Annotated in this window: 53 protein-coding genes and 2 tRNA genes (1 of these 55 running past the window's edge); 32 read left to right on the top strand and 23 right to left on the bottom strand. The window is 63.2% G+C overall.

Features of this window, described 5'->3' with window-relative positions:
* Positions 1-2637 carry the 5' portion of a bifunctional proline dehydrogenase/L-glutamate gamma-semialdehyde dehydrogenase PutA gene (putA, locus tag K7H91_RS07025; RefSeq protein WP_230719485.1) on the bottom strand. Its footprint begins 792 nt before the window's first position, so only the first 2637 of its 3429 coding nucleotides appear in the window; it begins with the start codon at positions 2635-2637; the stop codon falls past the left edge of the window.
* A gap of 105 nt (positions 2638-2742) precedes the next feature.
* On the opposite strand from putA, the gene K7H91_RS07020 reads away from it, so the two are divergent.
* Positions 2743-3219 (top strand): Lrp/AsnC family transcriptional regulator, encoded by a 477-nt coding sequence (locus tag K7H91_RS07020; protein ID WP_330165994.1) that lies wholly within the window; start codon positions 2743-2745, stop codon positions 3217-3219.
* A gap of 108 nt (positions 3220-3327) precedes the next feature.
* On the opposite strand, the gene K7H91_RS07015 is transcribed toward K7H91_RS07020, so the two are convergent.
* Together K7H91_RS07015 and iolG are read right to left on the bottom strand one after the other, a co-directional pair.
* A complete protein-coding gene (locus tag K7H91_RS07015) occupies positions 3328-4335 on the bottom strand; it encodes a substrate-binding domain-containing protein (RefSeq protein WP_230719484.1) in 1008 nt (335 codons plus the stop codon).
* Between the two features lie 189 nt (positions 4336-4524).
* On the bottom strand, positions 4525-5517 hold the full coding sequence (gene iolG, locus K7H91_RS07010; RefSeq protein WP_230719483.1) for an inositol 2-dehydrogenase: 993 nt from the start codon (positions 5515-5517) through the stop codon (positions 4525-4527).
* Positions 5518-5635: 118 nt separating this feature from the next.
* Between iolG and K7H91_RS07005 the strand changes: the two genes are divergently transcribed.
* From K7H91_RS07005 to K7H91_RS06980, 6 genes are all read left to right on the top strand, one after another.
* A complete protein-coding gene (locus tag K7H91_RS07005) occupies positions 5636-6445 on the top strand; it encodes a MurR/RpiR family transcriptional regulator (RefSeq protein WP_230719482.1) in 810 nt (269 codons plus the stop codon).
* Positions 6446-6573: 128 nt separating this feature from the next.
* Positions 6574-8484, top strand: coding sequence for a bifunctional 5-dehydro-2-deoxygluconokinase/5-dehydro-2-deoxyphosphogluconate aldolase (locus tag K7H91_RS07000; RefSeq protein ID WP_419197449.1), 1911 nt, complete (start codon positions 6574-6576; stop codon positions 8482-8484).
* The gene (gene iolD / locus K7H91_RS06995; RefSeq protein WP_230719480.1) at positions 8481-10304 is read left to right on the top strand and encodes a 3D-(3,5/4)-trihydroxycyclohexane-1,2-dione acylhydrolase (decyclizing); all 1824 of its coding nucleotides are present in this window, start codon (positions 8481-8483) and stop codon (positions 10302-10304) included. The genes K7H91_RS07000 and iolD overlap by 4 nt, the downstream gene beginning before the upstream one ends.
* 2 nt (positions 10305-10306) lie before the next feature.
* Positions 10307-11209 carry a myo-inosose-2 dehydratase gene (gene iolE / locus K7H91_RS06990; RefSeq protein ID WP_230719479.1) on the top strand — a complete coding sequence of 301 codons (903 nt, stop codon included), beginning with the start codon at positions 10307-10309 and terminating at the stop codon, positions 11207-11209.
* 29 nt (positions 11210-11238) lie between these two features.
* Positions 11239-12054, top strand: a complete 816-nt coding sequence (gene iolB, locus K7H91_RS06985; RefSeq protein ID WP_230719478.1) for a 5-deoxy-glucuronate isomerase — start codon at positions 11239-11241, stop codon at positions 12052-12054.
* A 167-nt stretch (positions 12055-12221) separates the two neighbouring features.
* Positions 12222-12298 (top strand) — tRNA-Pro (locus tag K7H91_RS06980).
* A 47-nt stretch (positions 12299-12345) separates the two neighbouring features.
* Here K7H91_RS06980 and K7H91_RS06975 read toward each other — a convergent pair.
* On the bottom strand, positions 12346-13002 hold the full coding sequence (locus K7H91_RS06975; RefSeq protein ID WP_230719477.1) for a ribonuclease HII: 657 nt from the start codon (positions 13000-13002) through the stop codon (positions 12346-12348).
* A gap of 128 nt (positions 13003-13130) precedes the next feature.
* Positions 13131-14267, bottom strand: a complete 1137-nt coding sequence (locus tag K7H91_RS06970) for a PA0069 family radical SAM protein (protein ID WP_330165993.1) — start codon at positions 14265-14267, stop codon at positions 13131-13133.
* Positions 14268-14425: 158 nt separating this feature from the next.
* On the opposite strand from K7H91_RS06970, the gene K7H91_RS06965 reads away from it, so the two are divergent.
* Positions 14426-14944, top strand: coding sequence for a glycosyl transferase (locus K7H91_RS06965; protein WP_230719476.1), 519 nt, complete (start codon positions 14426-14428; stop codon positions 14942-14944).
* A gap of 25 nt (positions 14945-14969) precedes the next feature.
* On the opposite strand, the gene moaB is transcribed toward K7H91_RS06965, so the two are convergent.
* From moaB to K7H91_RS06945, 4 genes are read right to left on the bottom strand one after another with little or no spacing between them, the layout of a single operon-like run.
* On the bottom strand, positions 14970-15503 hold the full coding sequence (moaB, locus tag K7H91_RS06960) for a molybdenum cofactor biosynthesis protein B (protein ID WP_230719475.1): 534 nt from the start codon (positions 15501-15503) through the stop codon (positions 14970-14972).
* Positions 15500-16405 (bottom strand): 4-(cytidine 5'-diphospho)-2-C-methyl-D-erythritol kinase, encoded by a 906-nt coding sequence (locus K7H91_RS06955; RefSeq protein WP_230719474.1) that lies wholly within the window; start codon positions 16403-16405, stop codon positions 15500-15502. The genes moaB and K7H91_RS06955 overlap by 4 nt, the downstream gene beginning before the upstream one ends.
* Positions 16402-18189 (bottom strand): tetratricopeptide repeat protein, encoded by a 1788-nt coding sequence (locus K7H91_RS06950; protein ID WP_230719473.1) that lies wholly within the window; start codon positions 18187-18189, stop codon positions 16402-16404. The genes K7H91_RS06955 and K7H91_RS06950 overlap by 4 nt, the downstream gene beginning before the upstream one ends.
* Positions 18190-18242: 53 nt before the next feature.
* Positions 18243-19259 carry a polyprenyl synthetase family protein gene (locus tag K7H91_RS06945; RefSeq protein WP_419197448.1) on the bottom strand — a complete coding sequence of 339 codons (1017 nt, stop codon included), beginning with the start codon at positions 19257-19259 and terminating at the stop codon, positions 18243-18245.
* A 102-nt stretch (positions 19260-19361) separates the two neighbouring features.
* On the opposite strand from K7H91_RS06945, the gene K7H91_RS06940 reads away from it, so the two are divergent.
* The 9 genes from K7H91_RS06940 (at position 19362) to K7H91_RS06900 (ending at position 28671) form a co-directional block, all read left to right on the top strand.
* A complete protein-coding gene (locus K7H91_RS06940; protein WP_018062632.1) occupies positions 19362-19592 on the top strand; it encodes a DUF2007 domain-containing protein in 231 nt (76 codons plus the stop codon).
* Complete coding sequence (locus K7H91_RS06935; RefSeq protein ID WP_230719471.1) at positions 19589-20395, top strand: tRNA1(Val) (adenine(37)-N6)-methyltransferase; 807 nt, start codon at positions 19589-19591, stop codon at positions 20393-20395. Before K7H91_RS06940 ends, K7H91_RS06935 begins: the two co-directional genes overlap by 4 nt.
* Before the next feature lie 87 nt (positions 20396-20482).
* On the top strand, positions 20483-21349 hold the full coding sequence (locus tag K7H91_RS06930) for a S49 family peptidase (RefSeq protein ID WP_230719470.1): 867 nt from the start codon (positions 20483-20485) through the stop codon (positions 21347-21349).
* Positions 21350-21367: 18 nt separating this feature from the next.
* Complete coding sequence (locus K7H91_RS06925) at positions 21368-21556, top strand: hypothetical protein (protein ID WP_230719469.1); 189 nt, start codon at positions 21368-21370, stop codon at positions 21554-21556.
* Positions 21557-21938: 382 nt separating this feature from the next.
* Entirely contained in the window at positions 21939-23426 is a 1488-nt protein-coding gene (gene putP / locus K7H91_RS06920) for a sodium/proline symporter PutP (RefSeq protein ID WP_230719468.1), read from the top strand.
* A gap of 104 nt (positions 23427-23530) precedes the next feature.
* The gene (locus K7H91_RS06915; protein ID WP_018062627.1) at positions 23531-24481 is read left to right on the top strand and encodes a glycine--tRNA ligase subunit alpha; all 951 of its coding nucleotides are present in this window, start codon (positions 23531-23533) and stop codon (positions 24479-24481) included.
* Between the two features lie 50 nt (positions 24482-24531).
* Complete coding sequence (locus K7H91_RS06910; RefSeq protein WP_230719467.1) at positions 24532-25092, top strand: LemA family protein; 561 nt, start codon at positions 24532-24534, stop codon at positions 25090-25092.
* A 43-nt stretch (positions 25093-25135) separates the two neighbouring features.
* A complete protein-coding gene (gene aroA, locus K7H91_RS06905; protein ID WP_230719466.1) occupies positions 25136-26383 on the top strand; it encodes a 3-phosphoshikimate 1-carboxyvinyltransferase in 1248 nt (415 codons plus the stop codon).
* Positions 26384-26760: 377 nt separating this feature from the next.
* Complete coding sequence (locus K7H91_RS06900) at positions 26761-28671, top strand: DUF2207 domain-containing protein (RefSeq protein ID WP_230719465.1); 1911 nt, start codon at positions 26761-26763, stop codon at positions 28669-28671.
* A gap of 5 nt (positions 28672-28676) precedes the next feature.
* Here the strand turns inward: K7H91_RS06900 and K7H91_RS06895 are convergent, their stop codons facing one another.
* Entirely contained in the window at positions 28677-29249 is a 573-nt protein-coding gene (locus tag K7H91_RS06895; protein WP_230719464.1) for a hypothetical protein, read from the bottom strand.
* A 169-nt stretch (positions 29250-29418) separates the two neighbouring features.
* Here K7H91_RS06895 and glyS point away from each other — a divergent pair, with 169 nt between their 5' ends.
* The gene (gene glyS, locus K7H91_RS06890; RefSeq protein WP_230719463.1) at positions 29419-31941 is read left to right on the top strand and encodes a glycine--tRNA ligase subunit beta; all 2523 of its coding nucleotides are present in this window, start codon (positions 29419-29421) and stop codon (positions 31939-31941) included.
* A gap of 461 nt (positions 31942-32402) precedes the next feature.
* Complete coding sequence (locus K7H91_RS06885) at positions 32403-32963, top strand: DUF6101 family protein (RefSeq protein ID WP_230719462.1); 561 nt, start codon at positions 32403-32405, stop codon at positions 32961-32963.
* 14 nt (positions 32964-32977) lie between these two features.
* Here K7H91_RS06885 and ubiA read toward each other — a convergent pair whose 3' ends face one another.
* The 3 genes from ubiA to K7H91_RS06870 all read right to left on the bottom strand — a co-directional run bounded on the left by ubiA (position 32978) and on the right by K7H91_RS06870 (position 37808).
* Positions 32978-33931 (bottom strand): 4-hydroxybenzoate octaprenyltransferase, encoded by a 954-nt coding sequence (gene ubiA, locus K7H91_RS06880; protein ID WP_230719461.1) that lies wholly within the window; start codon positions 33929-33931, stop codon positions 32978-32980.
* A gap of 24 nt (positions 33932-33955) precedes the next feature.
* Complete coding sequence (locus K7H91_RS06875) at positions 33956-35218, bottom strand: SAM-dependent methyltransferase (protein ID WP_230719460.1); 1263 nt, start codon at positions 35216-35218, stop codon at positions 33956-33958.
* Between the two features lie 304 nt (positions 35219-35522).
* Positions 35523-37808: a Tex family protein gene (locus K7H91_RS06870; RefSeq protein ID WP_230719459.1), complete on the bottom strand. Its 2286-nt coding sequence runs from the start codon at positions 37806-37808 to the stop codon at positions 35523-35525.
* Between the two features lie 184 nt (positions 37809-37992).
* Here K7H91_RS06870 and purD point away from each other — a divergent pair, with 184 nt between their 5' ends.
* Positions 37993-39264, top strand: a complete 1272-nt coding sequence (gene purD, locus K7H91_RS06865; protein ID WP_230719458.1) for a phosphoribosylamine--glycine ligase — start codon at positions 37993-37995, stop codon at positions 39262-39264.
* Between the two features lie 18 nt (positions 39265-39282).
* Here purD and K7H91_RS06860 read toward each other — a convergent pair whose 3' ends face one another.
* Entirely contained in the window at positions 39283-39969 is a 687-nt protein-coding gene (locus tag K7H91_RS06860; RefSeq protein WP_230719457.1) for an IclR family transcriptional regulator, read from the bottom strand.
* Between the two features lie 98 nt (positions 39970-40067).
* On the opposite strand from K7H91_RS06860, the gene K7H91_RS06855 reads away from it, so the two are divergent.
* From K7H91_RS06855 to xth, 8 genes are all read left to right on the top strand, one after another.
* Positions 40068-41279 carry a CaiB/BaiF CoA transferase family protein gene (locus tag K7H91_RS06855; RefSeq protein ID WP_269066045.1) on the top strand — a complete coding sequence of 404 codons (1212 nt, stop codon included), beginning with the start codon at positions 40068-40070 and terminating at the stop codon, positions 41277-41279.
* Entirely contained in the window at positions 41276-42076 is an 801-nt protein-coding gene (locus K7H91_RS06850; protein WP_230719455.1) for a citryl-CoA lyase, read from the top strand. Before K7H91_RS06855 ends, K7H91_RS06850 begins: the two co-directional genes overlap by 4 nt.
* Before the next feature lie 25 nt (positions 42077-42101).
* Positions 42102-43082, top strand: coding sequence for a Bug family tripartite tricarboxylate transporter substrate binding protein (locus tag K7H91_RS06845; protein WP_230719454.1), 981 nt, complete (start codon positions 42102-42104; stop codon positions 43080-43082).
* 103 nt (positions 43083-43185) lie between these two features.
* Complete coding sequence (locus tag K7H91_RS06840) at positions 43186-43617, top strand: tripartite tricarboxylate transporter TctB family protein (RefSeq protein WP_230719453.1); 432 nt, start codon at positions 43186-43188, stop codon at positions 43615-43617.
* 9 nt (positions 43618-43626) lie between these two features.
* Entirely contained in the window at positions 43627-45177 is a 1551-nt protein-coding gene (locus K7H91_RS06835) for a tripartite tricarboxylate transporter permease (protein ID WP_230719452.1), read from the top strand.
* Between the two features lie 219 nt (positions 45178-45396).
* Entirely contained in the window at positions 45397-48066 is a 2670-nt protein-coding gene (locus K7H91_RS06830; protein WP_230719451.1) for an FtsK/SpoIIIE family DNA translocase, read from the top strand.
* 99 nt (positions 48067-48165) lie between these two features.
* Complete coding sequence (locus K7H91_RS06825) at positions 48166-48891, top strand: outer membrane lipoprotein carrier protein LolA (protein ID WP_230719450.1); 726 nt, start codon at positions 48166-48168, stop codon at positions 48889-48891.
* 67 nt (positions 48892-48958) lie between these two features.
* Positions 48959-49762 (top strand): exodeoxyribonuclease III, encoded by an 804-nt coding sequence (gene xth, locus K7H91_RS06820; protein WP_230719449.1) that lies wholly within the window; start codon positions 48959-48961, stop codon positions 49760-49762.
* Here the strand turns inward: xth and K7H91_RS06815 are convergent.
* The 9 genes from K7H91_RS06815 to K7H91_RS06775 form a co-directional block, all read right to left on the bottom strand.
* Entirely contained in the window at positions 49759-50433 is a 675-nt protein-coding gene (locus K7H91_RS06815) for a ceramidase domain-containing protein (RefSeq protein ID WP_230719448.1), read from the bottom strand. The genes xth and K7H91_RS06815 overlap by 4 nt on opposite strands.
* A 100-nt stretch (positions 50434-50533) precedes the next feature.
* Positions 50534-50734 (bottom strand): DNA gyrase inhibitor YacG, encoded by a 201-nt coding sequence (gene yacG / locus K7H91_RS06810; RefSeq protein WP_018067568.1) that lies wholly within the window; start codon positions 50732-50734, stop codon positions 50534-50536.
* Positions 50731-51351 carry a Maf family nucleotide pyrophosphatase gene (locus tag K7H91_RS06805; RefSeq protein WP_230719447.1) on the bottom strand — a complete coding sequence of 207 codons (621 nt, stop codon included), beginning with the start codon at positions 51349-51351 and terminating at the stop codon, positions 50731-50733. The genes yacG and K7H91_RS06805 overlap by 4 nt, the downstream gene beginning before the upstream one ends.
* A 24-nt stretch (positions 51352-51375) precedes the next feature.
* Positions 51376-51594 (bottom strand): translation initiation factor IF-1, encoded by a 219-nt coding sequence (gene infA, locus K7H91_RS06800; RefSeq protein ID WP_018067566.1) that lies wholly within the window; start codon positions 51592-51594, stop codon positions 51376-51378.
* A gap of 254 nt (positions 51595-51848) precedes the next feature.
* Positions 51849-52322, bottom strand: coding sequence for a UPF0262 family protein (locus K7H91_RS06795; RefSeq protein WP_230719446.1), 474 nt, complete (start codon positions 52320-52322; stop codon positions 51849-51851).
* Between the two features lie 2 nt (positions 52323-52324).
* On the bottom strand, positions 52325-53623 hold the full coding sequence (gene hisD, locus K7H91_RS06790; protein ID WP_230719445.1) for a histidinol dehydrogenase: 1299 nt from the start codon (positions 53621-53623) through the stop codon (positions 52325-52327).
* A gap of 44 nt (positions 53624-53667) precedes the next feature.
* Complete coding sequence (locus K7H91_RS06785) at positions 53668-54108, bottom strand: DUF2948 family protein (protein WP_230719444.1); 441 nt, start codon at positions 54106-54108, stop codon at positions 53668-53670.
* A gap of 96 nt (positions 54109-54204) precedes the next feature.
* Positions 54205-55497 (bottom strand): UDP-N-acetylglucosamine 1-carboxyvinyltransferase, encoded by a 1293-nt coding sequence (murA, locus tag K7H91_RS06780; RefSeq protein ID WP_230719443.1) that lies wholly within the window; start codon positions 55495-55497, stop codon positions 54205-54207.
* 222 nt (positions 55498-55719) lie between these two features.
* A complete protein-coding gene (locus K7H91_RS06775) occupies positions 55720-55905 on the bottom strand; it encodes a hypothetical protein (protein ID WP_018067561.1) in 186 nt (61 codons plus the stop codon).
* Positions 55906-56045: 140 nt separating this feature from the next.
* Here K7H91_RS06775 and K7H91_RS06770 point away from each other — a divergent pair.
* The 4 genes from K7H91_RS06770 (at position 56046) to K7H91_RS06755 (ending at position 57540) form a co-directional block, all read left to right on the top strand.
* Positions 56046-56120: transfer RNA gene (locus K7H91_RS06770), tRNA-Thr, on the top strand.
* Between the two features lie 227 nt (positions 56121-56347).
* Positions 56348-56491, top strand: a complete 144-nt coding sequence (locus K7H91_RS06765; RefSeq protein ID WP_230719442.1) for a DUF1127 domain-containing protein — start codon at positions 56348-56350, stop codon at positions 56489-56491.
* A gap of 346 nt (positions 56492-56837) precedes the next feature.
* Entirely contained in the window at positions 56838-56981 is a 144-nt protein-coding gene (locus K7H91_RS06760; RefSeq protein ID WP_018067559.1) for a DUF1127 domain-containing protein, read from the top strand.
* A 349-nt stretch (positions 56982-57330) separates the two neighbouring features.
* Positions 57331-57540: a cold-shock protein gene (locus K7H91_RS06755; protein WP_018067558.1), complete on the top strand. Its 210-nt coding sequence runs from the start codon at positions 57331-57333 to the stop codon at positions 57538-57540.
* Positions 57541-57671: the final 131 nt, after the last annotated feature.

The raw sequence follows: 57671 nt of genomic DNA, 5'->3' as shown, positions 1-57671 counted from the left end.
GATCCTGATCAGGGTCGGGGCGATGAAATGGCCGGTATCCGGCGTCGTCGTCGTCTTGAGGATGCGTCCCTCGTCCTCGGCGACGGCGAGATATTCGGCAATGCCCGCCTTGGCCTCGGCATCGATGACCGGACCGACATCGGTGGAAATCTGCCATGGCCGCCCGATCCTCAGCGCATCCATCGCGCCGGTCAGCATGCGCAGGAAGTGCTCGGCAATGTCCTTCTGGACATAGAGGCAGCGCAGCGCCGAGCAGCGCTGGCCGGCCGACTGGAAGGCCGACTGGACGATTGCCGCGACCGCTTGTTCCGGCAGCGCGGTGCTGTCGACGATCATCGCGTTGAGACCGCCGGTTTCGGCGATGAACGGTGCGCCGGGCGCGAGGTTCTCGGCCATGGCGCGGTGGATGATCTGTGCCGTCTCCGTCGATCCGGTGAAGGCGACGCCGCCGACGGCCGGGTTGGAGGTCAGCGCCTTGCCGACATCGCCGGCGCCGGGCAGAAGCTGAAGCGCGGTTTCGGGCACGCCAGCCTCATGGAGAAGCTGGCAGGCGCGCCACGCGATCAGCGGGGTCTGCTCCGCGGGCTTGGCAAGCACCGCGTTGCCGGCGGCGAGCGCTGCCGCGATCTGGCCGGTGAAGATCGCCAGCGGAAAGTTCCACGGGCTGATGCAGGCGAACACGCCGATCGGTGGCGCGCCCTCGGCCTGCCCGGCATAGTAGCGCAGGAAATCCACCGCCTCGCGTAGTTCGGCAACCGCGTCCGGCAGCGTCTTGCCGGCCTCGCGGGCGACGAGCGCGAAAATCTCGCCGAAATTCTGTTCGTAGAGATCGGCGGCCTTTTCCAGCACCGCGCGGCGGGTTGCGGCATCGGCATCCCAGGGCCGTGCGGCAGCGCAGGCGGCGTCAACCGTCTGAGCCGTCGCCCAGGTGACCGAGCCCACGACATCATGAGTGCGGGCCGGGTTGGGCACGGACGCGGTTTCGCCGGCGGGGGCCTCTGCGGCAATCAGCGGGGCCGCGTGCCACTGGTGCGTTTCGAACCGGCCGCGCGCCTCGTCGATCATAGCCAGCGTCGGCCGGTGGGCGAGATCGAAGCCGGTGGAGTTCCGTCGTTCCGGCGCAAACAGGGTCGTGCCGGTGCGAAGCTTCGTCGGCTTCACCTTGTCGAATGGATCGGCGGCGACCGTTTCCGGCGGCACGTCCTCGTCGACGATCTGGTTGACGAAGGAGGAGTTGGCGCCGTTTTCCAGCAGGCGGCGCACGAGATAGGCCAGCAGGTCGCGATGCGCGCCGACCGGGGCGTAGATCCGGCAATGGGTGTTGTGGCGCTCCTTCAGGATCGAATGCAGCGCCTCGCCCATGCCGTGGAGGCGCTGGAATTCCCAGGACTGGTTGTCGCCGGCCATATCCAGGATCGCCGCGCAGCTATGGGCGTTGTGGGTGGCGAATTGCGGGTAGATCCGGTCGGTCATGCCGAGCAGCTTGCGGGCATTGGCGATATAGGAAATGTCGGTGGCGGGCTTGGCGGTGAACACCGGGAAGCTGTCGATGCCTTCCACCTGGGCAAGCTTGATTTCGGTGTCCCAATAGGCGCCCTTGACGAGCCGCACCATGATCTTGCGGTCAAGCCGCGTCGCAAGGTCATAAAGCCAGTCGATGGTCGGCCCGGCGCGCTTGCCATAGGCCTGCACCACCACGCCGAACCCGTCCCACCCGGCAAGCGACGGCTCGGAAAGCACGGCCTCGATCACGTCCAGCGACAGGCTGAGCCGGTTGGCCTCCTCGGCGTCGACATTGAGCCCGATGCCGGCGGAGCGGGCAAGCTGGGCGAGCGTGCGCAGCCGCGGCACGACATGGTCCATCACCGTGTCATGCTGGGCCTCCTCATAGCGCGGGTGGAGCGCGGAGAGCTTGACCGATATGCCGGGATTGTTGCGGATATCGTCGGCGGTCGCGGCCTCGGAGATCGCGCCGATCGCCCGGGAATAGGCGAGGTGATAGCGCCTGGCGTCGCCCTCGGTGCGAGCGGCCTCGCCCAGCATATCGTAGCTGTAGGTATAGCCCTTTGCCTCCATGTTGGAGGCGCGCTTGAGGGCGGATGCGATCGTCTCGCCGAGCACGAATTGCGAGCCCATCTCGCGCATCGCGCGGCCGACGGCGGTGCGGATCACCGGTTCGCCGAGGCGCTTGACCGCGCCGCGCAGCGTGCTCACCACGCCCTTGTTTTCTTCCTTGAGAACCCGGCCCGTCAGCATCAGCGCCCAGGTCGAGGCATTGACCAGCGGCGAGGTGGAATGCCCCATATGCCGGCCCCAGTCCGACGGCGCGATCTTGTCCTCGATCAGCGCGTCGATGGTTTCGGCGTCAGGCACCCGAAGCAGCGCCTCGGCCAGACACATCAGCGCGATGCCCTCATCAGTGGAAAGGCCGTATTCGGCGAGGAATACTTCCATCATGCCGGGCTTGGCGTGGTTGCGGATGGCGCGCACCAGATCGGCCGCGTTTTCCGAGATGCGGGCGCGATCCTCGGCGGAGAGCCGGGCCTCATCGCGCAGCCGCTCGATCAGCTGCGATTCGTCGGCATAGGTTCCCGCGTCGATAGCGTTGCGCAGGTCTGCCTCAGTGTTTTCTGTCATGACAATTCCCTCTGGATTACCCTATTATAATCGGTAGACGGCAGGCGTTTTGCCTGATTGATATGAAAAATATTATCGTTTCGTCTGAATTTGAGGAGTTTTTCAGTGAATGAGAGCAGTGCCGATCTCGACCGATTCGACCGCGCCATCATGAACACGCTGGCCGAGAACGGCCGCATCTCGATCACGGATCTCGCCAAACGCATCGGCCTGTCGAAATCGCCGACCCAGGCGCGGGTGCGCCATCTGGAGGAGGCGGGCATCATCAGGGGATATCGCGCCATTCTCGATCCCATTCAACTGGGGCTCGACTATGTCGCCTTTGTCGAGGTGAAGCTGTCGGATACGCGCGAAAAGGCGCTGTCGGAGTTCAACAAGGCGGTGGTCGGGCTTGTGGAGGTCGAGCAGGTGCACATGATCGCGGGACGCTTCGATTACCTGCTGAAAATCCGCACCGCCTCGATGCGATCCTATCGCCGGGTGCTCGCCGAGCGGATTTCGACGCTCCCGCATGTGGCCTCGACCTCGACCTATATGGCGATGCAGTCGATCAAGGAAAACGGCATTTCAGAGGATGGCTGATGGCGCTGGAGCATCGGGCGATTGGTCGGCATCGCCCGATGCTCCAGAGTCGTTCTTTTGGCGCGTCGGGTTAGCGGAAAACCGGTGACCACTTTTCCGCCCGACGCTTTATCCGCCGCGGATCGACGAGCGCCATACGAGCTCGGCATGCAGCGTCACGGTCGGGTCGGCAGCGGGCGCGGAAAGCGGGGCGGAGAGCCAGTCGACCGCCTGTTGGGCGATCTGGTCCACCGGCTGGTCGAAGGTCGTGAGATCATAGGATTCCCAGCCGGCCTGTTCGATATTGTCGAAGCCCGCGACGCAAAGCTGATCGGGGATCGACAGCGAAAACTGGTTGCGCGCGGCATCCATGAAGCCGCAGGCGAGCAGGTCGGTGGCGCAGAACACCCCGTCTGGCCGGTCCTTGCGGGTCAGCATGCGCTGGGCGAGCGTGCGGCCTGACGCATAGGCCGTCTGGCCGTAGCGCTCGACGATCACCTCGATGCCCTCGGCCTGTCCCGCGGCCAGGAAGCCACGCTCGCGCGCCAACAGGCTCGGCGTCATCGAGGCCGAATTGGCGAAGGCGAGGCGGCGGCAGCCGGCGCGCAGGAAGGCGGTCAGGATCCGCCGCGCGGCCTCGTCATTGTCGAAATTGATCCTGAGCGGGCCTTCCTGGTCGTCATCGCGGTTGATCAGCACCAGCCGCTGGCCGTTGCGTAGGCAGAGCTGCACGATCGACTTGTCCGGCAGGCCCGAGAGAATGATGGAGGCATCCGCCCGGTAGCTGATCGCCTGGCGCAACGCCTTGTCGGCGCTGCCGTCGGAACGGTCGGTGTTGACCAGCATGGCGATCTTGCCGCGATCCTGCAGTTTCTGGGTAATGGCGCTGACGAGCGCCGAACGGTAGGGGGTGGCGACCTCGGAGGCGATCAGGCAGACGATCCCGCTTTCATTGCGCATCAGCCCGCGGGCGAGATGATTGACGTGGTAGCCAAGCTCCTCGGCCGCCGCCATCACCTTGCGGCGCGTTTCCGCCGAAACGCTGGCGCCCGGCGTGAAGGTGCGCGAGACGGCGGATCGGGAAACACCGGCGCGGCGAGCGACTTCCTGCGCGCTGACAAATTCTTTCTCGGCCATCGTTCCCCCTCGACAACCTCATTCTGCTTTGGAATGCACTGTTGTGCAACAAAGCCTTTATGAAGTTTTTGCGACAGAGCATTGACTTTCGAGAGCGGCCAAAGCGCATGGTGCACGCCTTTGCAGCGGCGTGTGCCGTGTTCCCTGCGTTGCTCCTATTTGATGGCGGCAGTGCGGAGCGTCCGACGTTCAGCCGACCGCGATCGTCTTCTTCTCCTTCACCGCCCGCACGGCCGCATCCGCAAGCGCCAGCGCCATCAATCCGTCCTCGATCGAGGGCGAGGGGGCGGTGTCGTTTTCGATACTGTCAATGAAGGCGGAGATTTCCGCAGCATAGGCGGCGGTGTAGCGGGTCATGAAGAAATCATGCAGCGGCGGGCGGGTGTATCCGTCCTTGTTGGCGATCTCGATCGAGACCGGGCGCTGGTTTTCGGCCGACACCGAGCCGAGCGATCCCAGCACCTCGATGCGCTGGTCATAGCCATAGGCCGCGCGGCGCGAATTCGAGATCACGCATTGGCGTCCGCTTGCGGTGGCGAGCACCAGGCTGGCGCTGTCGTAATCGCCGAGTTCGCCGATTTCCGGGTTCACCAGCACGGACGCCGTGCCGGAAACGGTCGCGATCTCCTCGCCAAGCAGGAAGCGGGCCATGTCGAAATCATGGATGGTCATGTCGCGGAACATGCCGCCCGAGACCTTGATGTATTCCGCCGGCGGCGGGCCGGGGTCGCGGCTCACGATCGTCACCATCTCGACATCGCCGATCCGGCCATCGTCGATCGCCTTGCGCACTGCCAGGAAATGCGGATCGAAGCGGCGGTTGAAGCCGAGCATGACGCGCCCGCCCACCTGTTTCACCACATCGGCGCAGGCGCGGGCGCGGGCGACATCGAGATCCACCGGCTTTTCGCAGAAGACCGCCTTGCCGGCGCGAGCAAAGCGCTCGATCAGGTCGGCATGGGTGTTGGTGGGGGTGCAGATGATCACCGCGTCAATGCTGCCATCGGCCTCGATCGCGTCGATGGTCATCACCGCGGCACCGGTCGCCTCGGCGATCGCGGCGGCGGCCGGTGCCATGGCGTCGGCGACCGCCACCAACCGGGCGCGCTTGTCCTCGGCGATCGCCTTTGCATGTACCTTGCCGATGCGGCCTGCGCCCAGCAGCGCTATCGTCGTGACCATGTTATCCTCCCCGTGAGCGCTGCCGGCCATGCCGGCGGCGTAAATCTTGTTGGAATATATATTCCATTTTGCTAGTTTGCAGCATGGTTTATGTCAATATCATTGTTGAGGGGAATTCATGACGGCGCCGGCCACGATCAGGGAATTCGAGGAACGACTGGCGGAGCTTGCCGGCACAATGCCGAAGAGGCTGCGCCAATGCGCCGATTTCGTGGCCGCCAACCAGGACAGGATCGCGGTTTCGACCGTGGCGGAAATGGCCGATGGCGCGGGCGTTCAGCCCTCGGCCTTCATGCGATTCTGCCAGATCATCGGCTTTTCCGGCTTTTCGGAAATGCAGAAACTGTTTCGCGATTCCTATGTCGGCGGCTGGCCGGATTATCGCACCCGGCTCAAGCATCTGCGCGAAACGGCGGCCGGAAGCCCGGTGGCGCTGCTTGCCGAATTCACCGATGCCGGGAGGACCTCGCTTGAAGGCCTGCTGAAGACGGTGGAACCGGCGGAGCTTGAAAAATCGGTGGAACTGCTCTCCGGCGCGGCGATGATCCACATCATCGGCCTCAGGCGCGCGTTTTCGGTGGCGACCTACATCGCCTATGCCTTCGAGCGGATGAATGTGCCGGCCATGCTGCACGGCGCGGTCGGCGGGCTTGCCAATTATCAGGCGGTGCGGCCGGGCGATGTCGTGATCGCCATCAGCTTCGCGCCCTATACCGCCGAGACGGTGGCCTTCGCCGAGCAGGCGGCAGGCAACGACATTCCGGTAATCGGCATTACCGACACTGTCGTCAGCCCGTTGCGACCGTTTTCGGCGACGACGCTTTCGGTCTCGGAGGTCGATTTCGGCGCCTTCCGTTCTCTGTCCGCCACGCTCGGTCTGGCGATTGCCCTGACGGTCGCCGTCGGCACCGCGCGCAACGGATCGTGAGCCTCGAAATCCGAATATTAATATTGAAATACCAAAAAATAGAATTTATAATCCAAAAATGAGCGAAACGGACGCCATGACCCTACATGGCGCGCAGGCCGGCAGGCATGTCCGGCAGGGAGGCATTATTGTCGTCACTTGACCTGATCACCATCGGCCGGTCGTCGGTCGATCTTTATGGCGCGCAGGTTGGCGGGCGGCTGGAGGACATGGCCTCCTTCAACAAATATATCGGCGGTTCGCCCACGAACATCGCGGCCGGCACGGCGCGTCTCGGCCTCAAGTCCGGCCTGCTGACGCGCGTCGGCGACGAGCATATGGGCCGCTTCATCCGTGAACAGCTGGTGCGCGAGGGCGTCGATGTGCGCGGCGTGAAGACCGATCCGGAGCGGCTGACGGCGCTGGTTCTGCTCGGCATCCGCGACCAGGAACAGTTTCCGCTGATCTTCTACCGCGAGAACTGCGCCGACATGGCGCTGTCGGAAGACGATATCGATCCGGCCTATATCGCCGAGGCGCGCTGCATCTGCGCCACCGGCACGCATCTTTCCCATCCCCGCACCGAGGCCGCCGTGCTGAAGGCGCTGCGGCTGGCGCGCGAAAACGGCGCGCGGACCGCGCTCGACATCGACTACCGCCCCAATCTCTGGGGCCTTGCCGGCCATGGCGCGGGCGAAAGCCGCTACATCGAATCGGATGCCGTTACCGCCAAGCTGCAATCCACGCTCGGCTTGTTCGATCTGATCGTCGGCACGGAGGAGGAGTTCCACATCGCCGGCGGCAGCACCGATACGCTTGCGGCGCTGAAGGCGGTGCGGAAGGTCTCCAAGGCAACGCTGGTGTGCAAGCGTGGCCCGATGGGCGCGGTGGTGTTTGATGGCGATATTCCGGCGAGCCTCGATGATGGCCAGACCGGCGAAGGGTTCCCGATCGAGGTGTTCAACGTGCTCGGCGCCGGCGATGGCTTCATGTCCGGCCTGCTGAAAGGCTGGCTGACCGGCGAGGACTGGCCGACAAGCCTGAAATACGCCAATGCCTGCGGGGCGTTCGCCGTCTCGCGCCACGGCTGTACGCCGGCTTACCCGAGCTGGGAGGAGCTGCAGTATTTCTTCCGCACCGGCATTCGCGACAAGGCGTTGCGCAAGGACAAGGCGCTCGAGCAGGTGCACTGGTCGACCAACCGCACGGGCGACTGGCCGGAAATGCGCGTCTTCGCCTTCGACCACCGCATCCAGCTTGAGGAGATGGCGGACGAGGCGGGCGTTGCGCATGACAGACTCGGCCCGTTCAAGGAACTCTGCCTGAAGGCGGCGCTGCGCGTTGCCGATGGCAGGCCCGGCTACGGCATTCTCTGTGATGGCCGGCTCGGGCGCGATGCGCTCTATGCCGCCACCGGCACGGGGCTCTGGATCGGTCGTCCGGTGGAACTGCCCGGCTCCCGCCCGCTTGAGACCGAGGCCGAGATCGGCCCGGATTTCGGCGGGCTCGGCGAATGGCCGGTCGACAATGTCGTCAAGGTGCTCTGCTTCTATCACCCGGATGATGATGCCGCCATGCGTGCCGATCAGGAGGCGACGGTGTCGCGCCTGTTTTCCGCGGCGCGCCGCAACGGGCTTGAATTCCTGTTGGAGGTGATCCCGTCCAAGGTCGCCGGCACGGATGACGACACCACGGCCGCCATCATCGACCGCTTTTATGAGATCGGCGTCTATCCCGACTGGTGGAAGTTGGAGCCGATGAAGTCTGGAGCGGCCTGGGAAAAGGCATGCGCGGCGATCAACCGCCACGACCCCTATGTGCGCGGCATCGTCGTGCTGGGGCTCGACGCGCCCGCCGCCGAACTGGAGGAAAGCTTCGCGACCGCCGCGAAATTCGATCTGGTCAAGGGCTTCGCCGTCGGCCGCACCATATTCGGAGAAACCGCGCGCAAATGGCTCGCCGGCCGCATTGACGATGATACCGCCATTGCCGAAATGGCGGAAAAATATCGCAGTCTCGCCGCAGTCTGGGACCGCGCGCGCAAGGAGAATGCAGCATGAAAACCATCCGGCTTACGGCGGCGCAGGCAACCGTCCGCTATCTCGCCAACCAGTATAACGAGGATGGCGAGCCCTTCATCGCCGGCGTCTGGGCGATCTTCGGCCACGGCAATGTCGCGGGGCTGGGCGAGGCGCTTTACGGCATGCGCGACACGCTGCCGACCTATCGCGGCCAGAACGAGCAGACCATGGCCCATGCCGCGATCGCCTATGCCAAGCAGTTACGGCGCACACGCGCGATGGCGGTCACCTCCTCCATCGGCCCGGGCGCGCTCAACATGGTCACGGCGGCCGCCCTTGCCCATGTCAACCGCCTGCCGGTGCTGTTGCTGCCGAGCGATGTGTTCGCCAATCGCGGACCCGACCCGGTGCTGCAGCAGCTTGAGGATTTCGGCGACGGCACCATGACCGTCAATGACTGCTTCCGTCCGGTGAGCCGCTATTTCGACCGCATCATGCGCCCCGAACAGCTGATCACAGCCTTGCCACGCGCCATGCGGGTGCTTACAGATCCGGCCGAATGCGGCCCGGTGACGCTGTCGCTATGCCAGGACGTGCAGGCGGAGGCCTTTGATTTTCCCGAGACGCTGTTTCAGAAGAAGGTCTGGCGCCAGCGCCGGCCGGAGCCGGATGCGGCCGAGTTCGAAGCCGCTGTCGCGGCGATCGAGGCGGCGAAGAACCCGGTCATTGTCGCCGGCGGTGGGGTGCATTTTTCCGGCGCGACGGAGACGCTCGCGGCATTCGCCGAGCGGCATTGCATTCCCGTTGTCGAGACGCAGGCCGGGAAATCCGCGCTGGCGTGGGATCATGAGCTGAATTTCGGCGCGGTTGGCGTTACCGGCACGGCAAGCGCCAACGCGGTTGCCGAAAAGGCCGATCTGGTGATCGGCGTCGGCACGCGGTTTCAGGATTTCACCACCGGCTCGTGGTCGCTGTTCAGCCATCCCGATCGCCGGATCCTGGCGCTCAACGTGCAGCCCTTCGACAGCGCCAAGCACGATGCGATCCCGCTGGTGGCCGATGCCCGCGTCGGGCTCGAAAAGCTGAGCGCGGCGCTGGGCGACAAACGCTTTGCGGCACCCGATGCGAAGCTGAAGGCCGAATGGTTTGCGAAGGCCGACGCCTATACCGCGAAGCCCGAGGACACCAACGCGCTGCCGACCGACATGCAGGTGATCGGCTCCGTTCAGCGCGCCGCGCGCGACAACACAGTGGTGATGTGCGCCGCCGGCACCATGCCGGGCGAACTGCACCAGCTCTGGAAGGCGAAGCTGCCGCTCTCCTACCACATGGAATACGGCTTCTCGACCATGGGCTACGAGATCGCCGGCGGGCTCGGCATCAAGATGGCGGAGCCGGAGCGCGACGTGATCGTCATGGTCGGCGACGGCTCCTACATGATGGCGAACTCCGAACTCGCGAGCGCCGTCGCCATGGGCGTCAAGATCACCGTCGTGATCACCGACAATCGCGGCTATGGCTGCATCAACCGGCTGCAGATGGCGACCGGCGGCGCGGAGTTCAACAACCTCTACGCCCATTCCAATCACGAAAACCCGATCGCCATCGATTTCGCCGCTCACGCTGCGGCAATGGGCGCGAACGCCACCAAGGTCGCCTCGATCGCGGAACTTGACGAAGCGCTGGCGGCGGCGCGCGAGGCGAGCGTGGTGACCGTGATTGTGATCGACACTGATCCCTATCCGACGCCGGATGCCGGCGGCCACTGGTGGGATGTCGCGGTGCCGGAAGTCTCCGAACGGAACGAAGTCAACGAAGCGCGCGCCGGCTATGAGGCCGCGCTCAAGAAGAGAAGCTGAGCATGATCCTTTACGGCACAAATCCGATTGCCTGGACCAATGACGATGACCGCAGCCTCGGCGCCCATATCAGCCTCGAGCAATGCCTGGACGAGACCGCGAAGATCGGTTTCGACGGTATCGAGAAGGGGCACAAGTTCCCGCAGGACCCCGAGGGCCTGAAGGCGGTGCTGGAGCCGCGCGGCCTGAAATATGTCTCCGGCTGGCATTCGCTCAACCTGCTCGAAAATTCGGTCGAGGACGAGAAGAAGGCGATGCAGCCCGCGCTCGAACTCCTGAAGGCGATGGGCGCGAAGGTGATTATCGTTTGCGAGACATCGAATGCGATCCACGGCGATGACTTAAAACCCGTCAATGAGCGGCCGAAGCTTGCCGACGGTGAGTGGGCCGGTTTCGGCGCGGGCGTCGAGGCGCTGGCGCAATATGCCGCCGATCAGGGTATCGCGCTGGTCTACCATCACCATATGGGGACGATCGTCGAAACCGAAGACGAGATCGACCGGTTGATGGAAGACACCGGGCCGGCGACGAAACTGCTGCTCGATACCGGCCATTGCCTGTTCGGCGGCGGTGATCCGGAACGGCTTGCCGCAAGGCATATCGGCCGCGTCGGCCATATCCATGCCAAGAATGTGCGGCCCGCCATTGCCCGGCAGGTGCGTGATGAAAATCTCTCCTTCCTCGAAGGCGTGCGGCGCGGCGTGTTCACCGTGCCGGGTGATGCCGAGGGCGGTGTCGATTTCGCCTCCGTGCTGAAGATCGCGGCCAAGGCCGGCTATCAGGGCTGGCTGGTGATCGAGGCCGAGCAGGACCCGGACGTGCGCAATCCGTTCGAATATCAGTCGCTCGGGCTGAAAAGCCTGAAGGCGATGGCCAAGGAAGCGGGTCTCGACACCGCCGCCTGAGGCGGACGACAGAAAAAGGAAAGCAAGCGATGAGCGATCTTCTCAGAAAACCGACCGCTGCCACCGGCAAGGTGCACGATATCACGCCGGAAACCGCGAACTGGGGCTATGTCGGCTTTGGTCTCTACCGCCTGAAGCCCGGCGAAAGCGCGCACGAAGACACCGGCGACACCGAAGTGATTCTCGTGCTTGTCGAGGGCAAGGCCGAGATTGCGTCGGGCGATGTCTCCTTCGGCGCGCTTGGCGAGCGCATGAGCGTGTTCGAGCGCCTGCCGCCGCATTGCGTCTATATTCCCGCCGGCAGCGAATGGTCGGCCACCGCCACGACCGATTGCACGCTCGCGGTCTGCACTGCGCCGGCAAAGCCCGGCCGCAAGGCGCAGGTGATCGGCCCGGAAGGCATCGCGCTGACCGAACGCGGCAAGGGCGCCAACACACGCTACATCTATCCGATCGCCATGGAAGAGCGCGACGTCGCCGAAAACCTGTTGGTGACGGAGGTGTTCACGCCTGCCGGCAACTGGTCCTCCTATCCGCCGCACCGCCATGACGAGGGTCGCTTCCCCGACATGACCTATCTGGAGGAAAGCTATTATCACCGTCTGAACCCCGCCCAAGGCTTCGCCTTCCAGCGGGTCTTCACCGAGGACGGATCGCTGGACGAGACCATGGCGGTGTCGGATGGCGACGTCGTGCTGGTGCCGAAGGGCCACCACCCCTGCGGCGCGCCCTACGGCTATGAGCTGTACTACCTCAACGTCATGGCCGGCCCGCTGCGCAAGTGGCGATTCGAGAATCATCCGGATCACGACTGGATCTATCAGCGCGACGCCAAATCCGAGTAAAACCGGGTCTTCCGGTGAAGGCCCCGCCGGCGGTCCGGCGACGGTTTTCCATGCCGTCTTCAGCCTTGAGTCCCCGGGCGGTTCATAACATCGGGCCTCGCGTCAAAAAAATGTCGCGGGGCGCTTGCCGAAGCAGGCAGGCTGTTTTATAGAGCAGCCGCTGGTCACGGAGTGTAGCGCAGCCTGGTAGCGCACCTCGTTCGGGACGAGGGGGTCGCAAGTTCGAATCTTGCCACTCCGACCATCGCAATTTCCCGAAAAAAATCCTGAAAAATTTGCGCCTCGGGGCTGTTATTCGACTTGCCGCAGAGGGCGGAAGCTCATGCGGTGAAGCGGGCAGGGCCCGGTGTCGATGATCGCCGCGCGATGGACCGCTGTGCCATAGCCGACATGGCCGTCAAACCCGTAGGCGGGATAGATGGTCGCGGCCTGCGCCATCATCCGGTCACGGGTGACCTTGGCGATGATCGAGGCGGCGGCGATCGACAGCGAGCGGGCATCGCCCTTGATCACGGCTTCGGCGCGGCACGGGATTCCGGGCGGCTGATCGCGACCATCGGCAAGCACCATCGCCGGCGGCAGCGCAAGGCCGAGCACGGCGCGGCGCATCGCATCGAGCGAGGCTCTGAGGATGTTGACCCGGTCGATCCGGCCGGGACTGCTGGAGGCGACCGATACCAGCGCCTTATCGAAGATCGCCTCGAACAGCGCCTCGCGGGCCTTGGCCGTGAGCTTCTTGGAATCGTTCAGGCCTTCGGGAATATTGTCCGGATCCAGGATCACGGCCGCTGCCACCACCGGACCGGCAAGCGGGCCTCTGCCCGCCTCGTCGCAGCCGGCCACGGGCCAAAGCCCGCGCAAACGCGCAGCACTTTCCAGCGAAAAATCAGGCACTGCCGGCGGCAGATCGAAAAGGGCAGGAGAATCGGAAGGGAGCGCGGATGACATGACGTCATTTCACACCGCCTTCCGATCTCCCGCAAGTCCCCTTCGGAGCAATTCGAAGAATCGCTCATGTGCGGCAGTGAAGGGGACCTCTTCGGCCGGGTCCAAGGGCTTTCCCGGCCGGAAAGGGATCAGAACAGGTTGAGCTGCGCGCCGCCGCCATCGGGCGGGGTGAACAGGTCTTCCCTCAGCGCCGTGCTGCGGCGGGTGAGCTTCAGCCGTTTGACGGCCATTTCGAATCGTCGGGCGATCTGCCAGGCATAGGGGCCGCTGCCCTTCATCCGCTTGCCGAATTCTGCGTCATAATCCTTTCCGCCGCGCATCGAGCGGATCAGGCTCATCACATGGCGGTAGCGGTCCGGATGGTTCTCCAGCAGCCAGTCCTTGAACAGCGGCGCGACTTCGAGCGGCAGGCGCAGCAGGATATAGCTCGCCTCGGTCGCGCCTGCGGCAGCGCCGCTGTCGAGAATGCGTTCCAGCTCGTGATCGGTCAGCACCGGAATGATCGGCGCCACCGAAATGCCGACGGGTATGCCGGCGCCGGCAAGCGCGCGGATCGTCTCCAGCCGGCGTGGGGGCGTGGCGGCGCGCGGCTCCATGCTGCGAGAAAGCTTGCGGTCGAGCGTGGTCACCGACATCGAAACCTTGACCAGATGCTTTTCCGCCATCTGCGACAGGATATCGATATCGCGCAGGATCAGCGCGGATTTGGTGGTGATGGAAACCGGGTGGTTGGCATCGGCAAGCACTTCCAGCACCTGGCGCATGATCCGCCATTCCTTTTCCACCGGCTGATAGGGATCGGTATTGGTGCCGATCGCGATGGTCTTGGCATGGTAGCCGGGTTTGGAAAGCTCGCGGGCAAGCTGGCGCGGCGCATCGGGCTTCGCAAACAGCCGGGTTTCGAAATCAAGCCCGGCGGACAGTCCCATGAAGCCGTGGGTTGGTCGCGCGAAGCAGTAGATGCAGCCATGTTCGCAGCCGCGATAGGGATTTATCGAGCGTTCGAACGGCACGTCCGGCGAGGTGTTGCGGGTGATGATCGACTTCACCTTTTCGACCTGCACCTCGGTGGCAAAGGCCGGCAGATCCTCCTCCAGATGCCAGCCGTCGTCAAAGCGCTCGCGGCTTATCGGCTCGAACCGGCCGGACGGGTTGGCGGTCGCCGCGCGGCCGCGCCGGCGGCCATGATCGACCGGGTCGAAATGACGGGCCGGGGGCGGCGTGAAGTCGGCGATGTCCACATCGAATGCGTCTTCCATGATCATCTCCCGTCTGTTTTGCCGGAGGGTCTTCATGCCCTTTGGCAACACCTGACAGGAAATATAGGTTAACTTTTAGAACAAAGCAAGAACATACGGCGCGGCTTTCGTTCACATGGGCGTTCGCCCTTGGCAAGAGCCGTGCAAATTGCCTAGATAGCAGCATGTTAAGCGTTCTGATCGAAAGCAGAAATCAGGAGGCCGAGCTTGCGCACACGCTCTCGGCTCTGGTCGCGGGCGCCGTCGAGGGGCTTGTCAGCGATGTCATCGTTCTCGAACACGGCGCCGGCGAGGGCGTCGAGCGCGTGGCCGATGCCGCCGGCTGCCGGTTCATGCGGAGCTGGGACCTGCCCGAGGTCATCCGCCAGTCGCGCGGCGACTGGGTGCTCGTTTTGGAGCCGGGCGCGCGGCCACTTTCCGGCTGGGTGGAAACGGTATCGGAGCATATCGCGCTGGAAAACAGTCCCGCGCGGTTCTCGCGTTCGAAAAGGCACCGGCGCTCGCTCTGGCAACGGCTTTTTGCGAAACGCTGCCCGTTGGAAGTCGGCGTGCTTCTGCCCAAATCCATGGCCCTGGAAAAGGCCAGTGCAGGTGGTGATTCGCCATTCCTGCTCGCCCGCCGGCAGATGACGCGGCGACTTTCCTGCGAGATCATCCCGGCCTGGGCGATGATTCGAACCTGAACCGAGTCAGGCGTAATGCAGGCGTTTACGTGTTCCGCTTCAGGTGCTCGTCCAACCGGGGCATGATTTCCACGAAATTGCAGGGCATGTGGCGATAGTCGAACTGCTGGGCGATGATCCCGTCCCAGCCATCCTTGCAGGCGCCGGGTGAGCCCGGCAGCACGAAGACGAAGGTTTTTCCGACGAGCCCCGCGGTTGCGCGCGACTGGACCGTCGAGGTGCCGATCTTCTCGAATGAAATCCGGTGGAAGACCGCGGAAAAGCCGTCCATCCGCTTGTCGAACAGCGGCTCGATCGCCTCCGGCGTCACATCGCGGCCGGTAAAGCCGGTTCCGCCGGTGGTCACCACCACGTCGATCCCGTCATCCGCGCACCAGACTTTCACCGTTTCGGCGATGGCAGCCCTGTCGTCGCCGACGATGCGGCGATCGGCCAGAGCATGACCCGCGGTTTCGATCCGCGTGGCCAGCGTATCGCCGGAGCGGTCGTCGGCAAGCGTCCGGCTGTCGGAAACAGTGAGCACGGCAAAGCGCACGGGAATGAAGGGGCGGTCGCTCATGCTGCATCTCCTGAAGAAATTGTGGTCGTGGCAACGACGAACCAGTCGGGATAGGCGGCCGCAAGGTTGCGCGCCGCAGTCTCGGCGCTCGCAAGATCGGGGTAGAGCCCGAAACAGGTCGCGCCCGAGCCCGACATGCGCACGAGTTCGGCCCCGGTCGCAGCCAGCGCATCGGTAACGGCGTGGATCACCGGGGCGATCCGGCTTGCGGGAAATTGCAGATCGTTGCGCGCGCCCTTGATGAGAGCAAGCCAGTCCTCGGCCCGTTGCGGCATATCGCCGTCCAGAATTGGCGAATTGTCGCGATGTTCGAGCGCTTTGAAAACCTCGGGCGTCGCGACTTGGTGCAATGGGTTGGCGAGCACGAGGAAGAGCCTCGGAAACACGATTGCCGGCGTTATCGCATCGCCGATCCCGCGCGCAAACAACGGTATTCCGGCAAGGCACATCGGCACGTCGGCGCCAAGCGAAAGAGCGAGCGGCGCGGGGATTTCGCCAGGCAGGCGCCAGAGCCTTGCAAGGCCGCGCAAGGTCGCAGCAGCATCCGCCGAGCCGCCGCCGATGCCGGATGCGGGCGGCAATTGCTTTTCCAGGTGGATATGCACAGGCGTCGCCGAAAGCCCTTCCGCCTCGGCATATTCCCGCAGCAGGTTGCGGGCCTTCAGCACCAGATTGCCGCGGTCCGGGTCATCGCCGCGCGGCACGGCGTCGGCAAAGCGGCCGGAAAGTGTGAACCGGTCGGCGTCTGCCGCCATAAAGGTGAGCCGGTCGCCGAATGCGGCGAAAGTCACCAGCGTGTCGAGCAGGTGATAGCCATCGCCGCGCCGGCCGGTGACATGAAGCGCAAGGTTGATCTTGGCGCGGGCGTCGACCGTCAAAGCCGCGCCGTCAGCCGTGGTCACGGCGTCTTGACGGCGTCTCCGTCTCCCTCAGCCTTGGCAAGCGGCGTCTCGTCGTCTTCAAGCGTCAGCCCGTTGGCGATCTTGTCGTTGAGCTCCGGCACCAGATCCTCCGGCGGATCGTCGGAAAGCGCCTTCTTCCACTGGTAGATCGCCTCGAGCTTGCGTCCCACCTGCCAATAGGCATCGCCGAGGTGGGCGTTGATCGTCGGGTCGCCGGTATCGAGCACCACCGCGCGCTCAAGCTCGCGCACCGCGTCTTGATAGCGCCCGAGCCGGAAATAGGCCCAGCCGAGCGAATCAACGATATAGCCGTCATCGGGGCGCTGATCGACGGCCTGCTGGATCAGGTCGAGACCTTCCTCCAGATTGATGCCCTGATCGATCCAGGAATAACCGAGATAGTTCAGCACCTGCGGCTGGTTGGGATAGAGCTCCAGCGCCCGCTTGAAATCGGGCTCGGCCTTGTCCCACTCCTTCAGCCGCTCATAGGCAATGCCCCGGCGGTAGAAAATGCCCCAGTCCTCCGCCGACGCGACCGGACCGATGCGCTTAACCGCCTGGTCCAGCAGATCGGCCATCGCCTGGAAATCCTTTTGCTCCGAATAGACGCCCGACAGCGCCAGATAGGCGCGGCGGTCATCCGGCGCTTCTTCGATCAGCGCGGTCAGGTGGTCGCGCGCCTCGTCAAAACGATCGAGGCCGGCGAGCGCAAGCCCCTGCTGCAGTTCGGCGAGGCGATATTGCGGGGCATCCTCGGGAATGCGCGAGAAATAGCTAAGCGCGCGCTCCGGCTCGTCATTGGCGGCGGCAACCACGCCGCGCAGGTAAAACACGTCGGAATCATTCGGTGTCAGCGCCTCGGCAAGCGCCAAATAGAGCGTAACGATGTCATCGCTGCCGCCCTGGTTGAGCGCCGCCGCTACTTCGAACAGGGCGCCGCTGGCGCCTTCGGCCGCGGTTTCCGGCAGCGACTGGATCGGGTCGCCGGCCTCGATGCGTTCGCGCACCGGGTTGAGCACGGCCGGGTTCAGGCCGTATGTCTCCGCTGTCGAGACCGTATCGAGCGCCTTGCGGGTATTGCCGGCTTCGGCTTCGATCGCCGAGAGCGCGATGACGGTCTTCAGCATCGTGTCGGGCGAGGTCGCCGAGCCCTGGCGGTCGAGCAGGGCATCGTTGAAATAGCTGCGCGCCTTGGCGGTATCGCCGGAAGCGGCCGCAATCGCGCCGGCATTGTAATTGGTGAAGAGGTCGTACCAGGGCGGGCCGGAAAGCGCGTCGACCGTCTTCAGCGCTTCGTCCGTCTTGCCCTCCCCATAAAGCGCCCAGGCTTGAAGCAGGCCGGAAACCAGGTCGTTGAGCGGCGCGCCGCCATAGGCTTCGAAACGGGGAATCGCTTCCGCGAAGCGTCCGTCCTGAAGGGCTGCGAGCCCGAGCGCCAGCTCGCGCACCGGCACGAGTTGCGGTTCGTCGGATGTCTTGTCCGCCTGCGCCTCGGCGGCCTTCAGATCGCCGTTGAAGATCAGGGTGACGAACAGCTGATTGTTGGTGCCGCTGTCATAAGGTTCGTGCTGCAGCGCCCGCCGGAAATAGGCGATCGCCCGTTCCAGGTCATTGTCCACGGCCGCGGTCTGGCCGGCCAGCAGCGCGCCTGCAAAGCTCAACGCGCCCTGGGCATCATAGGCCGGGTCGTTCACCGTCGCGTCCTTGGCGCCCGCCGTCATCGGCAAGGCCAGCGCGGCGGCAAAAAGCATGGTTTTCAGGCGACGTTTCTTCAGGCTGGTCATCCGCTCCCTTTCATTGACGGTCCGGCATTGGCAGTCCGGGCGGTGCCGGTCGATCAGTTGATCCGCGCGATGCAGAAGTCGATCACTTCCTCAAGGGCGTGACGGCCGTCGGAACGCGGCAGACCGGACAGTGCCGCGCGCGCCGCCTCGCCATAAGATAGGGCACGATCAACGGAATCGGCGAGCGCTGCGTGTTTTTCGAGGAGGAATCGGGCTTTTTCGAGGGCGGCATCGTCGTTCTCGCCGCCTTCGATGGCATTGCGCCAGAACGCTTTTTCGTCGTCATTGCCACGCTGATAGGCGAGGATGATCGGCAGCGTCACCTTCCCTTCGCGGAAATCGTCGCCGACATTCTTGCCGAGATCGGCGCTGTCGCCGCCATAATCGAGCACATCATCGACGAGCTGGAAGGCGATGCCGAGCGCCATGCCGTAATCCCGCAAGGCCTTGCGGTCGGCATCGGACGCCCCGGCGATGATCGGGCCGACTTCGGCGGCGGCGGCGAACAGCTCGGCCGTCTTTCCGCGGATGACGGCGATATAATCGTCCTCGGTGGTTTCCATCTTCTTGGAAACGGAAAGCTGCAACACTTCGCCCTCGGCGATCACGGCGGCGGCATCGGAGAGCACCGAGAGGGCCTCCATGGAGCCGGTTTCCACCATCATCCGGAATGCCTGGCCGAGCAGAAAATCGCCGACCAGAACGCTTGCCTGGTTGCCCCAGATCATCCGGGCGCTGGACTTGCCGCGCCGCAGATCGCTCTCGTCCACGACATCGTCGTGCAGCAGCGTGGCGGTATGCATGAATTCGACGCTGGTTGCCAGCCGGATATGATGCTCGCCGCGATAGCCGAACAGAGCGGCGGTCGCGAGCGTCAGCATCGGCCGCAGCCGTTTGCCGCCGGATGAAATCAGGTGATTGGCGACTTCCGGAATCATTTCGACATCAGAGCCCGCCTTCGACAGGATCAGCGCGTTGACGCGCTCCATGTCGGAACGGGTCAGGTCCACGATGGGCTTGACCGAGCCGGATGTTTTGTTCTCTTTAACCAGTGGTGCGACGGAACCCAAGTGAGCTCGCTCCTTTTCATGCATTCATGCCGACAATAGGGAGCGGCATAAGCAGCGACAAGGGGCAATGTGCTCCTTTCACGCGAATTTCAGGAGTGAAGAATGGCCCTTGTCAATCTGTTGAGGACCAATGACGCCGTGGTGCTGGGCCTTGTCGAAAGCCTCATGAAAGAAGCCGGAATCCACTATTTCGTGGCGGATCGCTCGATGAGCGTGATGGAGGGTTCGCTCGGCCTTCTGCCGCGCCGGCTGATGGTGGAAGAAAGTGCGAAGGCGGAGGCCCGCGCCTTGTTGATCGATGCCGGGCTCGGCAAGGAACTGGAGCCGGAATGACGGCCGAGGCTTCCACCGTCGATGCGTTCCATCGCGGGCGGTTCCATCTCGTGCAACCCAAAGGAAGGGGGCACCGCGCCGGCATGGATGCGATGCTGCTCGCCGCGATGGTCGAACCGAAGGCCGCGAGGGGCGGGCGGGGGCTGCGTGTCGCCGATCTCGGGGCCGGGGCGGGGGCGGCGGGATTTGCCGTTGCCGCCCGCATTCCCGAGGCCGAGGTCTCGCTGTTCGAGCTTTCGCCGGAGATGGCGGAATTTGCCCGCCGCTCGCTGGCGCTTGCGGAAAACGCCGCGTTCCAAGCCCGCATGAAGGTCTTCGAGGCCGATGTCGCGCTCACCGGCGTGCGTCGCAATGCCGCGGGCCTTGCGGACGACGCCTTCGATCACGTCATCATGAATCCGCCCTTCAACGCGGCCGGCGACCGAAAGACGCCGGACCGGCTGAAGCAGGTCGCCCATGCGATGGAGGAGGGGCTGTTCGAAGCCTGGATCCGCACCGCCGGCGCGATCCTGAAGCCCGGCGGCCAGCTCTCCCTGATCGCCCGCCCGCAATCGCTCGCCGACATCATCGCCGCCTGCGGCATGCGCTTCGGCGGGATCGAGATCACGCCGGTGCATGCCCGCGCCGGCGAGGATGCCTTCCGCATCCTGACAAGCGCCATCAAGGGCTCGCGCGCGCGGCTGGCGCTCCGCCCGCCAATCATCATGCATGACGTTGACGGTCACGCCTTCCTGCCCGAGGTCGATGATCTAAACAATGGCCGGGCCTGCTATCCGCGCCGTCAAACCGGCAAAACGGGCTGATCAAGGCGTTATTCGTCTGTCCGGCCTTGTCTTCGGCGGGATTGCGCATACATGCGGTCAATCGAACTGAAACGCGCAGAGGACGCCATGAAAAACCTGGTCGCCGGTCTTGTTCCCAAGAGGTTCCGCAAGGACAAGACGATCATCCCCGTCGTCCGGCTTGCCGGCACGATCATGGCCAGCGGCTCGCCCGGGCGGCGCAATCTGAACCTTGCCTCGGCGGCGCCTGCGCTTGAAAAGGCGTTTTCGATGAAACAGGCGCCCTGCGTCGCGATCTCGCTCAACTCGCCCGGCGGTTCGCCGGTGCAGTCGCGGCTGATCTATCAGCGCATCCGGGCGCTTGCCGAGGAGAAGCAGAAGAAAGTGCTGATCTTCGTGGAGGATGTCGCGGCATCCGGCGGTTACATGATCGCGCTGGCGGGCGACGAGATTCTCGTCGATCCGACATCGATCGTCGGCTCGATCGGCGTCGTCTCCGGCGGTTTCGGCTTCACCGAGATGATCGGCAAGATCGGCGTCGAGCGCCGGGTCTACACCTCCGGCGAGAACAAGGTGATGCTCGACCCCTTCCAGCCCGAGAAGGAAAAGGACGTCGAGTTTCTGAAGGGCTTGCAGAACGAAATTCATCAGGTCTTCATCCAGATGGTGAAGGACAGGCGCGGCGCGAAGCTTGCCGATGATCCGGAGCTGTTTTCCGGCCTGTTCTGGAGCGGCAATGGCGGCGTCGAGCGTGGTCTGGTCGATGGTATCGGCGATATGCGCGCCACGCTGAAAAGCCGCTATGGCGACAAGGTTGAACTGAAACTCGTGACCGGGCCGACCAATTTCCTCGGGCGCAAGCTGCCGGGTGTCGTTGCCGGCGGGTTCAACGGTGCGGAAATTGCCGCAGGCTTCGCATCGGGGCTTGCCGAGACCGCCGAAGAGCGGGCATTATGGGGCCGTTACGGTCTGTAGACGACGGAGGAGCGTGAAATGGGACGACTGATGTTTCTGGCAGCCATCGCCGGTGGCGGCTACATGCTCTACCGCAAATTCGTCAGCGACGCCGAGGCGCTTTCCGCCCGCGGCGAGCAGAAACGCGCCGAACAGAAAAGCGGCGCCACCGGCACGCTGGTGCAGGACCCGGTGACCGGCGAATATCGGGTCAAGAACGCCGATTAACCTCTCGTCAGCCAACGAAATCAGGCTTGATCTTTTGCGTTTCTGAGCGTTCAATGGCGACCGGAACGAGTTCCTTTGTGACGTCCTCGGATGATCACGTGCCCGCACTTCATGTGCTAGGGAGCCGTTCCACCCTCGCGCTTCTCCCCTCCGTTTGCTCCGTTGAAAAGTTGACGTTTTGCAATCCGCTTGCTCCGGCTTTCTTCCCGGTGCTACAGTTTCTCCCTGAACGGTAACCGGGGATTCGCGCTGAAGATGCGACGCCGTTCAGCCGGAGTAGGGCTGTGCGCCGTTTCAAGGCCTGCTCCTCGCCACAGGGAAGACGCGGCGGCTACGGGCTTTCGCGATTTCCTTTAGGGGAAACCAAGCGAAGGAGAGGGCCATGAGTCTTGGTATCACGATCAGCCTGACGGCGTATTTTCTGCTGATGATCGGCATCGGCATTTACGCCTGGCGGAAATCCACATCGAATTCCGAAGAATACTTGCTCGGCGGGCGACAGCTTTCGCCGGGCGTTGCGGCCCTTTCGGCGGGCGCTTCCGACATGAGCGGATGGCTGCTGATGGGGCTTCCGGGCGCGCTGTTCGTGTCCGGGCTTACCCAGAGCTGGATCGGCATCGGCCTCGTTGTCGGCGCGTTCTTCAACTGGATCATCGTCGCGCCGCGGCTGCGCGAACAGACCGAGCGCTATGACAACAGCCTCACCATCCCGGAATTCCTGTCCAAGCGCTTTCCAAGCAAGGCGCTGTCGCTGAGAAGCATTTCGGCGATCGTGATCGTGATCTTCTTCTCGGTCTACACCGCCTCGGGGCTGGTAGCGGGCGGCAAGCTGTTCGACACCGCCTTTCCCGATCTGATCCATATCGGCGGCATGAGCGCCTATCAGACCGGCATCTATCTCACCCTCGGCATCGTGCTGATCTACACCATGGTCGGCGGCTTCCTTGCGGTCAGCCTCACCGACTTCATCCAGGGCTGCATCATGATGCTGGCGCTGGTGATCATGCCGATCGTGGTCCTCATCAAGGCCGGCGGCTTCGGCGTCTCCGAGGCGCGGATGATGAGCGTCGATCCGAACTTCCTGTCGATGTTCCACGGCCTGACCGTGATCGGCTTCCTGTCGGCTGTCGCCTGGGGGCTCGGTTATTTCGGCCAGCCGCACATCATCGTGCGCTTCATGGCCGTGCGTTCGGTCAAGGATGTTCCGGCCGCGCGCAATATCGGCATGGCGTGGATGATCATCTCGCTCGCGGGCGCGGTCGGCGTCGGCATTTTCGGGCGTTCCTATACCGTCGGCAACGATATCAACGTACCCGATCCGGAAACGATCTTTATCATTCTCGCCAATCAGCTCTTCATTCCGCTGATCACCGGCTTCCTGCTGGCCGCGCTGCTGGCGGCGGTGATGAGCACGATTTCGAGCCAGCTTCTGGTGGCATCGTCGTCGCTGACTGAGGATTTCTATCGGCTGTTCCTGCGTCGCCGTGCCAGCGAACGGGAAATCGTCAATGTCGGCCGGTTGTTCGTGTTGGCGGTGGCGATCGTCGCTGCCCTCATCGCCCACAATCCCGATTCTGAAGTGCTTGGTCTCGTCTCCCACGCCTGGGCCGGCTTCGGCGCGGCCTTCGGCCCGCTGATCATCCTGTCGCTGACATGGCGCGGCATGTCGGGCGCGGGCGCGGTGGCTGGCCTTGTGGCGGGTGCTGCGACCGTCATCCTCTGGATTTCCCTTGGTCTCGACCAGAGCTTCATGGGCGGCCCCGGCATCTACGAAATCATCCCGGGCTTCATCGTCGCCTGGCTTGCGATCTGGCTGGTCAGCCTGGCAACGCCCACCAAGGATGAGTTCCGTCCGCTCGCGGCGGAATAGGCATCAACCGGGTGGCCGGGCTTAAGCGCGGCCACCCGACCCTTGACCCTTCTCTGCTTTAGTGGCACTCACCGCTCATCCAAGAATGACGGAAGCCTTCTGCCATGTCCGAAGCGACGATACCGCCCCACATGCACCCGACCCGCTCCTTTCAGGGGCTGATTCTTACGTTGCAGGCCTATTGGGCCGACAAGGGTTGCGCCATCCTGCAGCCCTACGACATGGAAGTGGGCGCCGGTACGCTGCATCCCTCGACCACCCTCAGGGCACTCGGGCCGAAGCGCTGGAACGTTGCCTATGTCCAGCCATCGCGCCGCCCGGCCGATGGCCGCTATGGCGAAAACCCCAACCGGCTGCAGCACTATTACCAGTACCAGGTGCTGCTGAAGCCGTCGCCGCCGGATCTGCAGGAGCTCTATCTCGGCTCGCTGAAGGCGATCGGGCTTGATCCGCTGCTGCATGATGTGCGCTTCGTCGAAGACGACTGGGAAAACCCGACGACGGGCTCCTGGGGTCTCGGCTGGGAATGCTGGTGCGATGGCATGGAAGTCTCGCAGTTCACCTATTTTCAGCAGGTCTGCGGCATCGAATGCGCGCCGGTCGCCGGCGAACTGACCTATGGGCTCGAGCGCATCGCCATGTATGTGCAGGGCGTCGACAGCGTTTACGATCTCAATTTCAACGGCCGCGAGGGCGACGAGAAGGTCACCTATGGCGACGTCTTCCTGCAGACCGAGCAGGAATATTCGCGCCACAATTTCGAATATGCCAACACCGAGATGCTGCACCGGCATTTCCTCGACGCGGAAGCCGAATGCAAGGCGCTGCTGGCAGCCGGCAACCCCGGCGAATCTGGCATGCTGCACAAGTGCGTGTTCCCGGCCTATGACCAGTGCATCAAGGCCTCGCACATCTTCAACCTGCTCGATGCCCGCGGCGTGATTTCCGTGACCGAGCGGCAGAGCTATATCCTGCGCGTGCGCACACTGGCCAAAGCCTGCGGCGAGGCCTATCTTCTGACCGATGCCGGGGGCTTTGAAGCCCGGGCCGCCTGAAGGCGGCCATTCGACCGGCGATTGAGAGACCGGAGCGGGAAGGAATACGCATGATTACCCTGATCGTTGTCATCGTCATCATCGGAGCCCTGATCGGCTTCGTCGTCTCGCTCTACAACGCCCTCGTGCGCGCCCGCCAGACGGCGGAGGAGGCCTGGTCCGGCATCGACGTGCAGTTGAAGCGCCGCGCCGATCTGATCCCCAATCTGGTGGAAACCGTGAAGGGCTATGCCAGCCACGAGCGCGGCACGCTGGAAGAGGTGGTCGAGAAGCGCAACAAGGCCCAGAGCGTTGCCACCAATGATGTGGCCGGCCGCGCCCAGGCGGAAGGCGAACTCAGCCAGGCGCTCGGCCGGCTGTTCGCGCTTTCGGAAGCCTATCCGGACCTCAAGGCTAACCAGAATTTCGCCGATCTTCAGGCCTCGCTCGAAAAGACCGAAAGCGAAATCCAGATGGCGCGGCGCTATTACAACGGCGCGGCCCGCGATCTGAACATCAAGGTCGAGAGCTTCCCGAGCAATATAATCGCCGGACAGTTCGGTTTCCAGAAGCGCGACTATTTCGAGATCGAGGAACCCGGCGACCGCGCCGTGCCCAACGTCTCGTTCTGACCGTTCGCCGCCGCAACAGGCGGCCTGATGAAAGTGCCCTCGCATGGACAAGCTCACCATCATTCCGCCCGGCCGCGCGCTTTCGGGCCATGTCAGCCCGCCCGGATCGAAATCGATCACCAACCGGGCGCTGCTGCTCGCCGGGCTTGCGAAGGGCAAGAGCCGGCTCACCGGCGCGCTGAAAAGCGCCGATACCAAACATATGGCGAATGCGCTCAGGGCGATGGGCGTCAAGGTCGAGGAACCGGATGAGACGAGCTTCGTCGTCACTGGCAGTGGCCGGCTCGAAGCGCCCTCCGGCCCGCTGTTTCTCGGCAATGCGGGCACGGCGACGCGGTTCCTGACGGCCGCGGCGGCGAGCGTCGACGGCACGGTGATCATCGATGGCGACGAGCATATGCGCAAACGCCCGATCGGCCCGCTGGTCAAAGCCCTGCAACGGCTCGGCATCAAGGCCGAGGCCCCGACCGGCTGCCCGCCGGTGACGATCACCGGAAATGGCCGTTTCGGTTCCGGTCGCATCGAGATCGACGCCGGGCTTTCCAGCCAGTATGTCTCCGCCCTGCTGATGGCAGCGCCCCTTGCACCCGCCCCGGTCACCATCGCGCTGACCGGCACGGAGATCGGCGCGCGCGGCTATATCCGGCTGACGCTCGACGCCATGGCCGCCTTTGGCGCGACGGCCGCACAGATTGATGACGCGACCTGGGAAGTGCAGCCCGGCCACTATCAGGCGACCGATTTCCACATAGAACCCGACGCTTCCGCCGCTACCTATCTCTGGGCCGCCGAGCTTCTGACGGGCGGGAAGATCGATATCGGCACGCGCGCGGAAAGCTTCACCCAGCCGGATGCGAAATCTTACGCGGTGATGGCCGCTTTCCCGCACATGCCGGCCGAGATCGACGGCAGCCAGATGCAGGACGCCGTGCCGACGCTCGCCGTGCTCGCCGCCTTCAACGAAACGCCCGTGCGCTTCACCGGCATCGAGAACCTGCGCGTCAAGGAATGCGACCGCACCCGCGCGCTGTCGCTCGGCCTCAACGCCATTCGCGAGGGGCTTGCGGAGGAAGATGGCGACGACCTGATCGTCCATGCCGATCCGGGCCTTGCCGGCCAGCGCCTGCCCGCCGAGATCGATACCTTCGCCGATCACCGGATTGCCATGAGCTTCGCGCTTGCGGGCCTGAAGATATCCGGCATCACCATTCTGGACCCGCTCTGCGTCGGCAAGACCTATCCCGGTTATTGGGATGCGTTGGCGTCACTGGGCGTTGAATACGAAACCTGAGGAGAAGCATGATGGCGACAGCAAACCGGACAGTGTCAGATTTGCGGACGCTCGCCATGCGGTGGTGTTCGGCGGCTAAGTCGGCCTTTGCAGTCACGCTCCCATCAATCTCCTCCCTTGAGGGGAGGTGTGCGGGTGGCTTTGCCGCAGAGCCCCCCAGTCTTCTCGCCCCGGAGGGGAGAGATGTCGCGACAGCGACAGTGAGGGGGGAGACCCTCCTCACGAAAGCCCTCACGAAACTGAAAAGCTGCTTCACCCTCACTGCCCCTTTCGGGGCATCTCTCCCGCAAGCGGGAGAGAATATTGGGTGCAAGCCTCAAGACCGAGCACGACCGACTTGCCTCAAGGGGGGAGATCGGCGGGCGCGTGGCATCGCCGTGCTTCTCGCCACGCTCCTCCTCGCCGCCGCTCCGGTCCACGCCGCCGAGGTCATCAACAGCTTCACCTCCGACGTCACCGTCGAAAAATCCGGGGTCTACGACGTCACCGAGACCATTGCCGTCCATGCCGAGGGTGACCAGATCAAACGCGGGATCTTCCGCGACTTTCCGCTGCGCTTCGAGACGGATGACGGTCGCACCGGCGATGTGACTTTCGACCTCAAATCCGTCACGCTCGACGGTGCGCCTGTTGATCACCACACCGAAAGCATCACCAACGGCATCCGCATCTATATCGGCTCCGCCGACACGGTTCTGCCGCCCGGCAACCACACCTATCAGCTCACCTACGAGACCGACCGGCAGGTTCGCTATTTCGACGACCACGACGAAATCTACTGGAACGCCACCGGCAATTTCTGGGCCTTCCCGATCGAGCAGGCGACCGCGACGATCACGCTGCCGGAGGGTGTGACGCCGACGCGGACCACCTTCTACACCGGCGCCTACGGCTCGCGCGAACAGAACGCTCGAGAGACGACAAACGGCAATGTGGTGACCTTCGAGACTACGGCCCCACTCGGCCCCAAGGAGGGGCTTTCGGTCGTTGTCGCCGTGCCGAAGGGCGCGATCGACGCGCCGACGAGCAGCGAAAGCGCGTCGTGGTTCCTGAGCGATTACCGCAATTATTTCATCGGCTTCGGCGGCTTGCTGCTGGTCTTCGTCTATTACCTCCTGTCGTGGCGCAAGGTCGGCCGCGATCCGCCGGCCGGCGTCGTCGTGCCGCGCTGGGAACCGCCGGAGGGCCTGTCGCCGGCGCTTGTCGCCTATGTCCAGAACCAGGGTTTCGGCGCAAGCCGGTTCGACGCGATCGCGGCGACCGCGATCGACCTTGCCGTCAAGGGCTTCCTGATCATCGACGAGCCGAAGAAGGGCATGACGCTGAAGCGGACATCGAAGCCCTACGATCCGGCTTTGCCGGCGGGACAGAAGGCCTTGCTGAAATCGGTCGATGATGCCGGCGGCGTGTTCATCGTCGACAAGGCGCACGGCACCAAGGTGTCGTCGATGGCCAGCGCCTTCACCTCTGCGATCACCAGCGAACATCGCGGCGAGTTCTTCGTCCGCAATATCGGTTACACGGTCGGCGGCGTTGCGCTTTCGGTGGCTTCACTGCTGGCGCTGCTGATCTTCGGTTACATTTCGAATGCCGTGATCCCGGTCTTGTTCTTCTCGGTGTTCATTTCGGTCTTCGTCGCCGTGTTCGCGACGATGATCGCCAAGGCCTTCCGCAGGCGGGGGCGCAGCTTCTCCTCGGCGATCGGCGCGCTGGTCGGTGCGGGGGTACTCGGCTTCTTCCTGCTGCATGCGGCCGGCGGCATGGCGGTGACGCTGCTCAGTGACCGTATCGATGCAGAAGACTGGGCCGTGATCGTCGCCGTCGGCGGCATCGTGCTCACCAATCTCGTGTTCTTCTTTATCATGGGCGCGCCAACCCCGACCGGCCGCAAGAAGATGGACGAGATCGCCGGGCTGAAACAGTATCTGACACTCGCGGAAGCCAACCGCATGAATATGGCCGGCGCGCCGAAAATGTCGCCGCAGCATTTCGAGACGCTGCTGCCCTATGCCGTGGCGCTCGGCGTCGAGAAGCCGTGGTCGCGGGCCTTCGACAAATGGCTTGTGGCCGCCGTCGCGGCCGGCACGGCCAGCTATTATTCCCCCTACTGGTATGCCGGCGATTTCCGCCACCAGAACCTCTCCGACCAGATCGGCAGCTTCTCGTCCTCGATGGCTTCTACCATGTCGTCGTCGATGCCGACGCAGAATACCTCGTCCTCCGGCTTTTCGGGTGGCGGCGGGTTTTCCGGCGGCGGCGGCGGTGGCGGCGGTGGTGGCGGCTGGTAGGCCGGTCAGTCTGTTATGCGGGTGAAGAGGATGCCGGACGGCTGTTCGGGGTAGCCGGCAGCGCTGTCCCAGATGAGAGGCAGGCGCGCGAACTCGATGCCGTTCCGGTTTTCCCAGACGCTGTCCTTAAGTTCCGTGCCGAGTTCGGGAAAGGTGTAGGGCGCGCAGGTTTTGCCCGCCGCATCGCGCGGCACGCCGGTTTGCCAGCCTGTGAGCCCACAGCCTGCGGACTCCGCATTGGCGTTGTAATAGGTGGTCACGTCATCGGAGAGCAGGGTGTAGAGAAATGGGCCCGTTTCCTGCGTGAATTCTATGCGATCGCCGTTTGACCGGGTCTCGGTAATGACGCCGCGATAGTCGGCGCGCACCGTCGGGACATCGCAATCATTGTGCGCATAGGTCTGCGCGCTGGCCGAAATCACGTCGCCCTCGATTGATACCTCCGCGATCAGCCCGTGGCGGCCGCCCTTGCCGATCTCAAGGCATTCGGTGCGAAAATTGCCCTGGGGCATAAGCGGCTCGGCGTAAGCGGCATTGCTTGCCAGAATGACAAGCGGCAAAAGCGACAAGGTGTGCACGTCCGGTTCTCCTGTGTGTGTCGGCGCGAAATGATCCGGGCCAATATGGGCGCAAACAAGGTTCTTCTCCGGCCAAATCCCGAAAATCGGTATTGCCGGATGACTTTTTTCACGGAGCTTGCTAACACCGCCACACCCAAGTTCCTGACAATGATAGAAGCCCTTTCCGATGCCTGACCTTTTGCTTGAACTTCGCTCAGAGGAAATCCCTGCCAGCATGCAGCGCCGGGCGGCGGGCGAGCTGAAAAAGCGCGTCACCGATGCGCTGGTGGACGCGGGTCTGACCTATGAGGGCGCGCGCGACTATTTCACGCCGCGCCGGCTGACGCTGGACATTCACGGGCTGACGGCGCGCTCCGCCGATGTGCGCGAGGAGCGGAAGGGTCCGCGCGTCGGCGCGCCGGAAAAGGCGCTCGAAGGTTTTCTGCGCGGCGCGGGGCTTTCCGATATTTCCGAGGCGAAGATCCAGTCGGACCCGAAGAAGGGCGACTTCTATGTCGCGATCATCGAAAAGCCGGGTCGTGACGCCGAGGAGATCATCCGCGACGTGATGCCCGGCATCATCCGCAATTTTCCCTGGCCGAAATCGATGCGCTGGGGTGCGGCCTCGGCAGAGCCCGGAAGCCTGCGCTGGGTGCGCCCGCTGCAGTCGATCGTGTGCACCTTCGGCACCGAGATCGAGGAGACCAAGGTCATCGATTTCGAGATCGACGGCATTGTCGCTTCCAACGTCACCTATGGCCATCGCTTCCATGCGCCGGAACCTTTCACCGTCAAGCGTTTTTCCGATTACGCCGCCGGGCTGGAAAAGGCCTGCGTGGTGCTCGATGCCGAGCGCCGCAAGGACATCATCCGCGATGACGCCGCCAATCTCGCCTTTGCCAACGGCCTCGACGTGGTCGAGGACGAGGGCCTGCTGGAGGAGGTCGCGGGGCTGGTCGAATATCCGCAGGTGCTGCTCGGCGAATTCGAGGAGGCCTTCCTCGAAATTCCGGACGAGATCATCCGGCTGACGATCAAGACCAACCAGAAATGCTTCGTGGTCAGGAAGCATGGCGAGAACAGCCTCACCAACAAGTTCATCCTGGTCGCGAACATCGCCGCCACCGACGGCGGCAAGGAAATCCGACACGGCAACGGCAAGGTCGTGCGCGCGCGCCTCTCCGATGCGCTGCATTTCTGGCATATCGACCAGCGCGACCTGCCGGACCTCGCCACGCTCAAGGCATCGGCCGAGAAATTCGGCCTCGACCTGAACAAGCCGCTCGACCAGCGCATGGCCAAGCTCGATGCGCTGAACGTCACCTTCCATGCCAAGCTCGGCAGCCAGGGCGACCGCGTCGCCCGCATCCGGGCGCTTGCCGCGAAGCTTAGCACCATCGTCGGCGCCGATCCGGCAGAGGTCGACCGCGCGGTGGTGTTGGCCAAGGCCGATCTCAGAACCGAAGCCGTCGGCGAATTCCCCGAGCTTCAGGGCGCGATGGGCCGCAAATATGCGATCCTGCAGGGCGAGAGCGAGGATGTCGCAGCGGCCATCGAGGAACACTACAAGCCCCTCGGCCCCTCCGACGTCGTGCCGCGCAACAAGGTCTCGCTGACGGTGGCGCTCGCCGACAAGCTGGACACGCTCACCGGCTTCTGGTCGATCGACGAAAAGCCCACCGGCTCCGGCGACCCCTATGCGCTGCGCCGCGCGGCGCTGGGCGTGATCCGCATTATTCTGGAGCGCGGCGTCCGTCTTCCGCTGAGTGACTTATTCTGGTTTGCTCTTTGTGTATTGCTTGTTTCTCAATTCAAGCCAACACAGGGCTTTCGATCTCTTTTATCTCGTTTTGATGCTCAATACGAAACAGGGCCCAGTCCCAGTTGGAATGATGAGCCATATTGGTCGATGATGAATAGCGACCAAATGTTCAGTGGCCGCGAAGAGGAAATTGTAAACAACCAAATTGGCAATCCGGATCTCGGCGGCGCGCCCGACGATTTGCAGGAAGAACAGGCAAGGGTAGAAATCTTCTCATTGCTAGAGCGCCGCTTGGAAGAACTCGACGCTCTAGAAGTCGAACTCCTTTTCGATGATCTTGATAACCCTGACGCACCTAGAGGCTTTGAAGCCTACGCAAATTCGGCTCGGCAACTTCTCTGGCTTGAAACCCATTTCGGAAGAATCTCCGCGGACCTCCTCTCCTTCTTCCACGACCGCTTCAAGGTCTATCTGCGCGACATGGGCGCGCGGCACGACCTGATCGACGCGGTGCTGGGGCCTGATGCCGACGACCTCGAAGTCGTCGCCCGCCGGGTCGAGGCGCTGACGAAATTCCTCGATTCCGAAGACGGCAAGAACCTGTTGGCGGGCGAGAAGCGGGCAGGGCAGCTTCTGGCTGCGGAAGAAAAGAAGAAGACGCGAGTTGCCGACACGGTCGATCCGGCCCTGTTCGAACTCGATGCCGAAAAGGCACTCCACGCTGCCATTCTGGAAGCCGAGGACAAGGCGAAGGCCGCTTCCGACAGGGAAGACTATTTTGCCGCCATGGAGGCGCTCTCGGTGCTGCGCGCGCCGGTGGACCGGTTCTTCGAGGATGTGCTGGTCAATGCCGAGGACGAGGCCGTGCGCGCCAACCGCCTGGCGCTGCTGGCCATGATCCGCGAGGCCACCGGCACGGTGGCGGATTTCTCGAAGATTTCGGGTTGAGGGCGCCGGGGCGCTGCGTCCGTCAGGCCTCACCTTTCGGCCACGCCTCGGATACCCTGAAAACGTCCGCGGCCATCAATCTCCCCCCTTGAGGGGGAGATGTCGCGAACGCGACAGAGAGGGGTAATGGGCATAAGCTGCTTGCTCCGAACTTGCCGAAATGTTTCACCCCTCTCTGCCCCTGTCGGGGCATCTCTCCCTCAAGGGGAGAGATTGTTTTGGTGGGCTCTGCGACTTTTGTCAGAACCGCCCGCCCTCGCGGTTAACGCCCCGTCACCACGCCGTTCACGCTCTCTCAACCCTTCGAAATCGGATTTTGATAACCATTGATGCGCGTTGGAATTTCTTAACCGTGCTTGTTAAGGCGGCTGGTAACAACCTCGCCTATGATCGCCCTCAGACGAACGGAAAAGTTCGCGAATGTGCGCCGGATACCGGGGACAGAAATCAAGGGTGACGAGATGACGAATACGCAAGTTTTGAGGGGGCGGGATGATACGGTTCTGAGAATCGACCCCGCATATTTTCCGCAGAAATTTTCCTACACGGCCAAGGGCACCGATGCCCGCATCGCCGTCAAGCTCGATACCCGCGGCGCGGTGGTCAGGCGCAACCTGCCGTCGAGCAACCTGCCGTTCTCGATCGCGCTGCCGGGCCGGGCCTTCAAGGGCGTTGCCGCCCGTGCGGTGGCCCATGTCGATGGCGCGATCACGGTGACGCTGGAACTGCATCACGCCGATCCGGAACTGTGCATTCCGCTGCTGGTCGCCCATGATCTCGAGGCGATCGTGGCCGACTGGCAGGAATGGGCGCTGCTCTATGATATCCCGATGCTGATGGTCGAAGCCGATGGCGCGGCCCGCGCGGTCGATTTCCAGCCGCATCGCGTGACTGCCGCCAATGATGAGGCCGGCCCGCGCCGCCGCAAGGCGACCCGTCCGATCCCGCGACTGACAGTGCGGATGGAAGACGGCAAGCTCGGCGTTGCACTCAAGCTCGCAGGTCGCGCGGTCGCGGCCTGAAGACCAACCCGGATTCAACCAAGGAAGATCGAAACCACCAGTCCGACGAAGATCACGATGCCGACATGGTGGTTGGATTTGAACAGCCGCAGGCACTGATCGCCGTCATCGATATTCAGCACCACGATCTGGCGTAGGAGCATCCCGCCCGCGATGACGAGACCGGCGAAGGCTGGCCAGCCAAGCCCGGCCACCCGGAAAGCAATCGCCATCAGCGCCAGCATCACGCCGTAAAAGCCGATCAGCCAGGGCTTGGTATTGTCGCCGAACAGACGCGCTGTGGAGCGCACGCCGATAAGGGCATCATCTTCCTTGTCCTGATGGGCGTAGATCGTGTCATAGCCGATGGTCCAGAGAACCGCTGCGACATAGACGAGCAGCGCCGGCCCCGACAGCGCGCCGAACACCGCCGCCCATCCCACCAGCGCCCCCCAGGAGAAGGCGAGCCCCAGCACGAATTGCGGCCAGTCGGTGAAGCGCTTGGCAAAGGGGTAGATCGCGACGATCGCGAGCGAGGAGATCGCCAGCACGATCGTGAAGAGGTTGAAGCAGAGCAGCACCGCAAGCCCGGTGAGCGCCTGCAGCAGGATGAAAATCTTCGCCTTGCGGCGGGTCACCCGGCCGGAGGGCAGGGGACGCGAACGGGTTCTCGCCACCTGATTGTCGATATCGTGATCGACCAGATCATTATAGGTGCAGCCCGCGCCGCGCATGGCCACCGCGCCAATCCAGAACAGCAGACAATGGGCGATAAACTGGCCGGGCCGAAAGGCGCCGGCATCCGCCGTCACGCCGGCGGCCATCGCTGCCGACCAAAGGCACGGCCACAACAAGAGCTGCCAGCCGATCGGCCGGTCCCAGCGGGCGAGCTGGGCATAGGGCCACAGCGAAGGCGGCAACAGCCGGTAGACGAAATTATCCGACGGCGCGTCGACTACGCGGCCGTTATCCTCAAAAATATTGCTCATCTGCCTGCCCTGAACAAAGCCGGATCAGGAAAACGCGACCGGCTCCAGCGGCGCCCGGTTCGCTTCCGCGGCTTTCAGTTTGTCTTCCGCCTCGAACATATAGCGGCGGTTATTGGGCGTGGCAAACTGGCTCTTTGAAAGCTGCATCTGGAAGATGAACATCTTGTCCCACTCGAACGCCATTTCCGAGCCGGCGAGATAGAATTCCCACATGCGGAAGAACTGCTCGTCATAGAGCTTGATTGCCTCTTCCTTGCGCGCAACGAAGCGCTCGCGCCAAGCTCTCAGCGTATAGGCATAGTGCATCTGCAGGATTTCGATGTCGCGCACCAGCAGGCCGGATTTTTCGACCGCCGGCAAGACTTCCGCGAGCGAGGGGATGTAGCCGCCCGGGAAGATGTACTTTTCGATGAACGGGTTGTTGAAGCCGTGAGCCGCGACATCACGTCCGATCGAATGCAGCACCATCACCCCGTCATCATCCAGAAGCTCGAAACACTTTTCGAAGAAGTTCTGGTAGCGACCGATGCCGACATGTTCGAACATGCCAACGGACACGATCCGGTCGAAGGGCTTGGCCTTCATGGTGCGATAGTCCTGCAGCTCGAAGCGCACCTTGTCCGAAAGTCCGCGCTTTGCCGCGCGATCGGCGGAAATCGCAAGCTGCTCGTGCGACAGCGTGATGCCGGTCATGTCCACGCCCGCCATCTCGGCGAGATACATGCTGAGCCCGCCCCAGCCGGATCCGATTTCGAGAACGCGCTGGCCCTCGTTCAGTCTCAGTTTGGCGGCAATATGGCGCTTCTTGGCAAGCTGCGCCTCGTCGAGCGAGATATCCGGCGGATCGAAATAGGCGCAGGAATATTGCCAATCCTCATCCAGAAACAGGCTGAACAGCGGCGGCGTCAGGTCGTAATGATGCGAGACGTTTTTGCGGTTCCTGTTGATCGGCAGCCGCGTCTGCAACTGGGCAAGACCGGTGCGCCAGAACAGCCTGGCCGCCATCAGCGGCGAGAACACGATAGCGAGCGTATTGCGGCGCACCAGCGACAGGAAGTCGTAGATATTGCCTTCTTCCATCTGGAAGCGGCCCTGCATGTACATCTCGCCAAGCGCGAGCGCCGGGTCTCTGGCGATCAGCTTTTCCGCTTCGCTGTCGGTAAACCGGACGGCAATCGGGTCGCCAGTGCCATCCCCGAATGTTGTGATCGTCCCCGTTGCGTCTTTGACCCTTAATGTCCCGGTATTGATGATCTTTTCGATCAGGTTGAATAGCTGTGAAGCCATCGCAATCCCCCGAATGCCTGCTTATGTCATATATTATTTCACGCACATTATTCATTCTGTCGCAAGAAACAAGGGCGGGGGAAACGCGGCAATGCAATGGTAAATTGGACGGTTGACACGCCCATCTGCGGGAAATCAGCTTTGTTTCACCCTGGGCTTGCAACGGCGAAGGGATCAATTCCGATAGCACGCCGAATCGCGAAGCGGCGCTTTGGTCCTTGAGATTTTCCGCGCATGCGCGCGATCGCCTGCCGGCAGATCGCGGGCGGGTCATTCAGGCGCGCTGACCCGCGAGGCCGAGCGCTCACTTCTTCCGCATCGCATCCGCAAGTGCTGCGCCGAATGCGCCCTGCGACTGCGGCTTGCCTCCGCGATTACTGCCGCGTTCCTGCGGGCGCTCGGAGCGGGGGCCCCTGGCTGCAGGCGTGCCGTCGTCCTTCTTCATGGAGAGGCCTATCCGCTTGCGCTTCACGTCGACGTCCACGACCCGGACCTTCACCACGTCGCCGGCTTTCACCACCTCATGCGGGTCCTTGACGAAGCGGTCGGCGAGCTGGGAGACGTGGACGAGGCCGTCCTGATGCACGCCGATATCGACGAAGGCGCCGAAGGCTGCGACATTGGTGACGGTGCCTTCCAGCACCATGCCGGGTTTCAGGTCGGAAATCTCGTCAATGCCGTCGGCAAAGCTTGCCGTCTTGAACTCGGGTCGCGGGTCGCGGCCGGGCTTTTCAAGCTCCGACAATATGTCGCGCACGGTCGGCAGGCCGAAGCGATCGTCGACGAAGGCGCGCGGATCGATGGCCTTCAGCGCCGCGCTGTCGCCCATCAGCGCGCGCAGATCACGCCCGCAGGCGGCGACGATCTTCTTCGCCACGTCATAGGCTTCCGGATGGACCGCGGACGAATCGAGCGGCTCGACGCCATCGCGGATGCGCAGGAAGCCGGCGCTCTGCTCGAACGCGCGCGGCCCCAGACGGGCGACCTTCAGCAATTCCTTGCGACTCCTGAACGCGCCATTGGCATCGCGGTGAAGCACGATCTGCTCGGCAATCGAGGGGCCGAGCCCGGACACGCGGGCAAGCAGCGGCGCGGACGCGGTGTTGAGGTCAACGCCGACGCCATTGACCGCATCCTCGACTACGGCATCGAGCGAGCGCGACAGCTTCATCTGGTCGACATCGTGCTGGTATTGGCCGACGCCGATCGATTTCGGCTCGATCTTCACAAGTTCCGCCAGCGGATCCTGCAGGCGGCGGGCGATCGAAACTGCGCCGCGAAGCGAAACGTCGAGCTCGGGAAACTCCTTCGCCGCCGTCTCCGAGGCCGAATAGACCGAGGCCCCGGCTTCCGACACGATCACCTTCATCGGCTTCGGTTCGGGCACGGCCTTCAGCACGTCGGCGACCAGTTTTTCGGTTTCGCGGCTGGCCGTGCCGTTGCCGATCGCGATCAGCGAAACGTTGTGGCGCGCGATCAGCGCCTTCAGCGCGGCCATTGCGCCCTGAATGTCGTTGCGCGGCTGGAACGGGTAAATCGTGGCGGTATCGAGCAACTTGCCGGTGCCATCGACGGCGGCGACCTTGACGCCGGTGCGGATGCCCGGATCGAGGCCAAGCGTGACGCGGGAGCCGGCGGGTGCGGCCAGCAACAGGTCCTTCAGATTGCGGGCGAACACGTTGATCGCCTCATCCTCGGCGCGCTCGCGCATTTCCCGCATCAGGTCGAGCGACAGCGAGGTGGACAGCTTCACGCGCCAGCACCAGCCGGCAACCTGCATCAGGAAGGCATTAGCCTTGCCCTCGCCATCAATATCGAAGAAGCGCGCGATCATCTGCTGGGCCGGCTTTACCGGGGAGGGGTTGTCGCGATCGGCCTCGATCGCGACCGACAGCACTTCCTCGTTGAAGCCGCGCAGCATGGCGAGCACGCGATGGCCCGGCGCGGTTGCGAACTTTTCGGCATGGTCGAAATAGTCGGAGAATTTCTGGCCGGCCTCTTCCTTGCCCGCGACCACCGTGGCGTAGAGCATCGCATTGTCGCGCATATATTGCCTGAGCCTGCCGACGAGTTCGGCGTTTTCGGCGAATTCCTCCGACAGGATATCGCGCACGCCGTCGAGGGCCGCGCGCGTGTCTGCGACCTTGTCGTTGACATAGGCCTCGGCGAGTTTCTCCGGGTCGGAACTCCGATCCTGGAAGATCGCGTCGGCCAGCGGCTGGAGGCCGTTCTCGCGGGCGATCATCGCGCGGGTGCGGCGCTTCGGCTTGTAGGGCAAATAGAGGTCTTCGAGCTCGGATTTGGTGGTTACAGTGGCGATCTTGCCGGAAAGCTCATCCGTCATCTTGCCCTGACTGGTGATCGATTCGACGATGGTGGCGCGCCGGGCTTCTAGTTCGCGCAGATAGCCGACGCGCTCGGCGAGCGTGCGTAGCTGGCCGTCATCCAGCCCGCCGGTGGCCTCCTTGCGGTAGCGCGCGACGAATGGCACGGTCGCGCCCTCATCCAGAAGCTTTAGCGCGGCATCCACCTGTTCGGGGCGGGCCTTGATCTCTTCTGCGACGATGCGGGCGATTTTTTCTGCGGCCATGTGTCTCGTTCCATCTTTCACGGGAGAGGCGAATTTAGGCGTTCATAGCGCCGAAACAATGGCTTTGGCGAGGGCGCGCGCGGCCTTCCACAATATTGCCCCGGATGTTAACGCGTCCCGGCCTTGACCTTTGTCGCCGGCCTGCTTACCCAACCGCCAGCAGGTGACAACTGGAGCAAACCCCATGCATGTCCTTCTGATCGGCTCTGGCGGGCGCGAGCATGCGCTGGCCTGGAAACTCGCGCAATCCCCCGAAATCGGCGAATTCTATGCCGCTCCGGGCAATCCGGGCATTGCCGCCCATGCGGTCTGCGTGGCGCTCGATGTCACCGACCATGCGGCGGTCACGGCGTTCTGCCGCGAGAAGTCGATCGACCTCGTGGTCGTCGGCCCCGAGGCCCCGCTCGTCGCCGGGCTTGCGGATGATCTCCAGGCCGCCGGGTTGAAGGTGTTTGGGCCGACCAGGGCGGCCGCGCAGCTTGAGGGCTCCAAGGGCTTCACCAAGGATTTGTGCGCGCGCTACAACATTCCGACAGGGGCCTATCAGCGGTTTGACAATGCCGAGGCGGCAAAAGCCTATGTGCTCGAAATTGGCGCGCCGATCGTGATCAAGGCCGATGGCCTTGCCGCCGGCAAGGGCGTCACCGTCGCCCGCACAAATGACGAGGCGCTTGCCGCGATCGACGACTGCTTCTCCGGCACGTTCGGCGCGGCCGGCGCGGAAGTGGTGGTCGAGGAGTTTCTGGTGGGCGAGGAGGCGAGCTTCTTCTGCCTTTCCGACGGAAAACACGCTTTGCCGCTCGCCACCGCGCAGGATCACAAGGCCGTCGGCGATGGCGATACCGGACCGAATACCGGCGGCATGGGCGCCTATTCGCCGGCGCCCGTGATGGATGCGGCGATGATCGAGCGCACAATGAAGGAAATCATCGAGCCGACGATCCGGGGCATGGCGGAGATGGGCCATCCGTTCCAGGGCGTGCTTTATGCCGGGCTGATGATCACCGAAAAGGGGCCCGAGCTGATCGAATACAATGCCCGCTTCGGCGATCCGGAATGCCAGGTGATGATGATGCGGCTGAAGAGCGATCTGCTGCCGATCCTCATTGCCTGCGCCGAGGGCAGGCTCGATTCGGTTGGCGCCGATTGGAGCGAGCAGACCGCCCTGACGGTGGTCATGGCCGCCAAGGGCTATCCCGGCGCCTACAAGAAGGGCAGCGAGATCAAGGCGCTGCCCGCCGATGACGCCACCGCCCGCACCTTCCATGCCGGCACCGCCATCAAGGATGGCAGGCTGGTGGCCAATGGCGGCCGCGTGCTGAACGTCACCGCGCTTGGCCCCAATGTCACCGAGGCGCAGACCCGCGCCTATGAACTGATCGAGAGCATCGACTGGCCCGAAGGCTTCTGCCGCCGCGATATCGGCTGGCGCGCGGTCGCCCGCGAAGAGGGCTGAAAACCGAAATCCAGTCTGTCAGGCCGGAATAATCAGCGCAGCGGCGCGCTCCGTCAGAAGTTTCGCGATCCTTGCTGTGGCTGCCTCATCCAGTCGCGTGACTGGCCCGGATACCGCGATTGCGCCGCGCAGCCTGCCGCTCTGGTCGAAGACGGGCGCGGCAATCGCCGCCACATCCGGATTGCGCTCGCCGCGCGAGGTGGCAAAGCCTGCCTTGCGGATGTGATCCCACTGCGATCCGGCATCCCTGTCGAAAGCCTGCAGTACCTTTCCCGAGGCGCCCATTCCGATGGGCAGTTCGACGCCTTCCGCAACCGAGTGGCGGATCGCGCGCTCCGGCTCGCTGCGATAAAGGCACAGCCGGGTGTCGCCGCGGCGCACGTAAAATGACGCCGTTTCTCCCGTCGCCTCCGCCAGGCGTGCAAGCTCAGCCCTGATCCCGTCGCCGAGCGAGAAGGATGCGCGATATTGCGCGCCGAGCCGCCAGACCGTGCTCGCCAGCCGGTATTGCCCATGCTCGTCCCGCTCCAGATAGCCAAACCGTATCAGCGAGTTGAGAAGCCGCAGGATGGTGCTCTTGTAGAGCCCCGTTTCTCCGGCGATCTGCGCGAGCGACAGCGGCTGATCCGCTGTCGCGAAGCATTCGAGGATAGCGAGCGCCCGATCGACGGCGTCGACGCCCTTTTGTTCGGAGTCCTGACCCATGGGGAAACCTTCAGCAGACTGGACGATTGAACATCGTTCTGTTATGTTAAACGGCATTCTGATAGATAGAACGATAGAATCGGAATGGCAAGGGCAAATTGACGCATAATCAACAAAAACCGTCTCCCCTCGAAGGCATCAGGGTGCTGGATCTCACCAATGTTCTGGCGGGTCCGTTCTGCTGTCATCAGCTCGCCCATATGGGAGCGGAAGTGATCAAGGTCGAAAATGTGCGGGGCGGTGACCTGGCGCGGCAACTCGGCGTTGATCCGGAGCTGAACAAGCGCAACATGGGCATCTCGTTCCTCGCGCAGAACGCCGGCAAGAAATCCGTGACCCTCAACCTCAAGGACGATAACGGCAAGGCGCTGCTCAAGAAGCTGGTCGCAAGCGCCGACGTGCTGGTGGAGAACTACCGGCCGGGCGTGATGAAGCGGCTCGGCCTCGACTACGAGGTGTTGAAGGCCGTCAACCCCAAGCTGGTCTACTGCGCGATCTCCGGTTTCGGTCAGGAGGGCCCCTGGGTGCACCGGCCGGCCTATGACCAGATCATTCAGGGCAGCTCCGGCGTCATGTCGATCACCGGCGATCAAGACAGCGCGCCGATGCGCGTCGGCTATCCGATCGCCGACACGATCGGCGGACTGACCGCCGCCTTCGCCATCGCCGCGGCGCTCAATGCGCCGGAACGGGGCAGCTTCATCGATGTTTCAATGCTGGAGGCAACGATCGCCACCATGGGCTGGGCCGTATCCAACTATCTCATCGGCGGCGTGGCGCCGACTGCCAACGGCAATGAGAACCTGACATCGGCGCCGTCCGGCACCTTCCAGGCAGAAGACGCGCCTATCAATATCGCCGCCAACAAGGACGAGCAGTGGGAGGCGCTGGCGCGCCACATCGGCAGGCCGGAACTGCTCGAGGATCCGCGTTATCTCAACCGGGAGCTGCGCAAGCGGAACCGGCTGTCGCTGAAGGCCGAAATCGAGACGGTGCTGGTCACCCGGACTGCGCGGGAATGGGCACGGGAACTGAACCGGATCGGCGTGCCCGCGGGCGCCGTGCTTTCCGTGCCGGAGGTTCTCGCTCATCCGCAGATCACCGAGCGGGGCCTGCTTGCGACTTTTGGCCAAGTGCCCGGCGTCGAAAGAGACATTACAGTCGTCAGAACCGGCTTCAAGCTCGATGGCAAGGCACCCGCCGTTGAAGACGCGCCGCCGATCCTCGGCCAGCACAACAACGAAATCTATGCCGATCTCGGCCTTACCGGCCAGCAGATCACCGAACTGAAGGATGCAGGTGTCATATGAGCGACGTTGCCGACTGGTGGAGCACCGAAATCATCGATATGGCGCCGGGCCAGATCCGCATGCGCGGCCGGCCGATCGAGGACCTCATCGGCAATGTCAGCTTTGCGCAGATGGTGTGGCTGATGACGCGCGGCGACCTGCCTTCGAAGCCGGAGGCGGATCTGCTGGAAGCGGCCCTCGTCGCCGCCGTCGATCACGGCCCGCAGGCGCCCTCGATCGCGGCCGCACGGATGGCGGTGACCTGCGGTCTGTCCCTCAACGGCGCAATGGCCAATGCCGTCAATATGCTGGACGATGTTCATGGCGGAGCCGGTGAACAGGCGCTTGAGCTTTATCGCGGGATTGATGCGGCCACGATCGATGGTATGCCGCTTGACGAGGCGGTTGCCGGTTGCCTCGCCGGGTTTCAGGCCACCCGCGGCAAGTACATTCCGGGTTTCGGCCACCGCTTTCACAAGCCCGTCGATCCGCGCAGTCCGCGCCTTCTGGCGCTGGTGGATGAAGCGGCGGCAAACGGCGTGGTCAGCGGCAGGTTCGCCGCAATCGGTCGCGCGATTGGAGAACACCTGCATGCCGCCCGCGGCAAGCCGGTACCCATGAATATCGATGGCGCGACGGCCGTTATCTATGGCGAGCTTGGCTTTCCGGCGCCGCTCGCGCGCGGGTTGTTCTGCCTGTCGCGCTCGGTCGGCGCCATGTCGCACGCCTATGAACAGATGCAGCAGGGGGGCCGCAACAAGGGGCCGACGCCTCCGCATTACCGGTGGACCTACAAGGGTCTCAATCCGATTTCCTGAAGTGGTCGAAAAAGGGAGGACCAACATGACGAAACTACGTAACCTTTTGGCAGCGCTCTCGCTGGGGCTTGCCGTGGCTAGCCCGGCAGCGGCGTTCGAACCGAGCGCGAGCGAATGCATCGCCCCTGCCGCACCCGGCGGCGGCTGGGATTTCACCTGCCGTCAGGTCGGCAAGGTGATGCAGGATCTCGATCTCGTGCCCGGCACCATGCAGGTGGTCAACCTGGTCGGCGGCTCGGGCGGCGTGGCTTTTGCCTCGGTGGTGACCAAGCGCGACAGCGACGAGAACCTGCTGGTGGCGGCCTCTTCGGCCACCGCGACGCGCCTGGCGCAAGGGGCATTCCCGGGCAATAATGCCGACCAGGTTCGCTGGATCGGCTCGGTTGGCGCTGACTACGGCATCATCGCGGTCGCCAAGGATTCGCCGATCAACACCCTTCCCGAACTGCTTGACAAGATCAAAGCGGATCCGAAAAGCGTCGCGATCGCAGGCGGTTCCGCCGTTGGCGGCTGGGATCATCTGAAGGTGTTGATGGCGGCTCGCAAGGCTGGCGTTCAGGATGTGCGCCAGATCAAATACGTCGCCTTCGAAGGCGGCGGCGAGGCCGTGACCCAGCTTCTGGCAGGCTCCGTACAGGCCTTCACCGGCGACGCATCCGAAGCCAAGGGCTTCGTCGACTCCGGCGACATCAAGGTGCTTGCGGTTCTCGCGCCCGAACGCATGCCCGGCGATTTCGCGAGCTTCCCCACCGCCAAAGAGCAGGGTATCGATGTTGTCGGCGCTAACTGGCGCGGTTTCTACGCTCCCGGCAAGATCAGCGACGAGGCCTATGATTACTGGGTCGATGCCGTTCAGACGGTCTACACCTCCGACGAATGGAAGCAGATCATGACCCAGAGCGGTCTGGCGCCTCTCGACAAGAGCGGTCCGGAATTCCAGGCATTCGTGATGGAATCCATCGCTGAAATTCAGGAGTTGTCACGCGAGATCGGCATTTTGAAGTAGTCTCCATGTCGAGGGCCGGCCGGTTGGAAGACCGTCCGGCCTTTTTGCATTCGCAAGGCGCATAAAGCGTCCGGTAGCAATCTGCCCACGGGGAGGGCATTCCATGAGTGATCGTATTTTCGGCGGTTTCGGCATCGTCATCGCCGCCATCTATATCTGGCAGGCGCTGTTGACCCAGGAAAGCTTCATGAGCGATCCGGTGGGCCCAAAGACCTTTCCCATCATTATCGGGGTTGTTCTGGCATTGGCGAGCCTTTTCATCATCCTCATGCCGGATGCCGAACCTGAATGGCCGAAGGCGAAGTCACTGGCTGAAATAGCGATCTCGGCCTGCCTGCTCTTCGCCTATGCCTATTTCCTGCCGATCGCCGGTTTTGTGATCGCCACCATGGTGGCGGCGGGCTTCCTGTCCTGGCGGCTCGGCGCACCGGCGCTGAAAGCCGCGATCGCCGGCATCTGCATTTCGGTTGGCATCTATGTCGTCTTCCATCTCGTTCTCGGCTTGCATCTGGCAACCGGACCGCTCGGCATCTAGGGGGAAACCATGCAGACCATTTCCGCACTGGCCGACGGTTTCGCCGTTGCGCTTACGTTTCAGAACCTGGCGCTGGCGCTGCTCGGCTGCTTTCTTGGAACGATTATCGGCGCCCTGCCGGGCCTTGGCCCCTCAAACGGCGTCGCCATCCTTATCCCGCTTGCCTTCACGCTCGGCCTGCCCGCCACGCCGGCGCTGATCCTGCTGACCTCGATCTATTTCGGGGCGATGTATGGCGGTCGCATTTCATCGATTCTGCTCAACATTCCCGGCGACGAGCCGGCGATGATGACGACCCTCGACGGCTATCCCATGGCGCAGCAGGGGCGTGCCGGCGAGGCGTTGGCGCTGTCCGGAATCGCCTCGTTTATCGGCTCCTTCTTCGCGATCTGCGGTCTTGCCGTACTCGCGCCGCAGTTGGTCAAGGTGGCGCTTCTATTCGGTCCGGCGGAGTATTTTGCGCTTTACATTCTGGCGTTTGCAACGCTTGGCGGTGTTACCAGCCGCAACCAGGCCAAATCCGCGCTTGCCGCGGCCCTCGGGCTCGGCATTGCCATGATCGGCGTCGATCAGCAGACCGGCGTTCCCCGACTCACCTTCGGCGAGATTCACCTCTATGACGGGATCGATTTTCTGGTCGCGATTGTCGGGCTGTTCGCGCTCTCGGAAGTCTTCACCTTCCTCGAACATCGCGGCAGCGACGTCGACAAGGCTGGCGGCAAGGATGAGAAGATCAAGATCGGTCGTATCATTCCGCAGTGGAAAATGCTGGGCGCAACCAGCGGCTCGATGGCGCGCGGCACGGTGATCGGCTTTCTGGCCGGCGTTCTTCCTGGGGCCGGCGCCTCGCTCGGTTCGTTCCTTGCCTATGGCGCCGAACGTAGCCTGAAGAACGGCAAGAACACGTTCGGCAAGGGCGATCCGCGCGGCGTCGCGGCCCCCGAAGCCGGCAACAATGCCGCTGCCGGCGGCGCGCTGGTGCCGATGCTGGCGCTCGGCGTTCCCGGTTCCGGCACCACGGCGGTGCTGCTGGCCATGCTGCTTGCGCTGAACATAACCCCCGGGCCGCTGCTGTTCACCCAGAACCCCGATGTCGTGTGGGGCCTGATCGCGGCGCTGATGATCGGCAATTTCATGCTCCTGCTTCTGAACATGCCGATGGTCGGGCTATTCGTGCGGCTGTTGTTGGTGCCGACCCGCTATCTGATGCCTGCGGTGGCGATGATCTCCTTCGTCGGTATATACGGCATATCCGGCTCGGTCTTCGATCTGACGGTTATGGTCCTGTTCGGCCTGGCCGGCTGGCTGTTGCGCAAGCTTGATGTGCCGCTGGTGCCGGTGATCATGGGCGTTCTTCTGGGCAATCAGATGGAGGTTAATCTCCGGCGCGCCATGACGATCTCGGACGGTGACTGGAGCACGCTCTGGGCCTCGCCGTTGTCGATCTCGCTCTGGGCTCTCGCAATCATCGGGTTCATGCTGCCGATCGTGCTGAGCCTGATGAACCGCCGCATCGACCCCTCGAAGCTGCGCACCGAGGAGGTTTCGGAGGGCGACTGAGCCGATCGCCTTTCTCATCAGATGCCAATCAAACCGTCGCGCGGTTGTTGGCGGTCGGGCGGAAACGCCCGGCCGTTTTGTGTCCAGGCCTGCCATTGCCTCAACCATGGATGGTTAAAGAGGCTTTAACCCATCGCTGTTAGCCTCGGCTGCGAATCTGCCGGGAGACCCTTCGTTTCCGGGCGGGTGCGTTCGGTTGAAGGTATGAGGGTATTGGTCATGGCTGCACGGGCAGAGCGGTTTGAACACGGAAGAGGCGGCGAGTTCTCGCTTATCGGGTTTGTCCGGCGCTATGTGGCAGCCCTTTTTGGCTTTGCGCTGTTCGTGGTCCTCTGCCTTGCGATCGCGGCGATGGCGACGTGGAATGTCGATGATCCAAGCGCGCTTCATGCCACCGGCCGCCTGCCAACCAATATTCTCGGCTATCCCGGCGCCGATTTCGCCGACATCGTGATGCAGGCCTTCGGGCTCGCAAGCGTGTTCGCGCTGCTGCCGGTGCTCGCCTGGTCGCTGGCGATGATGGCGGGAAAGCGTATCTATCGCAAACCCTCGCGCTTCTTCGCCTGGATCGGCGCCGCGATCCTCACCGCCGCGGTGCTCGGCTGCGTGCCGCCGCCGCCGACATGGCCGCTGCCGAATGGTCTGGGCGGGGTTTCCGGCGATCTGATCCTGCGTTTCCCGGCGCTGTTCATCGGGCAGTATCCTTCCGGGCTGGCCGCGATGATCGTCGGCGGCATTTTCGCGCTGCCGGCGCTGTTCCTGCAGCTCTATGCCGCGGGCCTGATTATTCGCCAGCCGAAGGTCGTTCCCGAAAAGCCCGCTGCCAAGCGCCATTCGAACGAGCCCGGCGCGCCGACGGTTTCCGATCTGTCGGAGGAGCGCGAAGGCTGGTTCTCGCTTGCGCCGCTGATCGGTTATGCCGCCCATACCTGGTACATCTCCCGCGCCCGCTTCAACAAGATCTTCGGCCGCCGGCGGGACGAGGACGAGGATTTCGACGCGCCCTATGATTTCAACGAGGACGGTTTCGACCGGCTGGACGATGACGAGCCGGCCTATCCGTCATGGCGGCGCAGCGGCGAGCCGAGCCTTGTCGATCCCGACCGTCCGCGCGAGACGGGCTACAGGCCCGCCGACCCGCCGCCCTTCGACTACGACGGCCGGATCGGCGACGATTTCGACGATGACAACGACCTGCCCGAGGGCGTGCTGAGCGCCGATTTCGGGCCTACCGAGCCGCGCGTCACGCGCCAGACGCCGCGCGCGCCGGTGGTCGCCGCACCCGCGCCGCCGCCCCAACCGGTGAACGCGGAAACCATGCGCCGGCCCTCCCGAGGCGCTTTTTTCCCGCACGGCTTCGAACTGCCATCCGCAGCATTGCTGGCCGAGCCCAAGGGGCTTGCCCGCGACAAAGCGCTGTCGAAGGAGGTGCTGGAGGACAATGCCCGCACGCTCGAAAAGGTGCTCGAGGATTTCGGCGTGAAGGGCGAAATCATCCATGTCCGGCCCGGCCCGGTCGTCACCCTTTACGAACTGGAGCCCGCGCCCGGAATCAAGTCCTCGCGGGTCATCGGCCTTGCCGACGATATCGCCCGCTCGATGGCGGCGATCTCTGCCCGCGTCGCCGTCATTCCCGGCCGCAACGCCATCGGCATCGAACTGCCAAATCCGCACCGCGAAACCGTGTTCCTGCGCGAGATCATCGCTAGCCAGGATTTCCAGAATTCCAAGGCCAAGCTCGCCATGGCGCTCGGCAAGACGATCGGCGGCGAATCGGTCACGGTCGACCTTGCGAAGATGCCGCATCTCTTGATCGCCGGCACCACGGGCTCCGGTAAGTCGGTCGCGGTCAACACTATGATCCTGTCGTTGCTTTACCGGTTGTCGCCGGAGCAGTGCCGCCTGATCATGATCGACCCGAAAATGCTCGAACTCTCGGTCTATGACGGTATTCCGCATCTGCTGTCGCCGGTGGTGACCGACCCGAAGAAGGCGGTCGTCGCGCTGAAATGGACCGTGCGCGAGATGGAAGAGCGCTACAAGAACATGGCCAAGCTCGGCGTGCGCAATATCGACGGCTTCAACAGCCGCGTCGCGCAGGCGGCCGAAAAGGGCGAAACGCTGTCGCGCACCGTCCAGACCGGCTTCGACCGCGAGACCGGCGAAGCAATCTACGAGACCGAGGAGTTCGATCTCGAGCCGATGCCCTATATCGTCGTGATCATCGACGAGATGGCCGACCTGATGATGGTCGCCGGCAAGGATATCGAAGGCGCCGTCCAGCGGTTGGCGCAGATGGCGCGCGCGGCCGGTATCCACGTGATCATGGCCACCCAGCGCCCATCGGTCGACGTCATCACCGGCACGATCAAGGCGAACTTCCCGACCCGTATCTCGTTCCAGGTGACCTCCAAGATCGACAGCCGCACCATTCTCGGCGAGCAGGGGGCTGAACAGCTTCTCGGCCAGGGCGACATGCTGCACATGGCCGGCGGCGGACGCATCCAGCGCGTTCATGGCCCGTTCGTCTCGGACCCCGAGGTCGAGGAAATCGTCGCCTATCTGAAGACCCAGGGCACGCCGGAATATCTTGACGCGATCACCGCCGATGACGATGAGGACGGCGACGGCGGCTATGATGGCGACGGCGGCAGCGCTGGCAACATGGCGAAGTCGGATGATCCTTACGACCAGGCGGTGGCGATCGTTCTGCGCGACGGCAAGGCATCGACCTCCTACGTTCAGCGCCGCCTCGGCATCGGCTATAACCGCGCGGCGAGCCTGGTCGAGCGGATGGAGCAGGAAGGCGTCATCGGCCCGGCCAACCACGCCGGCAAACGCGAAATTCTGGTGCCGACGGAGCAGGACATCATTGAAGGCCCGCGCTGACGCCCCATCTTTGCCGGCAGAGACATGCAGGCCGCCTCGCCCCGAAAACGCCCTTTTGGCGGCGCAACGGGGCCGCAATCAGTTTTCAGGATCGGATATATGAGCAAGTCTAAAAACACTTCGTCCCTGGTTCGCCGGCAGTTCCTCGGCGGTCTCGCCGGCGGCGCCGCGCTGCTGATCGGCCTGCCGGTCGTTGCGCAGACCCTTCCGACGGGCGCCGATGTGCCGACGCCGACCAAGCGCGACGGTTCGGTTCAGGTCGCCCAGGCCGCGCCTGTCTCCTCCGGCGTTGCGGCTCAGCGGGTTGCCGATCACTTTTCCTCGGTCAAGACGATGACCGGCGAGTTCATGCAGTTCGGCCCGCGCGGCGAGCAATCCGGGGGCAAGTTCTATCTGGAGCGTCCGGGCAAGCTGCGTTTCGACTATGATCCGCCGTCGACGCTGAAGGTGATCGCGGACGGCCGCAACGTCGCCGTCGGCAATGGCGATCTCGATACCTGGGATTTCTATCCGCTGTCGCGCACGCCGCTGTCGCTGCTTCTCGCCGACCAGATCGACCTCCAGCACCGCATGGTGCGCGACGTGCGCGAGCAGAATGGGCTGACGGTGATCGTGCTCGGCGACAAGTCGATCTTTGGCGATCAGGTGATCACCATGATGTTCGACAGCAAGACCTTCGACCTGCGGCAGTGGACGATCACGGATGCCCAGGGCAAGGACACCACCGTGATCCTCTCCAATGTGCGCACCGGGGTCAAATTCGCCCGCTCGGTGTTCCGCATTCCCTACGACCAGATCATGGCAAGCCCGGGCAGCAACAACTGACGCCCTTCCGGTCACCGGGCGAATCGCCTATTGCTGATGCCCCGTTCAGCAAGGAAGGCGCGCGCCCGTGGAACTCAGTCTCACCACCTGGAATATCAATTCGGTGCGCCTGCGCCTGCCGATCGTCGAACGCTTCCTGAAGGACTATCAGCCCGATATTCTCTGCCTTCAGGAAATCAAATGCCTGAACGACCAGTTTCCCTACAAGCCGCTGCGCGAACTCGGCTACGAGCATATCGAGGTCCATGGCCAGAAGGGCTATCACGGGGTCGCCATCGTCTCGCGCATTCCGCTGGGCGAGGGGTTCTCGACCGATTACTGCGCCATGGGCGACACCCGCCACATCTCGGTGGTGTTCGACGCCGGCGGGCGGAAGATCAGGCTGCATAATTTCTACGTGCCGGCCGGCGGCGACGAGCCCGATCCCGAGATCAACCCGAAATTCCGCCACAAGCTCGATTTCCTGGAAGAGATGAAGGTGCTGAAGGCTGATCAGGGCGACGGCATCGGCTCGATCCTGGTCGGCGACCTCAATATCGCGCCGATGGAAAACGACGTCTGGTCGCACAAGCAGCTTCTGAAGGTCGTCAGCCACACGCCGGTGGAGACCGAGGGCATGAAGGACCTGATCGCCAAAGGCGGCTGGGTGGACCTGATGCGCCACGTCACGCGGGAAGACGAGAAGCTCTACACCTGGTGGAGCTACCGCGCCAAGGACTGGCAGGCCGCCAATCGCGGCCGCCGGCTGGACCATATCTGGACCTCGCCGGACCTCGTCCCGGCGTTCCAGCGCTTCGATATCCTGACGGAAGCGCGCGGCTGGGAAAAGCCGTCTGACCACGTGCCGGTGACGGCGTCGTTTGCGTTTTAATTCTTCGGCGGCAGTTCCCGAACCGCGCCCATCAGCAACAGGCCGAGCACCGTGGCATTGAGGATGTGCCAGAGGAAGTGGGTGCCGATTCCGGCCGTTGCCATGCAGGTGGACTGGTCGAGGCTGCGGAATGTCAGCGACATGATGAAGATCGCGGTGGCCCCCGCGAAATAGCGCCAGACTGGGTGATCGCGCCAGACCGCGATCACTGATGCGACTGCCATGGCGATCAGGGCAGGGGCGTATTGCAGCGATCCGTTGAGCGGTGCGTCACCGCCGCGCGAGATAAGTCCGACCAGATAGACGACGAGCGCGAAACCCATGATCGTCGCGATCATGTAGCCGATGATATCGAAGGTCTTGCCATCGGCCACCCGCACGAACAGCAGCAGGATATAGAGGAAGAAGAACAGCCAGATCGGGATCACGTCGAGCGCTGCCGAAAGCGGCGTGGCGAGCGTGTGGAACAGGAACGACCCGACGCCGATGACGCCGACCAGCGCGATGACCGTCAGTTCCAGCAGGCTACGCTCGCGCCTGCGCCAGGCCGCGGGCCAGACGACGAGCGCCGCGATGATGAAGGCAAGGTTCGTGAGCGCGTTGATCGGCTCGGCCCAGAAGGCGCCGGTCGTGCGTTCGCAATAGATGTCGATATAGGGTGCGGGGTCCATCGTTTTCACCGGAGCGTTGTGTCGGAACGTCCCGGATGGTTTCCCCGTTTTGCCCCCTCATGCAAGGGGCAGCGGGCATTTTTCGGCGCTTTCGAGAAACTCAGTATTCGCCCTCATCGCCATCCGCCTTCGATTCGTCCTCGGCGACGGGGATGGCGTAGGAGCCGGTCAGCCAGCGCGACAGGTCGAGTTCGCGGCAGCGATTGCTGCAGAACGGGTAGTCCTCGCGAGTCGAGGGGCGTCCGCATTCGGGGCATTTGCGTGGTTTGCGCAGCGGTTCAACGCTTGCTTTTGTGGTCATGTCCATTCTCCTGCGACATCGAAGTCGCGGCCGGAAAGCAGCATTGCGGTCTCATGAAGCGGCAGGCCGATCACGGCGGAATGCGAACCGACGATCCGGCTGATAAAGGCTGCCGCCGGGCCCTGGATGGCGTAGCCACCGGCCTTGCCCTCCCAGTCGCGCGAGGCGAGATAGGCCGCGATTTCCTGTTTCGAAAGGTGCTTGAAGGTGACGCGGGTTTCCACGACCCGCCCCTTGTGGCCGTTTTCGCCGACCGGGTGAACGCAGAGCCCGGTATAGACCCTGTGCCCGCGCCCGGACAGAAGCGCAAGACAGGCGCTCGCCTCTTCTTCCGTCTCCGCCTTCGGCAAAATCCGCCTTCCGACGGCCACGACCGTATCCGCCGCGATCACCAGTGCGCCGCGCCATTCGGCATCGCCGGCAAGCGTCTGGCAAACAGCTTCCGCCTTCTGGCGGGCAAGCCTGCCGGCAAGCTGTCGCGGGGTTTCTTTCGCAAGCGGGGTTTCGTCGATATCGGCGGGAAGAACACGGTCCGGCGTCACGCCAATCTGGGCGAGAAGCTCGACCCTGCGCGGCGACGCCGATGCCAGCACGAGTTTGGGGTTCGGTGCGGTCAAGCCGTATCCTCGGCGTCGGCGCTTTTACTTGAAGCGGTAGGTGATGCGGCCCTTGGTCAGGTCATAGGGGGTCATTTCGACCAGGACCTTGTCGCCGGCGAGAACGCGAATGCGGTTCTTGCGCATGCGGCCTGCGGTGTGGGCGATGATTTCGTGCTCGTTTTCGAGCTTGACCCGGAAAGTCGCGTTCGGCAGAAGCTCGACGACGACGCCCGGAAATTCAAGTACTTCTTCTTTTGCCATGTATGTCGTTTCTTCTCTTTGCTGCGCCGGCGCGAAGCGCCAAACGCCACGACCCCGCTTGGGCCAATTGCCGGCGGGGAAGTGCCAGTTTCAATGGGTTGCAGCCTTGTCGCAGCGGTAAAACCGCGCGGGACTGCGGGATTTGCGGCGGAACCTACACAATAGTTCATCGTTTGTGAACCTTGTTTGGCAGCGCGGGCTCTTTTTGTTCATGCCGCCACCATCGAGCGGCTCTCTTCGGTGCGGTTCACCCCTCAGCCGCGCCAGTAAAGCACGCAGAACAGGGTGAACAGCCGTCTGGCGGTGTCGAAATCCATTTCGATCTTGCCCTTCAGCCGATCCTGCAGCGTTTGCGAGCCCTCGTTGTGAACGCCGCGTCGACCCATGTCGATCGCCTCGATCTTGGCGGGGGAGGCGGACTTGATCGCTTCGTAATAGCTGTCGCAGATCATGAAATAATCCTTCACGATCCGCCGGAACGGCGTTAGCGACAGAATATGGGTCGCAACCTTCTCGCCATTTTCCAGCGCGATGTCGAACACCAGCCGCTTTTCGATGATCGAGAGCGTCAGCTTGTAGGGCCCGCCGCTATGGCCGACCGGCTTGAAGTGGTTTTCCTCCAGGAGATCGAAAATCGCGACCGCGCGTTCGTGCTCGACATCGGGCGAGGCCCGGCCGATGCTCTCGTCGAGTTCGACATCGCTCAGCCTGAATTCGCCCTCGCTCATTGCTAGTCCTTGCGGTTGAGGCGGATGGATACCGATCGCCCGTGGGCGGAAAGTCCCTCGCATTCTGCAAGCTCGACGGCCGCCGGCGCAAGCGCATTCAGTTGTTCGGGGCCAAGTTTCAGGATCGAGGTGCGTTTCATGAAGTCGAGCACCGACAGGCCGGAGGAGAACCGGGCGGAGCGGGCGGTCGGCAGAACATGGTTGGAGCCGCCGACATAATCGCCGATCGCTTCCGGCGTGTAATGGCCGGCAAAGATGGCGCCGGCATTGCGCACAGCGGGAATCAGCGCCTCCGGGTCGTCGACGGCAAGCTCCAGATGCTCCGGCGCGATGCGGTTTGCGATCGGCATGGCGGCTTCGAGATCCGGCACGGTGATGATCGCGCCGAAATCGCGCCAGCTCGCGCCGGCAATCTCGGCCCGGGGCAGGGTCTTCAACTGCCGCTCCAAGGCCTCTTCAACGGCGCGGCCCAGCGCCGCATCGGTGGTGATCAGGATCGCCTGCGCGCCGGTATCGTGTTCGGCCTGGGCCAGAAGATCGGCGGCGATCCAGTCCGGATTGTTGTCTCCGTCGGCGATTACCAGCACTTCGGAGGGGCCGGCGATCATGTCGATGCCGACCGTGCCGAACACGGCGCGCTTGGCGGCGGCGACATAGGCATTGCCGGGGCCGACGATCTTGGAGACCGGGGCGATGGTCTCGGTGCCATAGGCCAGAGCCGCCACCGCCTGGGCGCCGCCGATGCGGTAGATTTCGGTCACGCCGGCGATCTTCGCGGCCGCAAGCACGGCCGGGTTGACCGCGCCCTTCATCGCCGGCACCACCATGACGATGCGCTCCACACCCGCGACCTTGGCGGGTACTGCGTTCATCAGCACCGAACTCGGATAGCTCGCCGTGCCGCCCGGCACGTAGAGCCCGACAGCCTCGACCGCCGTCCAGCGATGGCCGAGCCCGACGCCGATATCGTCTTCGTAGAAATCGTCCTTCGGCAATTGCCGTGCGTGGTGGCTGCGGATGCGCTTCTCGGCAAGCGTCAGAGCATCGATCACCTTGGGATCGACGGCGGCATAGGCGGCTTCGATCTCGTCCGCGCCGACCCGCATAGGGGTGACGGTGAAGTCGATGCTGTCGAAACGGGCCGAGTAATCGGCAAGGGCGGCATCCCCTTCGACGCGCACGCGGGCGAGGATCGTCTCGACGACGTCGGAGACATCCTTCGAGACCTCGCGCTTCATCGAAAGCAGGTCCTTGAAGGCGCTCTCGAAACCGTTATCCGCCGCGTTCAGCCAGATCGCCATATTTGCCTCGGTCACTCAATTGAAGAAAGGGTCAGCGGAAGGGGTCAGCGGGGGTGGTGGGGCCTTGCGCGGGCTTCCCAGCTACCGGAAAGATCGCTCATCAGCGCCTCGATGCATTCGACATCCGCCACGATCTCGCCGCCGCCCGACAGCGTCAGCACGATCGAGCCCTCCGGGCCTTCGCCCGCCTTCTCGAACTGAATCGACAGAAGATTGTTGACCGCGTCGCGGTCATCGCGTTCGAGACCGATGCTGCGCACCGCGGTGACCCGCTTGAACACCAGCGCCGCGCGCCGCCGTTCGGGCTTCTTGAAGAAGCCGCGCTTCTTTTCCCAAACGAACCGGTTGGTGAGAAGCTGAAGCTGTCCCGCCACCTTGGAGAACGACACATCCGGCGAGAGAAAGACGGCGTCCTGCATATGGGCCGAAATCACGGCGAGGTCTTCCTCGTCGAGCGCCATAAGCTTCAGGGGATCGGTCGTCATTGCATAAATTCCCGGCGATTGGTGTTTACACCGAGATAGAGCCAAGGAAGGGATTCCGCAACCGCTCGACCCCGCCCTTGGACCAGTTTATCCGGCTCAGTCGGAAATCCGCTCGATTTCCGCGCCGCAATTGGTGAGTTTTTCTTCCAGACGCTCAAAGCCGCGGTCGAGATGGTAGACGCGCGACACATTGGTTTCGCCCTTCGCGGCAAGACCGGCAATGACCAGCGACACGGATGCGCGCAGATCGGTCGCCATCACCGGCGCGCCGTGAAGCTCCTTGACGCCGCGGATGGTCGCCGTCTGGCCGGAAAGCGCGATATCGGCGCCGAGGCGTGCCAGTTCCTGCACATGCATGAAGCGGTTTTCGAAAATGGTCTCGACGATCCGCGCCGTGCCCTTGGCGCGGGTCATCAGCCCCATGAACTGCGCCTGGAGGTCGGTCGGAAAGCCGGGATAGGGCTCGGTGGTGACGTCCACCGGGCGGATCTCATCGCCGTGGCCGACGATATGGATGCCGGTTTCGGTGGTGGTGATCTCCGCGCCGGCGGCGCTCAGCGCGGCGAGCGCCGCCGAAAGCAGCTTGGCATCGGTGTTTTCAAGCGTGACTTCGCCGCCGGTCATGGCGACCGCCATGGCATAGGTGCCGGTCTCGATCCGGTCCGGCAGCACGGCATGGCGGGCGCCGGAAAGCGAGGTGACGCCCTCGATGGTGATCGTGGTGGTGCCCGCACCCTCGATTTTCGCACCCATGGCCTTCAGGCAGTTGGCGAGATCGATGATTTCCGGTTCGCGCGCGGCGTTTTCCAGAATGGTGGTGCCGTTGGCAAGCGTTGCCGCCATCATCAGCGTGTGGGTGGCGCCGACCGAGACCTTGGGGAACACATAGCGCCCGCCGGCAAGTCCGCCCTTAGGCGCCTTCGCCTCGACATAGCCGCTCTCGATCTCGATCTCCGCGCCCATCGCCTTCAGGCCTTCGATGAACAGGTCGACCGGGCGGGTGCCGATGGCGCAGCCGCCGGGCAGCGAAACCCGGGCAATGCCCTCGCGCGCCAGAAGCGGGCCGATGACCCAGAACGAGGCGCGCATCTTGCGCACCAGTTCATAGGACGCGGTGGTGTCGGTAATCGTCGGGCAGGAGAAATGAATGGTGCGGGCATAGCCGTCGCCCTGGCGCTCGCGCCGGCCCTTGACCGAGATATCGACGCCATGGCTGCCGAGAATGCGCATCAGCGATTCGACATCGGCCAGATGCGGCACATTCTCAAGCGTCAGCGTGTCGCTGGTGAGCAGCGAGGCGATCATCAGAGGCAGGGCGGCGTTCTTCGCGCCGGAGATGGGGATGACGCCCTTGAGCGGGTTGCCGCCGACTACTCTGATTCTATCCATATGATGTCAATCCGGGGCAGGCCCGGCCTCTCCTTGAAGCTATGGGGCGTCGCATTAGACGAAACGGCCCGTATGATCAATCGCATTGGTTGACAAGTCGTTGCCGAAACCGGCGGATTTGCGCGAGATTGAATGAGTTGCGCGGGATAGGCCCAAGGGACCGGCCAAAAATGGCAGGGGCGTGGCGGACACGGCGGAAAGCGTCGGGTCAATCCGCCAGGGTTAATCCTCTGTGTTCTTCCGGCTACTTGAGGCCGGCAGGCCGTCGGTCTCGTCGGCCGCGCCCTTGCGGCGCGCGCGCGACTGCTGCTTGCGCCGCATCAGGTTTTCCCTGAGCTTCTGCGCCGCGCGGGCCTTGCGTTCTTCCGCGGCGCGCTCGGATGCTTTCTTGCTCGGCTTGTCGTCCATGGCTGTCATCGTTTCGGCAAAACGGTCGGGATGCGAAAGAATTCTCTTGAAGCGTCTTGCACTCGAAGTCGAGCTATGGCAATAGGCCGCTTGCCTGCACCGGACCGGTGCCGGAAACCTTCCGCAAGTCGGAAATACGGGCTGCCGTAGCTCAGGGGTAGAGCACTCCCTTGGTAAGGGAGAGGTCGAGAGTTCAAATCTCTCCGGCAGCACCAGTCACTTCTTCTTATTGTACCTTTCGACAAAGGCCGTGCAACGCCCACGCCGCTGGCTCTCAGCTTCCGTGCGGGGCAGTTTTCTGCTCCCATTTCGGAGCCCTGCGTTTTTTGCATAGGCGCAATGCTCAAACGTCTCTGTTCGCGTTTGGATCAATCGATTATATCCCGGGTCAAGACGAATTGATGAGCGTCAATCAGACGCTGCCGAACGAAGGAGAATGACAATGGGTGTTACGCGCACTTTCAACAACTGGATGAAGTACCGCCAGACTGTTGCCGAGCTTGACCGCATGTCGACCCGCGAGCTCTCCGATCTCGGCATCAGCCGTCAGGACATCCGTCGGGTTGCCCGCAAGGCTTCCTTCTGACACGACAAAATTCGGAATTCGTGGGGCATCCTCCTCCTCCTCCCAAATGCCCCTCGATAGGTCGGTGATCCTCCTCCTCCTCCCAAATCACCGGCCAACCAAAATGACGCTCACCGGATCCTCCTCCCCCGGTGAGCGTTATTTTTTTGTCTTGATGGCAGCGTCATGACCGATCCGCCCCCTTCTTCCGTACCGGAAATCTCAAGCCTTGCGTTCAGTGCATAGGACTGTTGCTTTTGCCTATCTGCCAGGCACCCGTTGAAACGCCTATATCGGAATTGTCGAAAGACAGGGATGCGCCGCAAGGAATGCGACGCCAGAAACCTTCAAACGAAGGGAGATAGACATGAGCATGGCACGTAGCTTCAACAGCTGGATGAAATACCGTCAGACCGTCAGCGAACTCAATCGCATGAACAGCCGCGAGCTGGCCGATCTCGGTATCAACCGCGAAGACATTCGTAACATTGCCCGCAAAGCGGTCAAGTAAGCGATAGCGGTTCAGCCGCCCAATGCCGGCGGCACATTTTTCCCATACGCCCTCTGCCCATCCTCCCGGGCAGGGGGCGTTCTTTTTGGGCCGAACGAATGCGCCTTCTTCGCGCGCGCGAACCGGCAGGCGCCGGTGTTTCCACCGCGCTCATCGCGTCAACCGTACCAAAATTTAGAAAATTAGCGTATTGCCCAGCGCGCCAATGTCGCGTAACAAAGCGGCTATCGAATTTGTTTGTTAAGTTACGTCTGCGCGAAAGCGCCCAGAACGATCTTCTATCAAAGTCGAGCAAATGCATGATGTAGATCATGTGATCTTTGAACGCACGATTTGAAAGGAAATCGTTATGAGCGTCGGAACCGTAAAATTCTTCAACTCCACCAAGGGCTATGGCTTCATCGAGCCGGAAGACGGCAGCAAGGACGTATTCGTTCACATCTCCGCCGTTGAGCGCTCCGGCATGACCACGCTTTCGGAAGGCCAGAAGGTCAATTTCGAAGTCGTCGCCGACCGTCGCACCGGCAAGAGCGCTGCTGAAAACCTCAGCGCCGCCTGATTGGCGAAAGCCATCGGCTGATACAAAAAACCCTCCGAGGCATCGCTTCGGAGGGTTTTTTTGGCCGCTGACAAGCCTATCCTTTTTGTGGACGTCATCAACTCTGTTGTTCTTGATGGTCCCTTATCCTT

It is taken from the genome of Martelella mediterranea (genome assembly GCF_021021415.1).
GTDB lineage: Bacteria > Pseudomonadota > Alphaproteobacteria > Rhizobiales > Rhizobiaceae > Martelella > Martelella mediterranea_C.
The sequence above is the reverse complement of the archived record's forward strand: the minus strand, read 5'-3'. Positions and strand labels throughout refer to the sequence as shown.

Coding starts and splice junctions, on each gene's coding strand:
- K7H91_RS07015 (WP_230719484.1), bottom strand. CDS start 4,335: ATGGCCGAGAAAGAATTTGTCAGCGCGCAGGAAGTCGCTCGCCGCGCC.
- iolG (WP_230719483.1), bottom strand. CDS start 5,517: ATGGTCACGACGATAGCGCTGCTGGGCGCAGGCCGCATCGGCAAGGTA.
- K7H91_RS07005 (WP_230719482.1), top strand. CDS start 5,636: ATGACGGCGCCGGCCACGATCAGGGAATTCGAGGAACGACTGGCGGAG.
- iolD (WP_230719480.1), top strand. CDS start 8,481: ATGAAAACCATCCGGCTTACGGCGGCGCAGGCAACCGTCCGCTATCTC.
- iolE (WP_230719479.1), top strand. CDS start 10,307: ATGATCCTTTACGGCACAAATCCGATTGCCTGGACCAATGACGATGAC.
- iolB (WP_230719478.1), top strand. CDS start 11,239: ATGAGCGATCTTCTCAGAAAACCGACCGCTGCCACCGGCAAGGTGCAC.
- K7H91_RS06975 (WP_230719477.1), bottom strand. CDS start 13,002: ATGTCATCCGCGCTCCCTTCCGATTCTCCTGCCCTTTTCGATCTGCCG.
- K7H91_RS06970 (WP_330165993.1), bottom strand. CDS start 14,267: ATGATCATGGAAGACGCATTCGATGTGGACATCGCCGACTTCACGCCG.
- K7H91_RS06965 (WP_230719476.1), top strand. CDS start 14,426: ATGTTAAGCGTTCTGATCGAAAGCAGAAATCAGGAGGCCGAGCTTGCG.
- moaB (WP_230719475.1), bottom strand. CDS start 15,503: ATGAGCGACCGCCCCTTCATTCCCGTGCGCTTTGCCGTGCTCACTGTT.
- K7H91_RS06950 (WP_230719473.1), bottom strand. CDS start 18,189: ATGACCAGCCTGAAGAAACGTCGCCTGAAAACCATGCTTTTTGCCGCC.
- K7H91_RS06940 (WP_018062632.1), top strand. CDS start 19,362: ATGGCCCTTGTCAATCTGTTGAGGACCAATGACGCCGTGGTGCTGGGC.
- K7H91_RS06935 (WP_230719471.1), top strand. CDS start 19,589: ATGACGGCCGAGGCTTCCACCGTCGATGCGTTCCATCGCGGGCGGTTC.
- K7H91_RS06930 (WP_230719470.1), top strand. CDS start 20,483: ATGAAAAACCTGGTCGCCGGTCTTGTTCCCAAGAGGTTCCGCAAGGAC.
- K7H91_RS06925 (WP_230719469.1), top strand. CDS start 21,368: ATGGGACGACTGATGTTTCTGGCAGCCATCGCCGGTGGCGGCTACATG.
- putP (WP_230719468.1), top strand. CDS start 21,939: ATGAGTCTTGGTATCACGATCAGCCTGACGGCGTATTTTCTGCTGATG.
- K7H91_RS06915 (WP_018062627.1), top strand. CDS start 23,531: ATGTCCGAAGCGACGATACCGCCCCACATGCACCCGACCCGCTCCTTT.
- K7H91_RS06910 (WP_230719467.1), top strand. CDS start 24,532: ATGATTACCCTGATCGTTGTCATCGTCATCATCGGAGCCCTGATCGGC.
- aroA (WP_230719466.1), top strand. CDS start 25,136: ATGGACAAGCTCACCATCATTCCGCCCGGCCGCGCGCTTTCGGGCCAT.
- glyS (WP_230719463.1), top strand. CDS start 29,419: ATGCCTGACCTTTTGCTTGAACTTCGCTCAGAGGAAATCCCTGCCAGC.
- K7H91_RS06885 (WP_230719462.1), top strand. CDS start 32,403: ATGACGAATACGCAAGTTTTGAGGGGGCGGGATGATACGGTTCTGAGA.
- ubiA (WP_230719461.1), bottom strand. CDS start 33,931: ATGAGCAATATTTTTGAGGATAACGGCCGCGTAGTCGACGCGCCGTCG.
- K7H91_RS06875 (WP_230719460.1), bottom strand. CDS start 35,218: ATGGCTTCACAGCTATTCAACCTGATCGAAAAGATCATCAATACCGGG.
- K7H91_RS06870 (WP_230719459.1), bottom strand. CDS start 37,808: ATGGCCGCAGAAAAAATCGCCCGCATCGTCGCAGAAGAGATCAAGGCC.
- purD (WP_230719458.1), top strand. CDS start 37,993: ATGCATGTCCTTCTGATCGGCTCTGGCGGGCGCGAGCATGCGCTGGCC.
- K7H91_RS06860 (WP_230719457.1), bottom strand. CDS start 39,969: ATGGGTCAGGACTCCGAACAAAAGGGCGTCGACGCCGTCGATCGGGCG.
- K7H91_RS06850 (WP_230719455.1), top strand. CDS start 41,276: ATGAGCGACGTTGCCGACTGGTGGAGCACCGAAATCATCGATATGGCG.
- K7H91_RS06845 (WP_230719454.1), top strand. CDS start 42,102: ATGACGAAACTACGTAACCTTTTGGCAGCGCTCTCGCTGGGGCTTGCC.
- K7H91_RS06840 (WP_230719453.1), top strand. CDS start 43,186: ATGAGTGATCGTATTTTCGGCGGTTTCGGCATCGTCATCGCCGCCATC.
- K7H91_RS06835 (WP_230719452.1), top strand. CDS start 43,627: ATGCAGACCATTTCCGCACTGGCCGACGGTTTCGCCGTTGCGCTTACG.
- K7H91_RS06830 (WP_230719451.1), top strand. CDS start 45,397: ATGGCTGCACGGGCAGAGCGGTTTGAACACGGAAGAGGCGGCGAGTTC.
- K7H91_RS06825 (WP_230719450.1), top strand. CDS start 48,166: ATGAGCAAGTCTAAAAACACTTCGTCCCTGGTTCGCCGGCAGTTCCTC.
- K7H91_RS06815 (WP_230719448.1), bottom strand. CDS start 50,433: ATGGACCCCGCACCCTATATCGACATCTATTGCGAACGCACGACCGGC.
- yacG (WP_018067568.1), bottom strand. CDS start 50,734: ATGACCACAAAAGCAAGCGTTGAACCGCTGCGCAAACCACGCAAATGC.
- infA (WP_018067566.1), bottom strand. CDS start 51,594: ATGGCAAAAGAAGAAGTACTTGAATTTCCGGGCGTCGTCGTCGAGCTT.
- K7H91_RS06795 (WP_230719446.1), bottom strand. CDS start 52,322: ATGAGCGAGGGCGAATTCAGGCTGAGCGATGTCGAACTCGACGAGAGC.
- hisD (WP_230719445.1), bottom strand. CDS start 53,623: ATGGCGATCTGGCTGAACGCGGCGGATAACGGTTTCGAGAGCGCCTTC.
- K7H91_RS06785 (WP_230719444.1), bottom strand. CDS start 54,108: ATGACGACCGATCCCCTGAAGCTTATGGCGCTCGACGAGGAAGACCTC.
- murA (WP_230719443.1), bottom strand. CDS start 55,497: ATGGATAGAATCAGAGTAGTCGGCGGCAACCCGCTCAAGGGCGTCATC.
- K7H91_RS06775 (WP_018067561.1), bottom strand. CDS start 55,905: ATGGACGACAAGCCGAGCAAGAAAGCATCCGAGCGCGCCGCGGAAGAA.
- K7H91_RS06765 (WP_230719442.1), top strand. CDS start 56,348: ATGGGTGTTACGCGCACTTTCAACAACTGGATGAAGTACCGCCAGACT.
- K7H91_RS06760 (WP_018067559.1), top strand. CDS start 56,838: ATGAGCATGGCACGTAGCTTCAACAGCTGGATGAAATACCGTCAGACC.
- K7H91_RS06755 (WP_018067558.1), top strand. CDS start 57,331: ATGAGCGTCGGAACCGTAAAATTCTTCAACTCCACCAAGGGCTATGGC.